Below are 57671 nucleotides of genomic sequence, written 5' to 3' on the forward strand. Positions count from 1 at the left end.
ACCCAGCACTGTCATCGTCTGGTTGAATTCGCCGAGGTTTTGCGTGGTGAGCTGGACATTCAGGGCCGAAGCCCGCGTGATCGGATAGACACCGAGATTCCCATTCACGGTGAACTGCGACGCCGGGGTGTGCCCATCGAGCTCACGAATGCTGACCATACCCGTCACATTCGAATAGCCGGCGTCCAGGTTGCCAGTGAGTGGTACTTCGTTCGCAGGCACTTTTGCAGAAGGCGCGAACGACACCTTTGCGTTGCCGGTGAAGGCCATCGGGCTGCCCGTCCAATCGACACCGGCATCGCCGTTCACCACGGTGTCGAAGCCGAGGTCTTCAAAATGCCGCGGAGCCACCATGCCCATTACTGCGCGAAGCGAAAGGCCGCGGATCTTTGCACGTATCGTTGCCTGCTGCTTGGTGCGGTCGGCGTTCATCTTCTCGGCCTTGCGCAACGCACGTGTCGTCGCGGGAGGAAGATTGGGCACCTGATTCGACGGCGCGGCATTGAGCCAGTTATGGATATGCATCTCCGCGTCGATCAATCCACCCGCAGCCAGCCGGGCATGCACGTTCGTCAGGTCGATCGCTTCATTGTCGAGATGCACCTGCGTTTCGGCGTTTACGTTCGTCAGAAGAATCGTCGCTACGTGATATCCGCCATCCTTTATGCCCGCGTGTCCACTTACGGCAAACGAGCTTCGGTCTCCCTGCCCGCTGACGTCGAGCGTTGCCTGTCCCTGGTCGAGGCCTGGGATATCCGCGATGGCATTCACCTGGCGGATATCGACAGCGCCCTTCACTTGCCCCTTCCACTGGGGATTCGCGAAGTTGTCGAGCGACGCGCTTCCTGTCAGGACGGACTTCCCCGTCTCAAGCTTTAAGGATGTGATCGCGGCAGAATTGCGTTTGAGGCTCGCGTGCACATCGAGCTTTGCGTGGATGGGCGCGGCCTTGCCGCGAACCGCCGTCAGATCCTCGGCCTGGATATCCCCGTCGTATCTCTCTTCCGCCGCGGCATCCTTCGCGCCCAGCGGAGCCGGCACAAACTGCAGCAGCACGCGTACGCGGTTTGCCGAGAGATCGAACGGCAACGCGCGCTGCTCCACAGCCTGCTCATCCAGCAACAGCAGACCGTCATTCACCTCGGCGCGCTTCACCGCCAGGTCAAAGATCGTATCCATCACCGGCTTGTTGCTTTTCGTCGCGACCTTCGGGTGAGGCTGATTCGTCGTGCCATCCGCGTACACAATGATGTGCACGACGGGGTGCGTAACGGTCAACGCATCGAGCGAGATCGCAGGCCTGAGAAAAGACAGGATCTGCACATCGACCCATATCCGGTCTGCGTGCGCATATGGCGTCTCGCCCGGTCCTTCGAGACCGTGGATCGTCAGATTGTCCGCTTCGAACTGAAGCTTCCAGAGGTTCCAGTGGAATGCGCCGAGATCCACCCGTCCGCCGGTCGATTTCTCGAGTACCGAGATCAGCTCCTGCCGCACACGGTTTGAGAAAGCAGGGGTGCTTGCATACCACGCTGCGATGCCGACAAGCAGCAACAGGAGCACACACGCGATGAGCGCGACGCGCCACACATGCCGCAGAGGTGACCTCCGCGGCGGAGATGGCTGCTCCGGCCTACCGTTAGGATTTTCAGCGGCTTTTTCTGCGCTCACCTAGTCATCCTCCTCGGTATCGGCTCCCGACCCTGTGCTCTGTCCATAGGCAGGATCGAGAATCTGCACGCTGCCTTCATCCCGCAGGGTCTTCAACCAGTCTCGCAGCGTCTCGTTCACGTGCTGCTGCAGCAGCACCTCCTGGATGCGCTGCGAAATCTTATCCAGCGGGGGCGGCGGCGTACCTGACTTGGCAAAGCTCGTCACGATCGCCTTGTTGTAGTAGTCCGAAATCTCCTTGCTCGAGATGCGGATGCCGGTGCGAAAGCGAACATCGATGAACTTGAGGATCTGTATCCGCTGCCGCCAGTGCGCAAGCACATCGGCCTCCGTCAGATCGTTCGCGGCGAGGAAGTTTTTCCAGCCATCCTCGGTCGTGCAATCGTGCTCCTTGCAGGCTGGCAGGCTCTTGCGCACTTCATCCAGCTGCGCTTTGATGTCGGCGTTGCTGACCGGATAGCTCTGCTGCTGCTCCTTCATCTGCTGCAGGATCAGGGTGCGGCTCACCAGCCGCCGCATCGCCCGCTGCAGCGTATCGCTGCCCGTAGGCACCCCGATCGGCTCCAGATGCGCGAAGTGGATCTCTTCCTGCACATCGCTTTCGAGGATCACATCCCCGTTCACGATCCCCACTACCTTATCGAGCACGACCGCGCCCGCATCACTATGGGAAGCCTGCGCGAACAGCGGACCTGCGCCGCCTGTGAGCGCCAGCATCAGCACGAACTCCATTCCACGCCTCATCAGAATGCCTGCCCGATGCTGAAGAAGAAGTTGAAGTGCCCGGCGTTGTCAACGTACGGAGGAATCGAAGCGCCACTCGAGGTAGTGCCGTATGTAACGATCACGGGATAGATCGGCGGGTTGAGATTGTAGCTGAAGTCCAGACGAATCGGTCCGATCGGGGTGTGATAGCGCAGGCCCAGGCCGATTGCATGGGAGAAGTAGTTAAAGTCGCAAGTACCTGCCGCACCGGTGTCAGCGTTCGTCACAACTTCCTGATCAGCCGTGTTGAGGTCCTTGCAGGTGCTGCTGTGGGGCTGGCGCGTGCGAAGGAAGCTCGGCCAGATATCCGAAGACTTCGAGAACACGTTCCCCATGTCGTGGAAGAGCACAAACCCCAACGCATTGCCGAAGTAAGGCAGCGTGGGATTCGGGAAACGAATCTCCGTGCTGTTTACAAAGACACCCGCGCCGCCAATCGGAAAGCCTGTCAGCGAATCGCGCGGACCGGCTGCATTGATGGAGAAGCCGCGCATGGATTGCGCGCCGCCCGCATAGAGACGCTCCGGCAATGGAATCGTCTCGTACTGTGGAGCTCCGAAGGCACGCTCGAACCCAAAGCGCGTGCTCCGCGCCAGTACATACTTTTTCTTGCCGACGATATAGTAGCTCGCATTCGTGGCATCGAAGCGGTTGTAGTTGGCCTCGGACGAAAACTTGCTGTCCGTGAAAAATTCCTCGACGCTCGTATATGTGCCCGACTGAGCGTCAAGCGGTGATGGACGCCGTGTATCGCGAATCCAGGTGATTCCAGGACCCGCCACGCGAACCGGCTCAGAGACCAGAGGGATCTCGTCCGGCGCGACCTGCACGCTGTTCGGATTCACCTTCACACGCCGATAAGTGAACTGGTAGATCAGCGTCTCGGCCTTCGACGGACGCTGGGTAACACGCACCGTCCCTTCAAGGCGTGAAGCGGCGTAGGTCGTCACGTCCTGAGCATTCGTATAACCGCCGCTCAGTGAGAAGTCGAATTTCTTCGAATTAAAAATGTGTGGGAACGAATAGACCAGTGTAGCCATCTGCTCGAGCGAGCCGTACTCGGTCCGCAATGTGATGGACTGGTTCCTGCCCCAGAGATTAATACGCGACACATCGAACAGCACCAGCGCGCTCGCGCCCGTGTTCCCGTTTGTCCCGCAGCTTGCCTCGTATGTCGCCGGGTTGATGCCGAGCTGGATCAGGCTCGCAGGATTCGGGCAGTTTGTCGAGGGATTGCCCGTCTGTGCCTGGAAGCCGAAGCCATAGCTTACATCCCAGCGGCGCGCCTCGGTGAATTGCAGCAGAACATTCTTGCGCAGTTCATCGCCATTCGGATTCTGCACCGCCGCATTCACTTCATTGAAGAGCGTGAGGTCATAGAGCTGCCTCTGTGTCTCAAGAAGTGCCGACTGGTCCAATGGGTCACCCGGATGCACCAGCACATGTGGCTCAATGGTCGATGCCCGGGTGGAGCTGAGGCCAGAGATGAGCACGCGGTTCACATACACGCGCTCGCCCTCATTAAGGTTCATCGTTACATCGATCAGCTCAGGATGATCCGCTTCCGGCTTCTGCACGACATTCAACTGTGCCGCGTCGAAGCCATGGCTGAAGTAGTAGGTCAGGATCGAGTCGCGGTCTCCGGAGATTTCCGACGACGAATAGGGCTGCCCGGACTGCACACTTGTCAGCCCCTTCAATGTGTCCAGCGGAATCTGCTGGCTGCCGACGATCTGGTACTTTCCGATCTTCTGCTGCGCGCCCTCATCGACGCTGTAGGTCACGTCGATCGTATCCGGCTTACCCTTGACCTTCGCAGCCACGTCCTTTACATCGGGGATCACTTTGACCGCGCTGAAGCCGTTGCTCTGATAGAGAGCGGTGATCGTGTTGACGTCTGCCTGCACCAGCGCCTGGCTGTAGTTGCCGTGCTTTTGAAGCAGGCTGGCCTTCTGCACGCCCAGCCGCGCATCGATAATGTCGCTGGTGAAGTAGTGGTTACCTTTCAGTCGCACCACAGCTACCGTGTGCCTGTCGCCGAGCTTTACATCGAAGGTGATCTGCGTGTGCGCCGCGTTCGAGGTATCCCGGGTATGCGTCACCTGCGCGTCGAAGTAGCCTTCCCGCTGGTAATAATCGCGGATACGCCGGTTGCCCTCGTTCAGCAGATCCTCATCCACGGAGCCTTCCTCGTAAACCGGCACAAGGGTCTTCACCTTGCCTGGGCTCAGCTTTACGCCATTTACAGTGATGGTGACCAGCGGTCCCTGATTCACCTGGAACTTGTAGTTCAGGTGATCATTCGTTGGCGTAAAGTCCTTCGACTCGAGCCCCAGGCTGGCTTCGAGCCGCTGCTTCTTTTCGTAGTTCTTCCGGAGATTGTTCAGGGCTCGGCTGACCGTGTCGCGCGTGACCTTCGAACCCTCCTTCAGCTTGCCCTTCTTGCGGAAGGTCTCGATCGGCAACCCGGCGTCGCCCTCCACGGCCACATTGCCCACCCGCGCCTGCTTGCCGGCCTCGATGTTGAAAGCCACATCGCTCTGGGCATCCGAAGCGTCCGTGGTTACGGTGCGCGTCACCTTGCCCTGGTAGTAGCCATTCTCTTCCAGCGTTTCCTGGATCAGACCGTCGGCACGCGTGAGCTTATTGTCGGTGAAGACCGTGCCAGGACTAAGCCGGGTCGAGCGCTGCAGCTGGTTCGAGAGCCGGTCGCTCTTGATGCCGTCGATCGTGACCCGTCCGATGAAGAACGTCGGCGTTCCACGGAAGATGATCCTCACGTGGTCTCCCGTGCGGACACCTGCGACTTCGATGGTTTTATAGAGGCCGGTCTGGTAAAGGCGGCGCAGACTCTGCCGCACGTCAGCCGCGGCAAGCGGATGTCCAACCTGCAACGGCAGCATCTCCGGCAGCGGTTCCAGCCTCGGCTGATCGATTCCCTCGAAGGCCACCGCATCCACCTGCAGGCCCACCCACGCCTCGATGCTCTCGGTCGCCGCCGTCGAAGGCTGGGCAATCTTCGCCGGACGCGTATCTCCGTCCGCAACCGCAGCGGCCCCGCCTGCGGCTGCGCCGGCGGTCGAGGTCTGTATCCCAATGGCGCCGTTGGCAGGAGTCGCGGGAACCGACGCCGCCGGTGTCTTCTCGGTTTGTGCTCCGGACGTTACTGTTCCGGCCAGCATCGCTGCCGGCATAACCAGGAGTCCCCAGGTAAGTCTCCAGATCCGCTTCCGGACTGGACCCGCTGTCGGCAGGAAGAACAATCAGACCCTTTCGTGCATGGAGGAAGTTCAACCGGCTGCGACCACAACCCAGCACCCGCCGGCAGGTATGCAAGTGACTAAGATGCAGACTTTTCGACACGCGCACCGGAACCGGAGCAGAGGCCAGTACCGCCGCCCATCTCCGATGCGACTTCTATACTAATGAAAGAACGCAGGTTGCTGAAGAAAGCAGGAGAACAGTTGAACGCAGTGAAAGAACGCTACTCCCGGCAGGTCCTTTTTCGCGGCATCGGCTCCCAGGGCCAGGACCTTCTGGCTGCCGGCCACGTCGCCATTGTAGGCTGCGGCGCTACGGGAGCCGCGGCCGCGAGCCTGCTCTCCCGAGCCGGGGTTGGCACACTGACCCTCATCGACCGCGACTACGTGGAGGAAAGCAATCTCCAGCGCCAGGTTCTCTTCGATGAGCAAGACGTCGCAGAGGCTCTCCCCAAGGCGGAAGCTGCTCGCCGCAAGATCGCTGCTTTCAACAGCGAAGCGGTCGTCCACGCGCATGTTGCCGATCTCACTCCCGCGAACATCCACGAGCTGCTGGCTCCGGCATCGCTGGTTCTGGACGCCACGGACAACTTCGAGACCCGCTACCTGCTAAACGACTACGCCGTCGAGCAGGGGAAGCCCTGGATCTACTCGGCTGCCGTCGGCGCCTACGCCGCGACCATGAACATCCTCCCCGGCGAAACTGCCTGCCTGGCGTGTATCTTCCCCGAACCTCCGGGAGGGGTCGTGGAAACCTGCGATACGGCCGGCATCCTGAATTCTGCGGTCAATTTCGCAGCTTCCATCGCTGTCACCGAGGCCATGAAGATCCTCACCGGAGCCACGGACAAGCTCCGCCGCACGCTGCTCTCGTACGACCTGTGGGCGAACGAGTTCTCCGAGGTGAAAACCGGCCGTCCATGGCCAGGATGCCGAGCCTGCGACGAGCGCGACTTCCCTCACCTTCGCGGCGAAGGCCGCCCGCACATCACCCTCTGTGGCAGGAACTCCGTCCAGATTCACGAGCACCATCGCCCGATCGACCTTGCATCCATGGCCGACCGCCTGCGCGATCACGGCAGCGTCCGCTCCAACAGCATGCTGCTGCGCTTCGAGCGTGGAGAGCACGTCCTGACGGTCTTCGCCGACGGCCGTGCGATCATCCAGGGCACGACCGATGTCGCCCAGGCACGCAGCCTCTACGCCCGGTTTATCGGCTCCTAAGCTCGCAGCCCTCTGCGGCTTCGCCATCCTGCCCGGCCTTCCCAGCCACGGACCGCTCCCGGGGCGGTCGGGCAACCTTTCCGCCTCGGCCGGCTTCGTACTGGCAATAAACCCCACGGCCTACCGAGATTCGGCAGAACCAATGAATCACTCTGTTTCAGCATCGACAGGCAACTCTCAGGGAGCAAGCCTACATGGAATTTTTGCAAGTCAAAAGGAGCCGGACATGAGCGCGGGTCCAGCTACTCCGAAGCCGGCTGTCCAGCACATGCGCCGCAATCCCCCCATCGCAGGTGAGGCCGAAGCCATCCAGGCCGCCCAGAACGGCGATGCTACCGCGTTTGAGACGCTTTATTCCCTCCACAAGCGCCGCGTCTACAGCCTTTGCCTGCGCATGCTGGGCAACGTGGCCGAAGCCGAAGACCTGACCCAGGAAGCCTTCCTGCAGCTTTACCGCAAGATTGGTACCTTCCGCGGCGACTCGGCCTTTTCGACCTGGCTGCACCGTCTTTCCGTAAACGTCGTCCTCATGCACCTACGCAAGAAGGGCCTTCCCCAGGTCTCCCTGGAAGAGACGCTCGAACCCTCGCAGGAAGATGGACCACGTAAGGATCTTGGCGCCCGCGACCTTATGCTCTCCGGCTCGATCGACCGTGTCACACTGGAACGCGCCGTCGAGAACCTGCCTCCCGGCTACCGTCTCGTCTTCGTTCTGCACGATGTGGAAGGCTACGAGCATAATGAGATTGCGACCATGCTCGAATGCTCGATTGGTAACAGCAAGTCCCAACTTCACAAAGCGCGCATGAAACTGCGCGAGCTCCTCAGAACGGGTGAGCGTAAGGAGGCCGCCGTATGACCGATACGCGCCCGAATCACAGCCAGGATTGTGCGGAATTCCAGGAGAAGCTGCCCGATCTCTTCGAATCTCAGACGGACCTGTCATCCCTGCAGCACCTGAAGACCTGCGAGAACTGTGCCGCTCTCGTGCGTGATCTCGAATACATCGCGCAGCAGGCCAAGCTCCTGCTCCCTATTCATGATCCGAGCCCGGAGGTCTGGGACCGGATCGAAAATGCGATGCAGCAGGACACGGCGAGCGACGCAGCCGCTCCCGCAACCCGCAGCTAAGACCTTGTAAAGCCTGTCTCGATCCATGGAAGCCCTTCGGCGTTTCATGGGCGAGACAGGTTTTTCATCTCGGTGATATTCTGAGCGCGTTTCTTTACCTCGCGTCACTGAGAGTCGATTTGCCATCCTGTTTTCTGTCCCGCCTGCAAAATTCTCCGCGGAGCGATCGATAGCGTATGCCGCACGCTGCTCCCATTCCCCGCTCCTCTCATGATGCCGACTCCCCGGATACGCCGCTGCTGCCGCAGGGCGTCATGCGCACCTACCTGCTGGTCAACGTCCTCTTCCTGTTGTGGGGCATTCCCAACAACCTGAACGACGTCCTCATCCGCCAATTCATGAAGTCCTTCGAGCTCAACCGGCTCGAAGCGGGACTCGTGCAGTTTTCCTTCTACCTGGGATACTTCCTGCTCGCGCTGCCCGCCGGCATCCTGATGCGCCGCAAGGGCTACAAGGCGGGTTTCCTCACCGGCCTCGTACTCTTCGCCTGCGGATGCTTCCTCTTTCTGCCCGCTGCGGAGATGGGGCGCTACGGCTTCTTCCTCGGCGCGCTCTTTGTCGTGGCCAGCGGCCTTGCATTTCTTGAGACAGCAGGCAGTCCTTTTGTCGCGCAGCTGGGCCCGAGCGCCACGGCGGAACGGCGGCTCAACATCTCCGCCGCCTTCAACCCCACGGGGTCGATCCTCGGCGTGGTCGTCGGCAACCTCTTCATCTTTTCCGGCGTGGAGCTGTCTGCATCTCAGACCTCGGCCATGCAGGCAGCCGGAACCTATGCCGCGTATCTGCATAAGGAGACGCTGCGCGTCGTTGCGCCCTATCTTGTACTTGGCGTGATCGCGCTGGTATGGGCTGGGCTGATCGCGGCCACGCGCTTCCCTGCCTTCATCACGGCACGCGAACATAAGGCAGAGGTCGCCGGTAACTGGCGCGATCTACTCGGCGAACGCCATTTCCTGCATTCGCTCTTAGCGCAGTTCGCCTATGTCGGCGCGCAGGTGGGCACGTGGAGCTACCTGATCCAGTACGCCCATGACTACGCGCATACGCTTGATCGCACCTCAGGCTGGCTGCTCACAGGGACGCTGGTCGCCTTTGCCCTCGGGCGCATCCTCTCCTCGTGGCTTATGCGCTTCTTCAATCCCACACGCCTGATGGCCGTGTATGCCGCAGCCAATGCGATTCTGCTCGTCCTTGCGCTGCTTCGCCCGGGCTGGATCGGCCTTGGCGCCATCCTGGTCACGAGCTTCTTCATGTCGGTGATGTTCCCCACCATCTTCGGACTCGGCCTCAAGGATCTGGGCCCCAACACCAACATCGCCGGCTCGATGCTGGTGATGACCATCATTGGCGGCGCTGTGTTGACGCTGCTCATGGGGTGGCTTGCCGACCATTTCCACTCGACGGCAGCCGCCTACGCCGTACCGCTTGCCTGTTACCTGGTCGTTCTGCAGTTCTGCTTCGCGATGACGCGCTACAACCGCCGGCGCCTCACGGTCTCCACATTTGAGATCTGATCGTGACAGCCGATACATACTGAACCTGCAGCCATGCCATAGTATGGCAAGCAGGTTCAGCATCGTTCCGACCATAGGAGAACCCACTGGTGGTCACAAAAAGCAAAGCCCAGGCGGCTGCCCGCTACACTACGCCGGCACTTGAAAAAGGTCTCGACATCCTTGAGCTCTTCGCGTCCACCTCGGAAGAACTCACCAAGCGCGAGGTCGCGCGCCGCCTTGGCCGCAGCGTCTCAGAGATCTTCCGCATGCTTGTCTGTCTCGAAGAGCGCGGCTATCTTGCGCAGACCCCGGACGAGGACCGCCTGCGCCTCACGCTTAAGCTCTTTCGCCTCGCGCAGGAGCACCCTCCGGTACGCCGCCTTACGGAGAAGGCGCTGCCGGTGATGCATGAGCTCGCGCACCACACGAACCAGTCCTGCCATCTCGGCGTGCTGGACGGCGCTGAAGTCGTCATCATTGCCCAGGTGGATGCGCCCACCAGCACTGGTTTCTACGTGAAGGCCGGCTCGCACGTCGATCTGATGGAGGCCGCCACCGGCCACGTCATCCTCGCGCACCAGCGGCCGGAGATCCGCCGCCGGGCGGTCGAGGCGTGGCGCCACGCAAGCCAGCAGCCGATCCCCGATGATCTCGATTCTCACCTGCAGCGCATTCGCCGCAAAGGCTACGAGGAGCGCCCCAGCTACCAGGTCGCAGGCGTCACCAACATCAGCTATCCCATCCTCGACGCGCAGGGATACGCCATCGCCGCACTCACGGTTCCTTTCCTGAAGCGCGTGCATGACGCGACCACGGTCCGCGATGTGCGCACGCATCTCGAGCAGGCCGGCAATCAGCTCTCCAAAGAAATCGGCGGCCTTTAAGGCCGCCGTGTCCTTTGCATCGATGTCCGCTCTGATTCCGTTCAGAGGGACAGCTTTCTCGTCTTACTTCAAGTCCTAGTCCGTGTGAAAGACTTCTTCAAGGCCAGCCCACCATGCGCCAGGCTCACGGTTCTCGAAGGGCTCCTGCATGGGATCCATCCACTTCCACCATTCCTGCGTCTTCGGATCGGCCGCCATCTTCGCCATATCCGCCGCATGGTCCTCGCCGATGTACTCGTAATACGCGAACAGCACGCCCTCACGCAGGAAAATCGAATAATTGCGAATATTGCAGTCGTGGATCGTCTTCAGAACCTCGGGCCACACCGCGGCGTGCGCCTTCCGGTACTCTGCTTCAAACTCCGGCCGCAGCCGGATGATCTGCGCATAGCGCTTCATGCCTTCTCCTCTGGCTCGACCGTCGCAACCTCAAGGCCACCGCGAGCACTCGATTCGTATAGTGCTTCGACGAGCCGCATCGTCTCGTAGCCGTCTTCATAATGCGTAGGCAGCGTTTCAACTGAGCCTTCGACGAAGGCCTGCAGGTGCCCCATCGTGCCCATGAACGCATCAGGAAAGTTATTTCCGCTCACCGGAAGATGCTGCCATTCCGCAGCTTCATTTCCGCGCGTTGCATACTCAGCCGTGTCGGGCCGCCCCTTCGGGTAATCGAGATTCAGCCCCATCGAGATGCGCGCCGCGCCTTCGGTCCCTTCCCACTGCACAAAGCTGTGCTGGTGCTCCGGACCGAACTGGTGGCTGTGATTCGTTGCCACGAAGACACGCATCGATTCCCCGTAATCGAGAATCGCCACCGTCTTCGTCGCCGCGAGCTTCGCGGTCTGCGGACTCTTCACCGTCTTGGCCATCACGCGCTGAGGGTTTCCCAGCCACGAGCGGATCAGGTCGAAGTAGTGAATGCTGTGATATAGGATTTCCAGCCGGGGTGCGGTCGCCAGAAAGCTCCAGAGCTGCCACGGCGTGTAGGTGCGCGTCTGCACTTCGAGGTCGTGGATCTCACCCAACAACCCCGCATCGGCCAGCTTGCGCACGGCGAGATTGTTCGGCGAGTAACGCAGCGAGAAATTCACCGACGCGACGAGGCCCTTGTCCCTGCAAATCTGCCGGATCGATGCAGCTTCGGCCAGCGTCTCGCCCATCGGCTTCTGCATCAGCACCGCAGCGCCGTCAGGCAACTGCGGCAGGATCGCCGTCAGCTGTGAGGCAGGCACTGCGACATCGAAGACGGCGTCTGTGGGGGCGAACTTCACAGCATCGCTCACCGAAGCGAACGACGCGCCGATGCCGTGTTCCTTCGCGACGGACGCGGCGCGATCCGCCATGGCATCCGTAATTCCGATGACCGGAAAACCGGCCTTTGCGTAAGCCGGAAGATGCGCGGCCTGCACGATGCCGCCGGCGCCGATCACCACGATGGGCCTAGGCTGCCGGGGACGCGGCATCTCGATGGCCAGCGTATCCGGCAGTGTATTTTGCAGCTTCTGTTCCTGAGTCAACGTCATCCCTGCTTTAAGCCGTCTTCAGCACGAGTACGGTCGCCACCGAATCGAGCGGCTTAGCCGGTAGCGCGACTTCCACGCCATTGCCTGTGTGCTTTACCTCAAGCGGCTTGCCATCTGCCAGCAGATACGCGCCCGTCACCGTGCGCGGCACCGAGTCGAGCTTAAAGCTGCCACCCGGCCATTCGAAGAGGTGAATGTAGATCTCGTTCGCCTTCGTCGTCGAGCGCCACTTCCACGCATCGACGAACTTCGGGCTGCCGTCCTTTTCTTTCTCGGTCTTCGAGAACTCACCCGCCTCCGCGCCAAACAGCGTCGGGGTAGTGCCGTAGATCGCTTCACCGTTCACGCTGAGCCAGCGGCCCATCGCTTCCAGACGTTCCACTTCCGGCTGCGGCACTTCGCCGGTCGCCTTGGGGCCGATATTAAGCAGATAGTTGCCGCCCTTGCTGGCGATATCGATGAGGTTACGCAGCAGGGTCTCCGCGCTCTTGAAGTTGTTGTCGCCGCTCTTGTAGCCCCAGGTATCGTTCATCGTCATGCACGACTCCCAGTCCTTGCCGGGGTAGCCGTTCGGCGGAATGAACTGCTCGGGCGTCTCCGTGTCTCCGGCGTAGCCGCCGCCCAGACGGTTGTTCCAGATCAGCTTCGGATGCTTGTTCAGCACCTTCACCACTTCGCTGCCCAGCTCCGGCGTCATGTCCGAGGTCGGCGTGTCGAACCACAGGATTGCCGGCGCTTCGTCATAGTTCGAAAGCAGCTCTTCGAGCTGCGGGATGCACTTCTTATGCAGGTAGTCGGCGAAGCTGCCATCCTGCGCCGGATCCCAGTGATACGTCGGCGGCTTGTGATCGCCGGTCTTGTACGCCGCGCCACCTGGAGCGGTCCAGTCCTGATCCTGCGAGTAATAAAAACCCAGCTTGATGCCCTGCTTCCTACACTCCGATGCCAGCGCGCGAATCGGGTCTTTCTTGTACGGCGTCGCCTCGACGATATTGAACGGATCGGCCTTCGACTCGAACATCGCAAAGCCCTCGTGATGCTTTGCCGTGATGACGATGTACTTCATGCCCGCGGTCTTCGCCAGGCTCACGACGCGCTCCGCGCTGAACTCGGTGGGATTGAACTGCGGCGCCAGAGCCTTGTAGTCGGCAACAGGAATCGACGCGGTGTTCATGATCCACTCGCCGGTGCTCGGCACTTCCTTGCCATCCCAGCGTCCGGCAGGAATCGCATACAGACCCCAGTGGATGAACATGCCGAAGCGGGCCTCGCGGAACCAGTGCAGGCGCGCATCGCGCTCTGCCTTCGTCTCGGTGTCTTGGATGGATGGCACAGGATGCTTTGCCTTCGCCGTGGTGTCGATGTGCTCACCCTTGAGCTGCGCCAATGCCTGCCGTCCGGCAACCGCAACGCCGGTCGCCGCCAGCACCATCCCCTTGGAAAACTTCCGTCTCGACACCTTCATCCGTCTTCTCCCATTCCTGTCTGCCGTCAGCTCAAATCATGCGGCAACTCGCACTCACTGTACCATGAGCGAGATAGGCGATTCACAGGCGGAACAAATCCACCCGGAACAGCGAACGCTGCCTACCGCACCAACCTATAATGTCTGGAACCACCATGTCTGTGATTCCATCTCTGCCGTCCCATGATCTCGCTCCTCGACGCATCATTCTCATCGGCTTTATGGGAGCCGGCAAGTCCACCACCGGACGCCTGCTTGCCCGCGCTCTCGGCTGGCGCTTTGCGGACTCCGACGAGTTGATCCAGAAGCAGGCGGGACGCACCATCGCCGAGATCTTCAGCACGGATGGCGAACCGGCCTTTCGCGCCCTAGAGTCTTCGGTCATCTGTGAGCATAGCCACGGCGAGAAACTGGTCCTCGCGCTGGGCGGCGGCGCAATCGAGCATCCAGCGACACGCGAGCACCTGCACGCCATGCCCAACACCCGCGTCGTCTACCTCGAAGCCCCACTTGAGCTCATGATCCAGCGCTGCCTGGAGGAGCCCGGAGGCGCGACGCGCCCCATCCTCGCCGACCGGACCCACCTTGCCGACCGCTTTCAGTCGCGCCTGCCACATTACCGCTCGGCACATCTCACAGTGCCAACTGCACATCTCACTCCAGAACAAGTTGTCGACCAAATTCTGGCGGCGCTGGAGGAGAAAGCTCCCGAGCTGGAGGCCCCCACCGCCCGGGAGAACGCACCCACACGATGAACGACCCGCGAGAAACGCTACTCGCCAACCGGCGCAGCAATGAGGCCAGCGCCCAACGGCCCCAGTCACCACGCGCCCACATCCTCTTCGCCTTTGCCGTCGCGCTCGCCCTCTACACCGCCTGGCATGTCCGCGAAGAGCTGGTTCTCCTCTACGTCAGCGCACTTTTCGCCGTTGTGCTGATGCCGGTGGTCCGCATCATCACCAACCTGCGCATTGGACGCTGGTCTCCGGGCCGGGGTATGGCCATCCTCCTGCTGCTGATCGTCGTTGCCGGAGCCGCGACACTTTTCTTCGCATTCGCTTTGCCTCCGGTCATTCGCGATCTCCATGAGTTTGTCGGCGAACTGCCCACGCGCGGGCCGCAACTGCTGGACCGCATCCGCAAGCTGCCCTTCGCGCAGCGCGTCGACGTCAGCTCGCTGAACGCCAAGTTGCAGGACTTCGCCTCCAATTTCGCGACCTACCTCTTCTATTCCATCAAGAACTGGGCAGGCAGCTTGGCGAAGATCGTCACCGGCATCATCCTCACGATCTATTTCATGCTCGAAGGCGAGACGGCTTATCGCTGGATCCTCTCGTTCTTCCCACTCGAGCAGCGGCAGCGCCTCGACACGACTCTGGCCAAAGCCGAAGTCAGGATGGGCAAGTGGCTCTTCGGTCAGGGCCTCCTGATGCTGACCCTCGGCGTGTGCAGCACCATCACATACAGCCTTCTGCATATCCGGTATGCCTATGCTCTCGGCGTGCTTACCGGTCTGCTGAACATCATCCCCATCGCGGGGGCGCTGATCTCGATCTGTCTCGCTATCCTGGTGGCGGCGATTGACTCCTGGGGACATGTCCTCGGCGTGGCCATCTTCTACGCGATCTACTCCCAGGTCGAGACGTCGTTTCTTACCCCGCGCATCATGCGCACCAGCGTCGATCTCGCGGGCCTCGCCGTCATCGTCGCCCTGCTGCTCGGCTCTGCCCTGGCTGGCATCGTCGGCGCCATGGTTGCGGTGCCCACTGCGGTGCTGGTAGCCGTGCTGCTGAATGAGTATGCAGTCAAGCCGGACGCCGTCATCGCGCAGCCCGGCTCTACGAACTGACAACCGCTCTTCCACGCACAGCAAACCGCTCGGCGGCAACTACGCTAAAATAAGGAGTTGCCGCCCAATGCCTCCTGCTTCTACCAGCCCCGCGCTTACTCCGCCTGACGTGAAGTCAGAGGAGACCGAGCCCGCCTCCAGGCATCCCCGCATGCCTGCAAGTGCTGCCGGAGCAGCCGCAACCCGCATCGCCGACTACCGCGAGCTCTTCAAGGATCGCGTCACCTTCATGGTGATGCTGACTGCCTGGGCCGGTTTCTACCTTGCATCGGTGCATTCCGGCATCAGCAGCATCCAGCCCGGCCTGATCGCCACGCTCGTCGGCATCGGACTGGTCTCTGCCGGCTCCGCTGCGCTCAACGAGTGCATGGAGCGCAGCTATGACGCCAAGATGATCCGGACCGCGAACCGGCCGCTGCCCTCCGGGCGCATCAGCCTGGCGCACGGCCTGTTCATGGGCTTCGGCGCAGTGATCGCCGGCGCTCTGTGGCTGATCCACTCGACAAACCTCATCACCACCGTACTGACGCTGAGCACGGCCTTCAGCTACGTCACCATCTACACCCCGCTCAAGCGCAAGACCAGCATCGCGACCTTTATCGGAGCCTTTCCCGGCGCTATGGGTCCTCTGCTTGGCTGGACTGCGGTGCGCGGCGCCATCGAATGGCCGGCGGTCTCGCTTTTCGCGATCCTTTTCGTATGGCAGTTCCCGCACTTCATGGCCATTGCGTGGCTTTACCGGGAAGACTACGGCCGCGCCGGCATCAAGATGCTGCCGGTAGTCCAGCCCGACGGCTGGTCGACCGTCCTCGAAGCACTAACCTACGCCATCCTGATGATCCCGGTCAGTCTCGCCCCGGTTTACCTGCACGTCGCCGGACCGATCTATGGCGTGATCGCTGCGGCTCTCGGAGCCATTTATCTGGCTTACACCATTCGATTTGGACGCATCACCCGCGCCCGTTCGCACACGGAATCCAAGATGTACGCCCGTGACCTGCTGAAGGTCAGCGTCATCTATCTACCCCTGCTGCTCACCGCGCTCATGCTGAATGCGCGGGGGAAATAACACCTTGACGCTGGAGTCTGCCACTCATGTCCACGGCCGTTGAACCCCGCCAGTCCGGAACGCCCGGCAAGACGATCGCCACCATCATCGCGATCAGTGCCGTAGCCAGCGCCTTCATCTGCTGGCTGGTCTACTTCCATGTGCCCGCGGACGCGGCCGGCGCGCGCTTCCGCTTCCTGCCAGCCGTGAATGCCGCGTTGAACGCGCTCAGCACCGTGGCCCTGCTCTTCGGCTTTTACTACGTAAAGCAGCACAAACTGCTGGCGCATCGCCGCGCCATGCTGACCGCATTTTTCTTCTCGTCGATCTTCCTGGTCTCCTATCTGACCAACTTCGCCCTGCACGGCGAGACCAAGTTCAACCGCCTCAATCCTCTCTGGGGCTTCTACTGGAAGCTGCTGCTCTCGCACATCCTGCTTTCCGTCGTGGCTCTGCCCATCATCCTGATCACCTTCTTCTTCTCGCTCACCGGACGGATCCCGTCGCATCGCCGTATCGCGCGCTGGACCTTCCCCATCTGGCTGTACGTTTCCATCACCGGCGTGATCGTGTACGCCATGCAGGCGGCCTGCCACTAGGGCCAAGCTAGATTCTCTGAGGAATTTATGTCTCACGCCGTCATGGAACAGGAACCGGAACACCAGCCTGAAAGCGCCACACACGCTTCGTTCGGCGGAGCCGTACCTGAGCGCATTTCGCTGCGCGACGGCGGGGACCTGAACGACGACGGCACCCGTCAGCTGCTCCGCGCCGGAATCGGCATCCTTGCCACCGGCACGCTGGCCGCCCTGCTGACCGTCAGCATCCTCGGAGGCATCGGCCCCCAGGGGCCTCACAGCAGCGCAGGATGGCTCGCTCTCATGGTCGCCCTCATGTGCTGGCCCTTCGGCTCGCTCTGTTTCCTGCTCGGCTTCGCCAAGTGGCTTCGTAACCGGCACATTGCGAAACACGGCGACACCGGTCGTAACCGCCGCTGACACCCTTCGTTTCACCCTCTACGCTCCCCCGACACCTCAGTTTGTTATCCTGCTCAAGATAGAAAGCGTCCCTCCAGCGGCGCAGTGATTGGAGTTCATCGACCCCATGGCAAAGACCGTCAATAAAGTCATCCTCCTCGGCAACGTCGGCAAGGATCCCGAAATCCGTGCCACCGCCGGCGGCTCATTCGTCGCCAGCTTCTCTCTGGCCACCACCGATCGCAGCAAGGACCAGTCCGGCAACTGGACCGACCGCACCGAGTGGCACAACCTCGTCGCCTTCCAGCGCACTGCCGAGATCATCCGCGACTATGTGAAAAAGGGCTCCAAGCTCTACGTCGAAGGCAAGATCCAGACCCGTTCCTGGGACGACAAGACCACCGGCGAGAAGAAGTACCGCACCGAGATCATCGTCAATGACATCGCTCTGCTCTCCGGACGTGGCGAAGGCGGTGAAGGCGGCGGCTACTCCAGCGGCAGCAGCTACGGCCAGAGTGGTGGCTACGGCCGCGGCGGATCTTCCAGCGGCTACGATCAGCGCGGCCCGTCTGGCTCCGACGATCTGGTCGGTTCGACCGAGATCACCGACGACGATATCCCCTTTTAGTTCAGACAAATCACACGCACAAAGAGGCAGATCCCAGACGGGATCTGCCTTTTTTCTGTTTCAAATCGGATGCATACGCTGCAAGGCTTGCGCTAGCGGGATACGACAACAATCTCGAAGGTTCCGGGAATAGCTGCCGGCCGGGGATGCGGACTCGTTGCAGTAGGTGCGGGCGCAGGCCCAAACTTCGCAACCGAGAGAAATGCGCGTCCCGTTGTTGCGTCATAGGCCATGGTGCGCGCGCCCTTTACGGTTGTGAGGTTCTGCAGCACAGGAAAGCCCGGCTTCGTGGCATCGACGATCGTCAGCGTGCCTTCACCGTTCGACGAAAAGACAAGTCCGCGCACGGGGTCAAACGCGGAGGCGTCCGGGGAATCGCCAATCGGCACGAGCGCGATTACATGTCCCGCAGCATAATCAGAGACGACCATCTTCTTGCCGTCGCACACCGAGAAGAGGTGGTGCTGCTCCGAATCGATAGCCATACCCGAAGGAGAGTCGCATCCGTCAAGCTGCCAACTGCCGCTGACAGCCCGTTGCTTTGCGTCCAGCTTTACGATTGTGTTCTTGTCTTCGATGTTGACGAAGACGTTCCCCTGCCCGTCTGCACGCGGAAACTCCGGCTTCCCCGGCAAAGAAATCGTCGCAACAATCTGGTTGGTAGCAGCGTCCAGGACAGAAATATTTCTGCTGCGGCCATTGAAGGCCCATACCGTACCCGTTGCCGGCTCGTAAGCAATCCCATCCGGATTCGTACCCGCCTGCACAGAAGCTTTCACCTCCAGCGTGGCGCGATCGAAGACGATAATCGCATTCCCCGCGCCATCGCTGACGTAGCCGGTCTTGCCATCTGGATTGAGCGCAACGCCGTGAGTGCTCTTCAAGCCTGTAATTGCGCCGACAGGCTTACCTGTCGTGGTGTCGAGCACCTCGACGCGCGGGCCGTGCGTAACGTAAAGCCGATGCGCGGCATCATCGCTTACAAGATAGTCCCAGCCGCCTTCCCCGCCGATCGTCCAGTGATCGGCGACATGGTAGCTTTGCGCATGTGCGGCCAACGCCGCAGAGAGAAGACACACACCGATGCCTGCCCGGATGGTTCGCATAACAACACTCCTCGTATGAGGCTCGGCATACATATCGCCGGCTTTCCTGAGTGTCGCTTCCGAGCCTTAAACGGACCTTAAAGCTCGGTGGAATCGCCCGAAAGAATCGGCAAGCGGATCTCGACCTCGGCTCCGCCCTCCGGATGATTGTGAATATCGATGCTTCCCTGTGCTCGATCGCAAATGGCCTTGCAGATAGAGAGACCAAGCCCCGTGCCGCCGGTCTCGCGACTGCGGGATGCATCGCCGCGATAAAACGCGTCAAAGAGAAAGGGCAGGTCGTCGGCCGCCACCCCTGCACCGTGATCTCGCACCGTAAGAATGATCTCCGCAGAAGCGCGTGTCATCTCTACTTCCACCTTGCCCGCAGCCGGAGAATACTGCAGTGCGTTCATGAGGACATTCGAGCAAAGCAGAAGCGCATCTTCCCCGCTCACCGGTATCGCCGTCCGTTCATACACGACCTGCTGCGCGATGCACACCTGCTTATAAGCCGCAAAGGGCTCACACTGCGCAATCGCTTCCAGCACCACATCTGCAAAATCGCAACTTTGATCTCGTCTTCCCTGCGCCTGCTCAAGACGCGCGAGAGTCAGCATCTTCTGCACTGTATTCTCAAGGCGCTTGATGTCATCCAGGCCGAGCGAGACTCCCTGCTCATACTCCTCTGCAGTTCTGCGCTTCATCTGGAGCAGTTGCAGTGATGACTTCACAATTGCCAGATCTGTTTTCAGCTCATGCGCAGCATCGCTGGTGAATCTCCGTTGTTGCTCGAACGAGCGCTGAAGGCGCAGGATCGACTTCTCGATTGCAGAGGCAAGCGGCGCCAGTTCAATCAGCTGCTTGCTGCTCTCCGGAGCGGCAAAGGCCCAGTTCTCTGAATTGATCCCGTCCGCGGCCAGAGCGAGCTGCGTGATAGGCATCAGCAGACGGCGGATCAGCCATGTCAGCAGGAGTGCCGTAGCTCCAAGCAAAATGAGCGTAGCGAACGCAAAGAAGCGCACCGCTTCAAGCACCTCATGCCACACTCTGCTGGTAGGCAATCCAAACACGATGCGGACATGATGATCGACAGCAAACGGCTTGCCCGGATCAATCGTCCTCTCGCCCGCCAGCACATAAAAGAGATACGTCTCGCCGTGCACCTTCCCTTCAGCAAATGTGGCGGGGCCGGAGAGAATCAGCGGAGGCCGTCCCTGCATGTCTAATGTGCTGCCATCCTCATCCGTCACACTGAAGGCAGCCCGCGATGGAAGAGAAAGAGCGCTGCGATCCACCGCGATGCTTCCGTCTTTGCTCTCCGCTTCCTGAATCGATCCAAAGAGCGCATTCGCTCCCGCACGCAGGTTTGCTTTGAACTCATCGAACTGCACATGGCGCTCATGATCCCACACCGTTGCAATCAGAACGACAGCAGCAACGAACTCCAGCAGCAACACAGCAGAGGTGAGCCGCCTGGCCAGCGACGCGCGAGATGCCACTAGCTTTCCTCCGCGCGAAGCCTGTAGCCACGATGCCGCAACGTCTCAATGACCGCTTCCCTTTCCGGCACGGCAAGCTTGCGGCGAAGGTTCGAGATATGCGCCTCGATTACGTTCGAGTGATGCTCCCAGTCGTAGTCATAAAGATGCTCAAGCAGCTCTTTTTTTGACACCACGGCGTGAGGCCGGTGCGCAAGATATTCCAGGATGCGGTACTCGGTAGGAGACAGCTCGATGCTCTGCTCACCCCGGCTGACTGTCTGCCGAACGGTGTCGATCGTGAGATCGGCCGCGCGCAGAACAGGCGACGCCGTACCCTTGGAGCGTCGGATAAGCGCCTTCGTCCGCGCGATCAACTCTCCCAGATCGAAAGGCTTCGCCAGATAATCGTCCGCACCTGCATTGAGGAGTTCAATGATCGAAGTCTTGCCTTCCTGAGCTGTGAGTATAAGCACAGGAGTGTGAAGCTTCCTGAGACGAACCGCCTGCAGCACGCTCTTGCCGTCGCGGCCCGGCAGCATCAGGTCCAGGATGATGAGATCGAAGAGGTCTTGTTCGGCGTAAGCCAGCCCATCGTAGCCATCTGCCGCATGATCGACAGCAAAGCCCGCCTCGCGCAGGCCGGCAACGATGTTTGCTGCAAGGCGCGCCTCGTCCTCAACCAGCAGAATTCTCATGCAATCATTTTCGCGCGGGCCCCTTAATTCACGCTTAACCAAAATTCACTCCTGAATGAGGGACACTCAGGCCCTTCCCGGCAGCGATTGCATCATGCGTACCAACTCGGACTGTCTGCCCACGCCTGTCTTTGTGAGGATTCGCTTCACATGCAAGCGGCCCGTCTCCAGCGTAATCCCCAGTCTGTCTGCAATCTCACGCACCTCGAACCCCTCCAGCAGCAGATGGGCCACCTTGCCTTCTGCTGGAGTCAGACCGAAAAGTGACTGCATCACAGACGCGCGAGAGAGCATGGATCTGGATGGATCGCTAACGAATAGCAGCGTGACAATCGCCTTCCGCCCAAAAGCCTGCGGGACTGAGAATGGCGTAGCAATGACTCGCATCGCCTGCCTGCCTTCGCGACGCTGGAGCAAGATAGAGCCACCAGAACCTGTCCCCGCGCCTGCTCCGGCAGCAACGGTATCCGCCAGCAGACGCTGCAGCGCCCGGTTGGAGGTTGGATCGATCGCGAAGAGCCTTCCATACACCTGTCGCAGCACATCTCCGTGGCGCGCGATCGCTTCCGCATGACTGTTCGAGAGCACCACGCGGCCTTCGGCATCCAGGCCAAAGACCGCATGGTCCATTGCCTCGAGCGCTGCCTGCCAACCGGAGGCCTGTGCCTTCAGAGATCCGAACTGAGAGTGCAGAGCGAGTGCACGTTGCAGATGCGGCCGCAGTGTCTGGCATACGATATCGGCCCGTCGATCGAACGGGCCCCAGGATTTCGGACGCTGACAGCTGAGATTCGCAGTCGGCAAACCGGGAAGAGAAATCACCATGCCGGCACAGTAGTGCATATGGTTCGGTCTGTAGAAATCCACATAGCACTCGGTCCGCTCGAGTTCCGCATCACCGATCGCGTGATCGCTGTACCAGGTTTCGTCCGGAGAGAGACGGCGCTGCGCAGCCGCCATGATCGGATTGATCGCTGCGTAATAGTCTGCGAACCGGTCCCAAACATCCTGCGGCATCTCCCGCAAGGCTAGAATGGCCGGCACCGAGGAGTCGGGAAAGGTCGCGTAGATGGCCAACGATTCCCCATCCATTGCTCTGCCGATCTGCTCCATGACGACAGGCCACAGAGAAGGGTTTTGAACCGTGGCATAGATCGTTTCGATCAGGCCCAGGAGATGGCTCGTCCCGCCAAAGACGTGCTCTGGATTCGAAAAACTTTGCTCCACGGAAATCACCCCGGAGCAACAATGGACCAGAATTCCTCGTTATGCAAGGAATTCCGAGACTACGCAGTTGTCCCCCTCGAGACGGCGATAGATACGCTTCCGCTCAAGGCTCGACTTTAAAGGGCGTACGCCAGAAGGAACTCTTGCCGCTTGTTGGATCGAGGATCGTGACCTGGCAGATGTAATCCCCCGGATCGAGACTATGGATATCGAGATCGAAATGCAGAGGCACCTGCTTCAGGCGCGGTGAAGCTTCCGGGCTCACCGCGAAAGCCGGCGACTGGAGCTGCATCACGTTGTTGCGATACACGCTGACATACGCAACAATCGGCTTCGGCTGATCTGTGCCTGCCTCATAAGCCTGCAGGTAAACATAGATCGGGCGGTCGCGATGGAAGACGCGCGTCACGCTCGGAATCAGCTTCGCGCCATCGGCTACCAGCGGATTCACCGCTGCCTCCTTTGTTTGGTCCTTGCTCTTCATCGCGTTGTAAAGCGCGTCGCTGATCGGCTCACGCTGACTGCTCAGAACAACCGAGCTCACAGGAACGTGCTGCTCCTCGCGGTTGAGATTCGGAATGCTGAAGGTTGTTTCGTAAGTTCCGATGCGGCCAGTCTCATCGTCTCGCGCAAGGAACTTGAAGCGATAGGTGCCGGGCAGCAGCGTGAAGCCCGCATCATATTCGATCGGCACCCGCGCAAGCTCCTGCTCCGTCTCGCCCGTGAGCTTGATGTCCACGTTGTCGCGCACATTGCTGATGGTGCTGCCGCCATATACATCCTTCACCTCACCGATGAAGTCGATCAGCGTATGATCCACGCCGCGGTGCTTCGCCAGTGCCAGCTCATGCCCGGGGATCTTGACGACGTAAGGCACAAAATATTCGGCACGGTTGAGCTGGAAGTAGTTCAACTCCATGGCGATGGTGAGGTCCGTCACCGGGTCTTCGAGCATCAGCGCATCCTCAAGCTGGCGCTCCTTATCTGCCGCAGTAAACTTTGCAAACTCCTTGCCCGCGTAATATCCCTGCCGGTACTCAAGCTTTGCATCGGCGGGATGATTTACCGCCACCTTGATGCGGCGGAACTTTCCATCCAGCGCGGAGTTTGTTGGATAGTAGCTCAGCACGTAGTAATCAGAGATAGAGCGCTGCGCCTGCGTAATACCACGCGTAAGGTCATTGGTGTCGAGCAGCGCCTTACCGCCCGTGTCGCCTGCCAACGAATAGAGAGTGTCCTGCGACTTCTGAAAGTCCGCTTGCACTGCCTGCTCGGCAAGCCCCGAATAGACGCCCGCATTGCCCGGAGAACCCTGCGTCGCATTCCCAAGCGGGGCCTCTGCGACCAGCCCGCGTGCATCGATCGGCCAAAACGACACGCCGGCACGAATCGCCGCATCTACCGTTGCATGCAGTTGCGCCTGGTTATCGATACCGTTGAGCTGAAGCCCGCTCGCGAAATAAACGAGCACCTTCTTCTCATTCAGATGCCCCAGCATATTCGAAGCTGTCTGCAGCGCGGAGAGCTGGCGATCCGTATTGAAGATATTGAACTCGCTGTCATCCTGCCCGAAGGCCGCGCCCTGATCTGAGGTACTCGCATCGCTGGCCTCCGTCGCCCACTCCTGATGCTCACCCACCTGAAGCGTTGTAAGGATGCTCAGCAGGCGATCCCGGTCCGCGGTGAAGTCCTGCAAAACATCGACCGATCCACTGCTGAAGCGCATGATCGATACAAGATCGGCCGGAGTCATCTGCGTACGGATGAATTTCTCTGCTGCCTCTAATGCACGCCACTGATCCGCAGGCCCCATAGCAGAAAAATCGAAATAGAGCGCCATCAGGCGGTGATCTTTATAGTGCAAGGTGTCAGTCGTCTCGGGAGTGATCTGCGAGCGGTTCAACTCCTTATAGACAGTGACCTTCTCGTCGCTGCTCTTGCGTACAGGGAGCGGCGCTTCGGCGATCGGCAAGGACTGCCGCTCGCAATATCGAATCTTTTGCGGGATCCCATCCTCAGTGACGGTGAAGTCGGAGGCCGTAAGGCCTTCCACCGGCTTGCCGTCCTTGTCATGAACTGCAACCGCCTCGGTTACGATCTGCGACCGCACACTGATGGTTGTCACGGCTCCACTGTCAGGACTGCTGTTCTGACCGATGACCTGCGCTCCGGCAGCTACCGGAAGCGCTCCAAGAAGAATCAGGAAGAGAGCTCGGCGCATGGCTTCAGAACCTCAACCTTGCCGTGATCTTCAGGCTGCGCATGGCATTCACCGATGCCGGCACTCCGAAAATCGTATTCGTCGTGGTCGGATCGACCGTGAGGTTGTAGCTCGTATAGACCGGGTGATTGAGCACATTCGTCGCGTCGGCGCGGATATCGAGATAATAGCGCTGCGTTGGCCGGAAGGTCCGCTGCAATGAACTGTCAAAAGTAAATGTGCCTGGGCCAGTTACAGAATCTCGTCCTGCAGTTCCCCACTGCCCGGACTGCGGCGCAGTAAAGGCTGCCGGATTCACAAAATGCCCTGCCGGTCCGTCGTAGAGCGATGCGGATGTGCGATCCGGACGAATGCTTCCGGAGAAGCCTGTGCCTGGAACGATTGCATCGTAGACTGGCGTCTCCGGCATTCCGGTGCCCGCGGCGATCGTGTTTACAATCGTCCACTCTTTATACATTCGCCCCAGCCATCCACTCATCAGTGTGCCGCCACCAATGCCCATGCCTGTCGTGTACTGTAAGGTCGCGTTCAGCAGGTGACGCTGATCAAAGCTGGAGAGAGAGCGCTCTGCACCGAGATCGCGCCAGTTCTGCGCAGTCGACATTGTGGTAGCGGCAGCACTCGTAGCTCCGGCTGCCAGTGGTCCCTGCCCTCCCAATGCGGAGTCGTCATCCGTGGACTTTGAGTATGTGTACTGGAGCGATGCGGTGAGTCCGCTGCGTAGCCGGCGCCGCAACTGCACTGTACCTGCTTCACGTGACGAACTTCCGCCGGAAGTCTCATAGTTGAACCCTGACTGGCAGGAAGCACACGGGTTGGTTGCTCCAACAGGGTAGCTGTTCGGCAAGAACTGCTGCACGCCATTCGAGCCCCTGATGCCCTGGTACGTCACGACCATCTGCAATGCCGCAGGAAGGTCCCGCTGCGCGCTGACCTGCCACACCTGCGCAAAGCCAACGCGGAAGTTCGGATCAATACCGAAGAGATCGGCCGTCGACTCACTGCATGCGTTCGGCCCAGTCTTCAACGACTGCGCGCAGATGCTGTTACTGGCGCTGATGCTGGTGGCAAACGGAGCCTGCTGCGCTAGCTGGAGCGCGATGCTCTGGTAGAGCGATGTGTCAGCATAGATGCCGTAGCCGCCGCGAATAATCAATGACGAGGCTGCCAGCGGACGCCACGAGAGTGAGAGCCGTGGTTCGATCATGCTGCGATCCGGCCGCAACAGAGAGTTTGGATAATGCTCCCCGGTGATCGCTCCGACTGGATCGGTCGCAACAACCGTCGCAACGTCTGCGAATCCGGAAGAAACATCGAGGTTCGCGAGACGGTCCTTTAACTCGGTAACCGGAGCACTGTACTCCCAGCGCAGACCAATGTTCATTGTCAAATCTGGCGCGAGATGCCAGTCGTCCGTCGCATAGAGATCGGAGACCGATTCGCGCAGATATTTGTCAGGATTACCCGAGACCAGCGATGCAGTATCCGGGATTCCGCTGAAGAAATCCGAGAGATCAGACCCCGTGGCATCTCCATTGAAGGTGAAGATGCCACGGGGATTCTCCTGCGAATAGTAATTGAACTCCTGCCGGCGGAAGTCTCCACCGGCAGTGATGTCATGCCGGTGAAAGAACCATTCCAGGTGACCACCGATGGAGTTCGTTTCGTTGCGGTTGAGAGAACTCTCCGCGTCCGTGAGCGATACGATGCCACTTGAAAAATTCAGCGTGGGCGGTCCCCAGTTCGTCGGTTCCTGGTTGTTGCCGGTCATACCAGCCTCACCCGACACATTCACACGGTCTGCAAAGAAGGGCGTGATTTGCGAACGCAACCGGCTGAATTGATATTCGACATTCGCAAACATGTTGCCTGCAAACCGATGCGAGTAAGTCACATCGGTGTTCAGGCCTAACGTATCCGTGGTGTCGCGAAATCCAAAGATGCTCGTCGTATCAGCGCGCGAATCCTGAAAAGCGAACTTGCCAGTGATCGAGTCTCGTCCAAAGTTCTTTTCCAGGCGGCTCTGTAGCGCGTCCTTATGCGTCGGATTGACGACAGGAAGCTGGTAGTTATAACTGCTGTCTCCTGTCACATTCGGAAGCGGGTAGTAATCCAGCAGAGCCTGTGCCACCGGGTCGATCGCACTCACGGTCGTCGTGCGCTGCAAAAGTGTCGGTACAAGACCAGTCTGATCGACGGCATCGTTATCGCGGGTTAGCTCATAGTTGACGGCGAAGTTTGGTCCGCGCCTCACCAGAAGATGCGGAATTACCAGCGGGCCGCCGAGTGAGGCCGTTAGCGTGACCTGGCTGAAACCGGGTTTCGCTGCTTCGACGCCGGATAGCGAATACGAGCGTGCGTCGAGCGCCGAATCTCCAAAGATGAGCCCAAGCCCGCCGTTATAGATTCCGTGAGAATGATTGCGCGTGTTACCGAAAGCCTGGTTGAGCGAAAACTGTGACGTCGCCGCATTGTTCACACTTCCGTTCACCACCAGCCCCTCGCGGGCAGCAGTCTTCTGGGGCGATGTCGTAGCACCCGAAGCCGGCGGTGCGGAAGGCTCCGCACTATGCGCCGTGCTGAGCTTTGCGCTTGCGAGCATCTGATCGACAGACAGCATCTTCAGCTCAAAGTTCGCGGCAGCCGTACCGGCATGCACCATGATCTCCTGCTCAACTGGCGAAAAGAGCGACATGGTGACAACAATCTTCCATGTGCCATCCGGAAGATCGGCAAAAGAATAGTTACCATGCTCATCCGAAACTGTGACGAACTTCCTATCGCCCTGAGTCGCGATAATCGTCGCTCCCGGAACCGGGAAGTGATTTGACAGCACGCTACCGTGCTGTTCGCTTGCGTGCAGCAGCAGTGGAAAGAAGAGGCATACGATGGCACCCCACCGTCTCCACCGCTGTGCGGTTGTCTCCTGCTTCATCGTTCTCCAGCTCTCCGAAGACCTGTGGCAATTACCGTGTATGCGTCCCGGAACGGCGGAACCGGAACACGCAACCTGCAGACGACTCTCTGACGCATGAAGACGAGGATGCGTAAGCAAACGCTCACACGAATTTTGTACACCTACTCCGAGATACAGGAAGCAACATCATCCGTCGTACCGTCCTCTCTCTTGCAGCTAGTTATCGCTCGGAGTTTGGACACTGTCGATCACCAATACCTGTAAAGGAACCTTATCCGGCTTGAGCTCCAATCCCATATCTGCCACAGCGGTAAAGACACTGGCTGAGTTCAACGGATCGGCTTCAGCCGCCTGCTCTGCCGGAACCATGCTCTCGCTGCCGCTGCCAACACGATAACCACCTTCTGGACCCTGCCTGGCGCGAGGCAACTGTATTGAAAAGTCATATGTGCCGGTGAGTCCTGTCCGGTCAAGGATAAGCCGTTCGGTGTAGGCGTTCAGTATCCCGGCAATCATGCCGATCGGTACGGCCTGTCCAATCGCCCGGCCATCAATGCCCTGAATGATGCTTCCAGGCCCACCTGTAGCATCGCCAATCTTGGGCGGATGCGCGGCATCGTCAGGAGAGGGCGCCTTCAGCTTCGAACCGCCTTTGGCAATGGTAAGCAGGTAAACCGGAAGCACTCTGCTCTCCCAATGAGCATTGAGATGAAAGCGCTCCAACAGCACAGGCTGCAACATGCGAGCTCGTTTTCTATAACCAAGTTTTGCGAGAGCAGGAATCTCCGGCGCATCCACCTTGACCTCGATAGCGTAGCGGTTCGAACTTGCCCAGGCCGGCAGCCGATCCATCTCATAAGTCTTGTCGATTCCGTAGGCAAGTTGAATCAGCTCCTTGAGAGATTCAGCCTCACAATAGAAGCCCTCCGGAGTGAAGCCGCTGCTTCCCCTGGAACGCTGCGCCGGATGAATCGACACCACTGCGAAGCGAGGCAGGCCGACCATACTTGTGTCGTTCTGCCCAGTAGCGGAGAGCGGATCGCTGAAGAGTCCTGGGGCAAGCGCAAAGCAGAGAGCAAACATTGCCGCGATGGCAACAGACGCTTTCGCGCGACGGCTCATCTGGACGCCAATAGAGCCCGTCATGATCCGCAGGATGCGCTGTTTCAGATCAGCTCCAGCCACGCCCGACATATGTGTCGCTGGTAATTCGAAATACCATCGGCACACCCCAAGAATGCTCGCGGCGTATATCTCAGGATGGCCGCCCGCAAGCAGTACAGCCTGCGGAAATTCAGCAAAGAGGTTGCCGGGAATCAGGATGCAGGGGCGCAAGATACCAACGACTCCCGGCTCAAAACTATCCTCATGCGAAAGGATAGGAACACCCGACAGTTGCGCCACCGGCGACGAATTCCGGCACAGCGTGCGGATGTGCCACCAGTCACGCACGTACCGCAAAATCACGATACTTGCGCCACATAGCCATACATATGCAAAGAGCCACGCCACCATCGCAACCTGCTGATGGAGTACTCCAGCGCCATCGGAAGCAAGATCTGCGTTGGCAATGAAACGCTGCGGCCCAAACGGCATCGACAAGCGCGCCATGCCTGCCCCAAGCGCTTCATGCTGCAGATGCAGAGGACGCAAAGCAGTCCATACAGAGCGCAGCCACTCAACTCCATCGATGAGCATCGCAAAAGGCAGCAGAAACTTGAGTGAAGCCAACACCCAGAGGCGGTAACGCACACTCGCTCGCGAATTGCGCAGTACGACTGCCAGCAACCACACCGCTAGGAAGACCGCTGACGACTGCCAGAGATGATTCAATATCGCGGCAGCCCAAGGAGCTTCTCCGAGTATCAGTCGACGCACTGCCATCCCTGTCATTGCACCCTGCATCGCTTCTCCTGCTGCGCCGCCGCTAGTTCTCCGTCGGCTCCTCGATATGGTCAATCACAAGCGTCTTCACGGGCCCTTTCGCGGAGACCAGCTTCAGGCCCAACTGCTCCTGCAAAGCCGCAAAGATCGATGGGCCGGCATCATCCGCTCCTTGTGGCGCATCCTGGCTGCTGTATTTCAGAGCGAAGCTGTATTTGCCTGTGAGTCCCGTCTGGTCGATAACATCGCGTTGTAACTCTCCGGACAAGTTGAAGGTCAGCGATGAGAGCGGCACCTGCCCGCAAACCAGAAGATGCCTGGTTCCATCGAAGCGGGACATCATCCCGCCTCCACCGACAGACTTCAGATCTTCCGCATTCGCTGCAGCATTCTGAGCAAATTTGGGTCCGTTCTTATCGACTACGAGGTCATAAATCGGAAGCTGCCTTGTTTCCCAATGCGTCTTTACATGGAAGCGATCGGCGAGCAACGAAGCGATCAACTGCTGCTCCTGCTCACGCGTCAGGTTCAACTTCTTCAACTCATCCGGTGGCGGGTCCACGATCTTTGCGTGGATATCCCAGTGTCTACTATCCGCCCAGGACGGCTTGCCGAGGATGAGTTCAGGGCGAATGCCATAAGCATTCATGAGCAGATTGTCCAGATCGACGTTCTCGCCATCGAAGTTTCCATCCCGGCGACTGATACTCATGCCGGAACTGCCCGGCGCATGCGGGTGGATCGATATCACGTCAAAGGCTGTAGGCACTTGTGGGCTGGTTTGACTCTGTGCATTCGCAGGCAGCGCCACTGCAGGCATCAGAGATACAAGACACCACAGCAATGCGCAGCGGCCACATACCCGTTGAGGTAGATGCTCCATAACCGATCTCTTCCCGTAAGCACCCGGCATCACACCTCCTTATCCTTCTGGCTAGTTCTCTGTAGGCGGATCGACATGGTCCACTACCAGCGTCGCAATAGGACCCTTTGCCGGCACAAGCTTCAACCCAAGCTGCTCCTGCAATGCCGGAAACAGCGACGGCAAAGCATCCGTCCCCGGAGGAGCATTCGGTGCCGCATATTTGATGGCAAAGCTGTATTTCTCCGTGAGACCTGTCTGATCGATGACATCGCGGTCCAGAGCATTTGCAAGGCTGAAGACAAGGGAATGAATCGGAGCCTGATTGAAGACCCCCCGATGCTCCGAGTCGGACCAGTTCGATGTCATACCTCCGGGAGAAACCCCCTTCAGCTCCTCCGCATTCTGGGCTGCATTCTGCGCGAATTTTGGTCCACCTTTATCGACGATCAGGTTGTAAACCGGGAGCTGCTTCGTCTCCCAATGCACCTTCGCGTGAAAGCGCTCAGCCAGCATATTCACCACGAATTGCCTGTTCTGATCGTCGGTGAGATTCAGCTTCTTCATCTCTTCCGGAGACAGGTCGACCATCTTCGCGTGGATATCCCATCTCCTGCCGTCCGCCCAGGATGGCACTCCAAAGACAAGGCCCGATCGGATTCCATAGGCATTGCAAAGCAGGTCCATCAGGTTGACGTTGTCTCCATCAAACTTTCCATCGCCAAAGCTGATGCCCATGTTATCGCTGCCCGGCTTACGAGGATGAATCGAAATCACGTCATAGGCAGTTGGCACATTCGCAGCTGGCGCGGTCTGCGCATGGACGCGATCCATCGTCGTCAAGCCAGACAACGCGGGAAACAGAATGACCGCGAGAGTTATGCCTGCCAGGATCAGCCTGCGGCGCACGCCGAGGGTACGTGGAGCCTCCCCGGACATGATGTGCACGATGCGGCGCTTGAGATCTGAGCCAGTGATGCCGGACAGACACGGCAGCGGCGACTCGACGTAAAGACGGCACACGCTGAGGATGCTCTCTGCATAAAGCTCGGCTGCATTTCCTGAATCAAGAACAGCCTCATCGCATGCACGCTCACGCTCTTCAAGCAGACGCGCTCTGATCCACCACACCGCGGGATGAAACCAGAACAGCGCCATGATTATCATGTGCACCGTCGCAGTCAGGTTGTCTCGTCTGCGAATATGAGTCCGTTCATGCTCGACGATCGCACGCAGCTGCACCTCCGGCAGTTCGGCGATGAGCCCTTCCGGCAGCAGCAGCACCGGTTGCAGAATGCCGAAGACCCCTGGCTCCATCGCAGCGTTGGATACACGCACATCCAAACCTTCAGCGAGGTGGAATCGGATAGGTGTTGATGTACTGACTGCGCGGCATATCTCCAGCCATTGCCTGAACCAGGACGCGGCGAGCACAACGACGCCAGCGAACCACACGGCGAGCAGCGCGGAGAAGACAATATGCTGCGCGCTCTGCCACGGATGAACAGGAGCTGCATCTTCGCTCAGAACCGAGACTCTTCCGTGCCCTTGTACAGGATGCGACAGGGTCTGCGCGAGCAGCGCGACGCTGTGTTCACTGCCCTGCGCGGGAATGACGAAGCGCGCCTGCGTGTGCGACGCAATAGAAGTAGCCAGAACGCTGACAAGAGCAAACGGCAACACAAACTTGATCGAAGCGGCCATCCATATCCAGAAGCGTGCCCGCGCAGGAGCACCGCGCAGGACGAACCTTAGCAGCCATGCCAGTCCGGCGATCAGGGTCGATTGCCATAGGTGATTTGTAACGGCAGCAGCCCAGGGCTCACTGAAAAGCATGGAGGAATTCATGCCTTCTTCTCCTTTTCCCGGGCAAGGTCGCGCAGTGTCCGCTCCGCATCCTTCACATCGTCGAGTGAGAGCTTGCCGGATTCGATCAGGTGCGCCATCACCGGTTGCGATCGCCCTCCCAGCAGTGAGAGGAGATCGTCAATGAGTGTGCGCTGAGCGGACTCCCGCGAGATGGCAGCTGCAAAGATGTGAAAATTCCCGACCTTGCGGATACGCTTGAGAACACCCTTCGTCTCCAGGCGATAGACCGTGGTCTGGATCGTGGTGTAGGCCGCGCGCTTCTTCGCTGGAAAGGATTCCTGGATCTCTCGGATAGAGAGATCCCCCTTCGCCCAGAACTGCTCCATGATCTGAAATTCGAGTCTGGATAGCTTTTGGTTTGCCATTGGCATCATTTACTACGTTGGTAGTAAACGCTACTACGAGGATGTGCGAAGCGGCAAGAAATATTTATATAGGAGTGGATATGGCATGAATGCGAGCAGGCATCTGGAGAATCAGGTGCCTGCCCCGCGAAGCGTACATCGCTGGTGCTGCTAATCGTTCGTACTGGGCTTATCGATATGATCGATCACCAGCTTGAAACCCTCATACTTTCCTGTCCTTAACTCCAGCCCTAGCGGCGCTACCGGCCACGAATAAATTGCGAGATTTCGATCATGCGTCGGATTATTGTCCACCAGAGTCATCGAGAAGTCATATCGCCCGGTAAGGCCCGTCTTATCGTGGATCTGTCGACCTGGGGATGCAGCCGCGAGAAACTCAACCAGTTCCCCTATCTGAGCACCGTAGAAGTGCCAGATCGTTGTCCCTCCAGACCCCTCCAGGGTTCTCACACCCCCCGTAGCCAACGACGCACCTCCAGACGGAAGCGGCGCCTTCAGATCTGAAGGCTTTAGCCCCTTCAACCCCTTCTTACCGACGACGAGCGTAAAGTCAGTAAATTCTGCAGGCACCTCGTGGACCTGAAGATTGCAGCGAGTCTTAAGCAGATCTCGCATTGCAGCGCGTAGTAGTTCATGACGAGGCCCCTGGCTACGCCACAACGCTATGTCCGTATCCGAAATGCGTGCGCGAATCGTGTACCAATCCGGGATATACATCCACTTCGGCATGTTTAACATGGGAAAGGTATCCCACGAGTGGTCGTCCGGCGAATAGGCCATCGCCACCATCATCCAAAGCGTCAGATTCGATGAATATCCAGTCGGAGTTGGATCGAACGTGACTCCCTCGCCAATCACTCCCGGTTTCACAGGCCGGATAGAGACGACATCGAATCGGAAGTCTTTTGCAGGAACTGCATCGCTGCCTGTAGAGAGAAAGGCCGGATGGTCTTCCCCCGCAATGGTCTGCACATCCCATAGCGCAACGCTGAGAAACAGGCAAAGAACTACGGACACGCTTCTGCACAATCTGCTCAACAGGTGCATTCAGTCCTCATACCACATATCGACTTGCTTTACAGATGTGCCTTACTCTATCGCAGCATCAATCCGAGTCAAGCGCTATTTCCCCGCCCGAGCCAGTTCGCTGCCATTGCCGGCTGCGGCTTTATCCAGGAGAGCCTTTGCCTCGGTCAATGTGATCCTGTGGTCTACCGGATGGAACTCCGAGCGGGTCTCGCGCTGATCCTTGGTCACGTCCTTGAAGAGCAGAACTTTGCCCTTCACGTGCACCTCAACCAGTGAGGTCTTCCAATGTTCGGAACTCACCTGCACGCGCCCGATCTCGAAAGTTCCTCCCTGCTCCACGTGACCCAGCAGGCCGTAGCCGAAGTCCACGCGATGCTCGAGCGTGCCGCGCATGGCCATCATCCGCTTCAGCTTTGCGTTGACGGTGATCGTTCCCCCCATCGCGTGCATCACCCGCTCTTCATAACCCGAGGGCACAAACGCCGGGTCGGGATGGAATGCAATGCGTACAGTGTCTCCATCCATTGCACTCTCATAGGTGAAGAGAAATGCCTTCGGGAGCATCTCCATCACATGCCGGAGACGCTCTTCGTCTTCCTCGTGCGCCTTGCGCACTTTATCCATCGCTCCTGGGCGGGAGATCAGTGACTGGAGTCGCCGTTCTTCTTCCGCCCGCGCCGCGTTGTCCAGCGGTGTTCCCTGCTGCTCAAGGAGGCGAAAGATCGGTCCTTCCGCGGTTTCCACCTGCTCACGGACGAGCCTGTGGCCTGACTCCTGCCGTTCACTGCGATATTCCCAGAAGCTATCGCGCTCGCGGTCATGCATCTCGTTGTAGATAACCTCGGCAACCAGCTTCTGCGGCGCTTCCGAGGGTAAAGCAGGCTGTTGCTGCGCACGGACAAGCGGTGCAAAGGAGAGCAGCACCGGCAAGGTGATTGCGAAGGACAAGCGGGGAGGCATGGCTCGTATTCACCTCTGTGGCGGAATTCACTTCCGGCTTCAGAGTGGCAAATCTTCGCGCCTGCGCATGATAAAAATCGGAGAATTGCTTCGGAAATGGTGCTGACTGTCTCTCGAGAGAAACGGTCGAGCCAATGTGGCCCGCGCTTCAGCGCAGGCCATGCATCAGCAGAATCGCTCCCGCGGCCGAGCATACAGCCGCCGTGGCCAGCTGAATCCACCGCGAATACGAGCGCTCCACGATATCCTCATACTCGTTCGCCGAGCCTGCATCGCCGCCAAAGAGCTGCGTCATACCTCCAGCGCTCTGCGCCTTCATCACACGGGCCTCGATCCGCGACATCTCCACGTACGGCTTGAGGCCGCGCCGGCACCAGCCGCGTACCTTTACCCGCTCACCCACCAGGCGGTCTGCGCTGTTCATCGCGAAAAACAGCCGCCCGAACGGAACCGAAGAGCGATAGAGCAGGAACATCATGCCCGTTTCGTCCTGCAATACCAGGTCCGGCGACCAGAAGGCGCCCGGAATGCCGTGCCCGATGATCTCACCTTCAAGCTCTACCGCCTGCGGGCGCATCTGCGAGATCTGCATGTTCTCGAGCAGCTCCACCACCGTGCGCCGCTCGACGCGTCCCTGGTAGCGGAAGGCAATCCTCGCCGCCCAGGTCGCGCCTAGCGCCAGCAATAACCACGCTACCGTATCGTGCGGAATCGCTACCCCTGCCCGAGACAGCGGTTTGTCTAACCAGAACAGGCTGAAGAGGAGAAAGCCGCATACCCACGGCGCAGCCCAGAAGAAAAACTCTACCGGGAAGCCCACCCAACTCAGCCGCTCGCCTTCAAGCAAGCCCGAGGCGGGAGCCTGTCCCTTGGCCTGTGCCATCTGCCCCAGCGCCCGAACGCGGAAGGCCGTCAGCGGATGGGTCGAGCTCATCTCATAGACCCGCGCCCATGGATTGATGACATCCCAGCGCATGACCCGTTCCCGCATCGCTGTGTCATTGGCCAGGGCCATCGCGTCGCCGTTCATCATGCTGGCAATCCCCATCAGCCCGAGCGATTGCCCCAGCTGCCGCGTCCGCTTCGCATTCGCCTTCTCGTATTTGTTGCCCTCTTTCGAGAGACGCGCCGCTTCGCTGCGTTCCCGCATCATGCCATAGCCGATCTTCACCAGCGCCGACGAGAGATGATTCGGCTGCCCAGTCGTCTCGGCCGAAAAATGATCCGCGCCATACTCCCGCGTGCGGTTCAGCAGTAGCACCAGGAACTGCCCCACCCAATACGCGAGATACGCCGCGTAGCTTACGACGCGCATATTGTTTACGCGGTTGGTCCACACATAGACCTGCCACAGCAGCAGCGGAGCCACGGCCGCCAGCGCCATCACCGCGAAGTCATAATGCGCGATGTGCCCGATCTCGTGCGCGAGCACCGCCTCGATCTCCTCTTCCGTCAGCCCATCGAGCAGCCCCCGCGTCACCACAATCCGCGCATCGCGCTGCAGACGTCCGAAGGCAAAGGCATTCGGCGTCCCGCTTTCGATCAGCCCCAGCCGGGGTATGGGGAGGCTCTTTGCCGCGCAGATCCGCTCCACACACGCCCGCTGCCGCGCAGGAACGGCATCCTCATCCCAATAAATGGTGAATAACCACTCGGTGATCTTCGGCGAGAGCAGGTATTGCACGCCGACCAGCACCACGACAAACGCGATGCCCCACCCGATCGAAGCCTGCCCGTGCAGCAGGTAAGCATCTCCGATCGCAAACACCAGCCCGTACAGCGCCACAAGAACCAGCAGGGAACGGCTTACGAATCCCATCGCGGAGCACCTCAGCAATCTGTCGCCACCATGGTACCGCAGCAGGCACTAAACTATCTGTATGCTCGACGAAACCACCTTCCGCCGCCACGCCGACCAGGCCATCGAATCCCTCAAGCGCGCCCTCATCGACGCCGAGGAGGGTGGAGACTTCGAGGTCGAAGAACAGGGCGGTGTCCTGAACATCGTCTTTGAAGAACCGCCCGCGAAGTTCGTCATCACCCCGAACGCGCCGGTTCGCCAGATCTGGATCTCGGCTCTCTCCACCAGCTTCAAGCTTGAATGGTCCGAGGAGGCCTCAGCCTTCATCCTGCCGAAGGATTCCACGCAGCTGAAGCCTTTGGTTGCACGGCTCATCAATCAGCAGTTGGGTGATGGAGACGTGACGCTCGACTAGAGCCTGTTAGGGTTGAGCAGTCTCGATTAGAATCCGGTCAAAGCCTTACACCACTCAAAATCAGATCCGGGCGGCGCACTCAGCGCTGCCTGCCCTGTAAGGATGGCCGATGTACCGTTCCTTCAAGCTCGCCGCGGCGCTTCTGCCTGCCGCCGCTTTCTGCTCGCTTCTCACCGCCGCTCCTGCCATCGCTCAATCCCCTGCCTCCGATTCCTCGATCAGCAAGAAAACTACCGGCATGCGCCACTGGGATGGATTTCTTCCCATGGACTGGGACGCGAAGTCCGGCAAGCTCTATCTTGAGGTCAGCGACTTCGATAAGGAATTCCTCCTTCTCGACCAGCTGCCGTACGGCGTCGGCTCGAACGATCTCGGACTGGATCGAGGTCAACTTGGCCACGGCAGGGTCGTGCGCTTCTATCGCAGCGGCAACAAGGTTCTGCTCATCGAACGTAATCTCACTTACCGTTCGAGCGCGGCCGATCCCGACGAGCGCCTCGCCGTCGAACAGTCCTTCGCACGCTCCGTGGTCTGGGGGTTCCCCGTCGAGGCCGAGGAAAACGGCAAGGTCCTCCTCGACGCCACCGGCTTCTTCCTGCGCGATCCGCATGGCGTAGGCGAGCGCCTGCAGCAGGCCAAGCAGGGCGAATACTCGATCGATTCCAGCCGTTCCGTCATCGTCCCCGAGGATACGAAGGACTTCCCCGAGAACACCGAAGTCCAGGCCATGATCACCTTTGCTGCGCATGGCCATACCGGCAAGCTCATCGATTCGGTTACGCCCGACCCGCATGCCGTCACCGTCGAGGAGCACACCTCGCTCATTCAGCTGCCCGATGACCACTACAAGCCGCGCGCCTTCGATATCCGCGCCGGCTATTTCCCCGAGTCCTGGCGTGACTACTCCACGCCCCTCGGCGATCCCATCGATCTGAACTACATCATCCGCCATCGCCTTGAGAAAAAGGATCCGAACGCGGCCACCAGCGATCCAGTCAAGCCCATCGTCTACTACGTCGATCGTGGCGCGCCCGAGCCGATCCGCTCTGCGCTGGTCGAAGGCGCGAGCTGGTGGAATCAGGCCTTCGAAGCCGCAGGCTTCCGCAATGCTTTTCAAGTTAAGGTTCTGCCCGAAGGCGCGGACCCGATGGACATCCGCTACAACATGATCCAGTGGGTGCATCGCTCCACGCGCGGATGGTCCTACGGCGAAGCCGTCACCGACCCGCGCACCGGAGAAATCATCAAGGGGCAGGTCACGCTCGGCTCACTCCGCGCGCGCCAGGACTACCTGATCGCCGAGGCACTGCTCTCGCCGTATGAGCAGGGCAAGCCCGTCACGCCCGAGATGAAGGAGATGGTGCTCGCACGCATCCGTCAGCTGGCCGCGCACGAAGTGGGCCACACCCTCGGCCTCGCACATAACTTCGCCGCCAGCTCCGTCGCGCCGGGCACCTCGGTGATGGACTACCCCCACCCGTGGGTCACGCTCGATGCTAACGGCCGCCCCGATCTTTCGCATGCCTATCCTATCGGCATCGGCACATGGGATAAGGTCGCCATAGCCTACGGCTACTCCGAGTTCAAACCTGGTTCGGACGAAAAAACGCAGCTCGACAAGATTCTGCGCACCGCCACCGATCACGGCCTGCTCTTCATCACCGACGAGGACTCGCGCCCGCTCGGCAGCGCACATCCACACGCGCATCTCTGGGATAACGGCGCCGATCCGGCCGACGAGCTGAACCGCATCCTCGATGTCCGCGCCGCAGCCCTCAGCCATTTCGGCGAAGGGGCCATCCCGCTTGGCCAGCCGATGAGCGAGCTCGAGCAGACGCTGGTGCCGCTCTATCTGCTGCACCGCTACCAGACACAGGCCGCAGCCAAGGAGATCGGGGGCCTCGACTACCGCTATGCCCTGCGTGGCGATGGTCAGCTCGTCACCGCCATCGTTTCGCCCGAGGAGCAGCACAAGGCGCTCGATGCGGTCCTCAAGACCCTCGACCCTGCCACACTGACTCTGCCGGAATCGCTGCTGAAGATCCTGCCGCCCACACCTCCCGGCTACGACCTCAGCCGCTCGGGCAATCCCGAGCCTTTTCCAGGGCACACCGGGCTCACCTTCGATCCCGAAGGCGCGGTCGAGTCCGCCGCTAACCTGACACTCGACCTGCTCTTTGAACCGAGCCGGGCCTCGCGACTTGTTCAGTATCATGACCGCGAGCCCGCCCAGCCGAGCCTCGACGAAGTGATCGAAGCCACGCTCAAAGCCAGCTGGTATGCGCCGCACCAGTCCGGTCTCGCAGGCCTCACTCAGTTCACAGTGGAGGATGCGGTTCTCAATCACCTGCTTGCACTCGCAGCCAGCAGCGACGCCTCCCCGCAAGCCGCAGCGCAGGCAGAGTACGAGGCTTCAAAACTCAACGACTGGCTCAAGTCTCAGACCGTAAACCTCAGCCTCGATCCCGACCTCAAGGCCGCCTACACAGCCGCCGAGCAGAAGATTGCGGCATTCGAGAAGAACCCCGCAGCCTTCAAGTCGCCGGAAACTCTCGATGCACCTCCGGGCCAGCCCATTGGATCGGATGATGACGATACCGTCATCTACTGATCCGCCTGAATCGAATGAACCGGGAGCCATCGCAACCGCGGTGGCTCTTCTTTTTGGAGCGTATTCTTTCCTTCAAAGGCCTTCAGCTACACGAAGCAGTCACGCAATCCGATGCCTGCCTATCGCCACAGGCGTTGTATATTGAACCATATCCGCCAATCTTCTCTGTAGCGCCTTCCTCGGAATGCCCACGCAAGGAAAAATTCCGATGTCTCTCCGCGCTGATCCCTCTCTGCTCGAGAAGATGGCTGTTCTCCAACGCACCTGCGTCATCCTGGCTGGAACCGTCTCGCTGGTCTTTCTTGCCGGTTGGCTGATTCCCTCGTACGGCCGAATCCTGCCGGCAGGCTGGTCGCTGATGAAGTGCAACACCGCCCTCGCCGGCCTCTTCAGCTCCGCGAGCCTCGCTTCTTCCTGGACGCATCGCCGGCAGCTCAGCCGCGCACTGGCCATCCTGGTCGTTCTGCTGACTCTCACTTCGCTCGCCGAATACATCGCCGGCGCGTCCTTCCATATCGGCAGCCTTTACCTCGACACGCTCCTTGCCTCTGACGTAGATTCTCCGCGTCCGGGCAGAATGGCGCCGCAGACCGGCATCACCTTCGCCCTGATCGGCGTGAATGTCCTTCTGCTTGGAGCAAATACGCGCAGGCTGGCAAGATTCGCCGATCTCCTGGCCTTCACCCTGTGCGTCCTTGTGCTCTTCAATATCTCGGGCAACGTCTTCGGCGCGATGCACCTCTTCGGCCTCACGATGAAGACCCGCACTTCGCCGCAGACGCTGGTCGTGCTCTTCCTGCTCACGTGCGTGGTCTTTACCATCCGGGCAGAGCGAGGCGTCTTCTCGGTGCTCTTCGGCGAAGGCATCGGCAGCCGCATCGCGCGGGTGGCTTCTCCCTTCGCGCTCTTTCTGCCGTTGTTGCTTGAGATGGCCCGCGGAGCCTCGATCAAGGCGCAGCTCCTTAGCCCTGAATATGCAACAGCGATCGTAGCGTCCACGGCTGCAACGCTCGCCTTCGCTCTGATCCTGCTTCTGGCCTGGCGCATCAACCAGCTGCAAAGTGAAATCAGCGCTCTCTCCCTGCGCGACGATCTCACGGACCTCTACAATCGCCGAGGATTCTACCTGCTGGCAGGCCAGGCACGCCGTCTTGCGCAACGCGGCGGCTCGTCTTACTCGGTGCTTTTTATCGACCTCGACAATCTGAAGCAGATCAACGATCGCTATGGGCACGACGTCGGTTCGGAGTTTCTCCTCGAACTGGCCACGCGCATGAAGGAAACCTTTCGCGACACAGACATCATCGGCCGTGTGGGCGGCGACGAGTTTCTCGTCGCAGGCGAGTGGGATGCAGCGGAAGCCCAGCAACTCGCCAAGCGCCTGGAGAACGCCGCTCTTCGCCCGCAATTCGGATCCGAGCTGCCAGCCCCTCTGACATTCAGCTGGGGACATGCCACGGCCGAGGGCAGCAGCGTGGAGCCTCTCGACAATCTCATCAGCCGCGCCGATAGTGCCATGTACACGCTCAAGCGAAGCCGGAAGCTGGCTGCAATCTAAACTCGCTTAGCCTCACGGTGAGCGCTTTCTGCGACCGCCTTATAAAGCTCCGGAATTGTGTCAAATTCCTGATGGCATCGAAAAAATCGATTTAATCCGCCATCGCTTGCCCGATTCGCTCGCTCTCACTTCGGCTCTCGTGCTAAAACATCCGCTATGAGTAAGAAGAAGCCGGAGTCCGGCACCGCGCAAGGCCCGATCAATCTGCGCCAGCTCTCTGAACTGCTCCGCCTCTCGCAGACCACCATCTCGCTTGTGCTGAACGACTCACCCGCTGCGAAGTCCATTCCCGAACATACGCGCGCTCGCGTCTTCGAGGCAGCCCGCAAGTTCCAGTACCGCCCCAACTACTTCGCGCGCTCTCTGCGCCGCAGCAAGAGCATGGCGGTCGGCGTGCTTGCTCCGGATCTCAGCGAAGGCTACTTCACCCTCGTCATGCAGGGCGTAGAAGAGACCCTGCTCCGCTCTCACTACTTCTACTTCACCGCCAGCCACTATTGGCAGCCGGAGCTGATGCAGGAGTACCCGCGGCTGCTCGCTGAGCGCGCGGTCGATGGATACCTGCTGCTCAATACGCCTGCTGCCTTCTCGAGCCCACTGCCTACCGTTGCCATCTCCGCGCATCATGACGCTGCCGGCGTTACCAATGTTGTGCTCGATCACCGCCGGGCTGCCGAGCTCGCACTGCGGCATCTCTATGAGCATGGGCATCGCCACATCGCCTTCATGAAAGGCCCGGAAATCATCCCCGACACCGAATTCCGCTGGAAGGCAATCCTGCAGGTTGCAGAGGAACTGGATATTGAGGTCCTGCCTGAGCTATCCATCCAGCTTTCCGCCGATAGCTGGTCGCCTGAGATCGGCTATCAGCCGATGAAGGCTCTGCTCGAGCGCACCCACGCCTTTACCGCCATCTTCTGCTTTAACGACATCTCCGCCATCGGAGCGATCCGCGCCATCCACGACGCAGGGCTTTCCGTACCCGGCGATATCTCTGTCATCGGCTTCGACGACATCATCAGCGCTGCCTACCAGAAGCCCAGCCTCACCACCGTGCGTCAGCCGTTGCGCGAGATGGGTAGCGAGGGCGCGCAGATACTCCTCGATCTCATCGCCGATCCCAAAAGGCAGCAGCCCTCCGAAGTGCTCATGCAGCCCGAGCTCATCGTGCGCGAGTCCACGGGTGCGGCTCCGGCGCATCTGGCCACGAGCTCCACCATGAAGCCGACACGCCGCCGCACACGCTAGCTGTGAAATCACGGAGGTGGTCACGACCCGCCTCCGTCGCCGTAAGACAACACCCTCCACACAAGCAGATAGCGCTTCCGAAAAAGCCTTTACCCATCCCAGGCCACCTGCTATAAAGGCGCCAACCTCCCCACCACGGCCTGTCTCGCGTTCCGTAAGCGCTGGAGAGCTGGCCCCATCCCAAACGAACGTCCATCCACAGCGTTCCCACGCGCTTGGGAGATTCCTATGTCCTCGATTCATTCCGCAAGAATGATCTGCGCCGGCATACTCATGTTCGGATTGCTGACCGCGCACGCGCAGCAAACCGTCACCACTCCCGGAGGCAGTTCCGGCTACATCCCCGCCTTCACCGGCACAACCACCATCGGAAGTTCCATCATCCAGACGAACTCTACCGGGGTCGGCATCGGCAGAGCTCCGAATGGCACGCTCGACGTGAACGGCCAGATTGTCGCACGCGGCTGGCTCACCATGGCGCGCCTCGGGAACGCCACCACCAGCGCCGGTTCTAACTCTGCCCCGATCCTCTTCCAGACCTCCGGCTACAACAGCAGCTCCAAAGCAGACCAGACACCGTACTTTCAATTCCAGGCGAATGCGGTGAACAACAATACGTCCACGCCGGGCGCCACGCTCAATTTTCTATACGGCAACGGCACGTCAGCACTCGCAGATACCGGTCTGTATATCAACTCGAACGGCACAATTCACTTCGCTTCCGCCCAAACATTTCCCTCCACGGCCAACGGCATTACCTCCGTCGCTCATGACAACTCCCTCACCGGTGCAGGCACAAGCGCGAGCCCGCTCGGCATCAACGGAGTCACAACCAACGCCAGCTTCACTGGCAGCGGCACCGCTGCCTCGCCGCTGGCGTTCTCCGCAAATGTCGCGATGCCGGGCACCCTCACCACCTCCGGCGCAATCACCGGCTCCACCTCATCCTCTGACGCAATCTATGGCAACTCCACCAACGCCTACGGCACCGGTGTCACCGGCGTTTCCTATGGCACCTATGGATATGGCATGGTTGCAGAAGGCACGGTCGACGGCATCTACGCCTACGGAGGCACATACGCCGGACAGTTCTATGGCAATGTCGCCATCAATGGCAACCTCTCGAAATCCGGAGGCTCTTTCAAGATCGATGATCCTCTCGATCCCGAGAACAAATATCTCTCCCACTCCTTCGTCGAATCGCCCGACATGATGAACATCTACAACGGCAATGTCACCACCGACAGCAGCGGCTACGCCAAGGTCGACATGCCGGCCTGGTTTGAAGCGCTCAACCAGGACTTCCGCTATCAGCTCACACCCATCGGTCAGTTCTCGCAAGCCATCGTGGCAAGCGAAATCAGTACCAACTCTTTCACCATCCGTACAGACAAGCCGAACGTGAAGGTTTCATGGCAGGTCACCGGCGTCCGTCATGATGCATGGGCGAACGCGCACCGTATCCCCGTCGAAGAGGACAAGGCAGAGCAGGACCGCGGCCGTTTCCTGCATCCGGAACTCTTCGGACACAAGGAACAGCCCAGCATCTCGCTCTATCGTCCTCCGCTGTCATCGCCTGCTTCTCGATAACGCCATCGCCGCGCACCTCCCCCGCGCGGTGATTCGTTCTGGAGCCCGACACGCGCTTGCCGCATCCAACAGCAGGCAACGCGACGCCATCGCGTACAGGATCCTGCATGCAATATGTGAATCTCGGCCGCACCGGCCTCAAAGTCTCCCGCATCTGCCTCGGCACCATGACCTACGGCACAAAGAAGTGGCGCGAATGGGTGCTCGAAGAAGAAGAGAGCCGCCCCTTTATCCAGCGCGCCCTCGAAGCCGGCATCAATTTCTTCGACACCGCCGACATGTACTCGGTCGGCGCAAGCGAGGAGATTCTCGGCCGCGCCCTCCGCGACTTCGGTCCTTCGCGGGATAAGGTTGTCATCGCAACCAAAGTCTTTAATCCCATGGGCGACGATCCCAACCAGCGCGGCCTCTCACGCAAGCACATCCATCACGCCATCGACGACAGCCTCCGCCGCCTGGGCACCGATTACGTCGACCTCTACCAGATTCACCGTTTCGATCCGCTCACCCCGATCGAAGAAACCATGGAGGCGCTCCACGATGTCGTGCGCGCGGGCAAGGCCCTCTACATCGGGGCTTCGTCCATGTACGCCTGGCAGTTCCAGAAGATGCAGCACATCGCCGAGCGTAATGGCTGGACGAAATTCGTCACCATGCAGAACCACTACAACCTCGTCTATCGCGAAGAGGAGCGGGAGATGATTCCGCTGTGCGTCTCCGAAGGCATCGGTCTCATTCCGTGGAGCCCGCTCGCTCGCGGCTTCCTTACCGGCAGCCGTAAACGCGGCGATAAGGGCGATACCCTTCGCGCCAAAACCGACGAATACGCGCACGGCCTTTACTACCGCGACTCCGACTACACCGTCGTCGACCGCATCACGGAGATTGCTGCAAAGCACGGTGTAAACAATGCGCAGGTGGCTCTCGCGTGGATGCTTACGAAACCTGGCATCACGGCCCCTATCATCGGCGCCAGCAAGATGCATCACCTTGAGGATGCCCTCAAATCACTTGAGCTCACGCTCACGCCGGAAGAGATCAAGTCTCTTGAAGAGCCCTACGAACCGCATCCAATCCTCGGACACAGCTACTAGGTTGTATCGACATACTCTGAACGCCTGCCTTTCGCAGGATTTTTCAAAAAAGCTTGTCATTCCTACCGAAGCGAGACAGTCTCCTTGTCTCGCGTAGTGGAGGAACCTGCAGTTTGCTTTACACATTCGAGGATGTTCTAAAGCCAGCAGCCCCACTGCAGGTTTCTCCACTAGCTACCTGCGGTCGCTTCGGTCGGAATGACAGCTTCGAGGTCAAAACATAGCAGCCAAACAATGTGCGAATACGCCCTCTGCAGACACCGCCACGACCTCAAGCCGCCGGCATCTTCCCCTATGCCGGCGGCTTCTTGTATAACGTCCGGCGAGGGCCCACACCTGCATGAATCGCCGTGAATTCTTTGCCGTCGGCACCGCCGGAGCAGCGACGCTCTTCTCCGCGCGCGGATTTGCCGCTCTTTCTGCCGCCCCAGCTGCCTCACCATCCATTCCACCACTGCTCTTCGGCGTCGATTACTATCCCGATCAAACACCCGAACATTTATGGGAGGAAGACGCGGCTGCGATGGCTGCAGCGGGCGTCACCAACGTGCGCATCGCCGAATTTGCCTGGGGCCTGATGGAGCCGAGCGAAGGCGCCTATGACTTCCGCTGGCTCGACCGCGCGGTCGCGATTCTCCATGCGCACAACATTGGCTGCATCCTCGGCACTCCCTCGGCCGCACCGCCGCCATGGCTCTCGCAAAAATATCCCGAGGTGTTGATGGTGAACGAGCACGGCGTGACGCTTGCACCGGGCACCCGCCGTTTCACCTGTCCGACGAACACCACCTACCGCCGTCTATCGGTGAACATCGCAACGGAAATGGCGAAGCACTTCGCCTCCACGCCCGGCATCATCGGCTGGCAGATCGACAACGAACTCACGCTCGGTGACAGTGCCCGCTGCTACTGCCGTTCTTGCCGAGAGGGTTTTCAGCAGTGGCTGAGAAAACGATATCCCTCACTCGACGCAATCAACCAGACTTGGGGCACCGTCTTCTGGAGCAATACTTACACGGACTTCTCCCAGATCCCCGTCCCGCTTCCCTCCGGTGCACCGCCCAATCCCGGTTTTGCCCTCGACTATTACCGCTATCAGAGCGATGCCAATGCCTCGTTCCTCGAAGAGCAGCTGACTGTACTCCGCCGGCTCTGCCCACAGCACTTCATCACCACGAATAACGCAGGACTGGTCGACAACCTCAACCTGCGCGATCTCTATCGCAATCTCGATTTCGCCTCGGCCGACAACTATCCCAGCTTCTTCGCCATCATCCTTGCCGACTCCGGCGCCTCGCTACCGCCCGAAGCTATCGCCGCTCTTACCTCGCTCGGCCACGACACAGCGCGAGGGCTCAAGGACGGCAAACCCTTCTTCATCATGGAAGAGCAAAGCGGCAAATCCGGCCAGCCTTTCTTCTCGCCGCAGCCCGAACCAGGACAGCTTCGTCTCTGGTCGTACCAGGCCGTCGCCCATGGCGCATTCGGTATCAACTATTTCCGCTGGGATACTGCTGTCTTCGGTGCCGAAGAATACTGGCATGGCCTGCTCCGGCACGATCGCTCGCACAGCCCCGGCTTCGACGAAATCGTCCAGACCATGCGCGAGCTGAAGTCCCTCGGACCGGAAGCACTCCACGCCCCTTATGATGCCCAGCTCGGCCTCATCCTCGACCTTAGCTCTGACTGGGCACTCACCTTCCAGCCCGGTCAGCCGAAGCTCAAGTACCTGAGCGAGCTCACCAGCTGGTACGGCTCCCTCGCGGCGACTGGCCGCGGCGTCGACATCCTAGAAGGCACGGAGGATCTCTCGCGCTACAAGGCCATCTTCGCCCCGCTCCTGTATGTCGTCAGCGCCCAGCAGGCCGAGCGCATCCGCGCCTATGTTCAGGGTGGAGGGCTCTTCTTTGCCGGCTTCCGGCTCGGCGTGAAGGACGAGCGCTCCCGCATCGTCGAGACACCACTCCCCGGCCTGCTACGGGACGTGATGGGCGTCGAGCTCTATGACTACCAGCCGATCTATGCCGAGACCCAGAACGTGAAGTTCACCGGCGCGCTCGCCGCCGCCGATGCACCAGTTCACCTCTGGGCCGACATCCTCATACCAAAGGAAGCCGACGTTCTGGCCACCTACACCGGGGGCGCGAACCCCGGCAAAGCGGCCATCACCGCAAACAGCTTCGGAAAAGGAAAAGCCTTCTATCTCGGAGCACATCTCGAAGGTCCGGAGCTGGCACGGGTGCTCCTGACCCTGCTCGCGAGCCATAATGTTCCGCGCGCCTTCGAAGCTCCAGCCGGGGTCGAGATTTCCTCCCGCAACGCGAACGGCAATCGCTGGACCTACTTCCTCAACCACAACTCCGAACCGCAGACCGTCCCACTCAAGGAGTCGTATCAGGACGCCTTCGACAGCTCGGCCGTCTCTGGTACGCTCACCTTGCCCGCCTACGGAGTTCGCGTCCTGAAAAGCAAGGCTCGCGGATAACGCCCTAAAAACAAAGCGCGGAGGCATTAGCCTCCGCGCTTCGCTTCATCCAGTTGAGCGTCAATCTAATCCAGCTTCTCAGCTTCGATACCGATGTTCTTCTCGCCCGCAGCCTTCTTTTCGAGGTACTTCTTCACCCACGCCTCGAAAGTCTTACCCGCAGCCGTGTCGCGGCCGGTAAAAGCCAGTGCTGCGATATCTCCGTAAGGAATGGTCAGCTTCGTGCGCTCCGTCGACGGAATAATCCGCACAGCCGAGTTCTGCAGATTGGTGCCGGTCCGCCGGTCAAAGATATAGCCGTTCACCTGCTGGCCGCTCTTGAGCGTGAGCGTGACGTCGCCGCGATAATCGAAGGCCTTTTCCAGGGCTTCGAAGGTCTCGGCGTCAGAGGCGAGCGACGGAATCCAGCCTTCCAGATTCTCGCGCTCGCGTCCGGCGATGTGTTCGATCTCGTCAGCGCTCTGCTGACGAAGTTGCTCGATGCGCAGATGCTCCTGCTGTTCGGTCGCCATGTTAGTCTCCAGCCACCGTTTCGAGTGAGTGCTTCGTCTTCGCTGCTTCGATCTGCACCAGTGGATGCGACGCGGCCGGCTTCCACTCGTTCAGCAGCTTCTGCGCTTCGGCATCGGGATAGAGCGACGGGAACATGTACTTCTTCGCCGTCTCCCAGAAGCCCTTCAGAGAGCCGAAGTTGTAATCGACCGCTGATGCTTCGTGACCGGAGTGCACCATGCAGTTCGCGCACTGGGGATTGCCGCTCTTCGCACCGTAGTTCTCCCACTTGGTCGAATCCAGCATCTCCTGGAAGGTATCGGCGTAGCCGTCCTGCAGCAGGTAGCAGGGCTTCTGCCAGCCAAAGATGGAGAAGGTCGGCATGCCCCAGGGCGTGCATTCAAAGTTCTGCTTACCCATCAGGAACTCAGAGAAGAGCGGATGGGTGTTGAACTGCCAGCTCTTCTTACGGTTCGAGAGGATCGCGCGGAAGAGCTTGCGCGACCGGGCCTTGCCGAGGAAATGATTCTGGTCCGGCGCCTTTTCGTAGGTGTAGCCAGGCGAGACCATCATGCTCTCGACGCCAGCGGCCATCAACTCATCGAAGTGCGCGCGCACCGAGTTCGGATCCGCGCCGTCGAAAAGAGTGGTGTTGGTGGTTACGCGGAAACCCGCAGCAACGGCGGCGCGAACGCCTTCCATCGCCATATCGTGACCGCCCTCGCGGCAGACCGCGAAGTCGTGATGCTCCTTCTGCCCATCCACGTGGACAGAGAAGGAGAGATACTTGCTCGGCTTGAACAGATGAAGCTTTTCTTTCAGAAGCAGCGCGTTCGTGCACATGTACACGTACTTCTTGCGCGCCACCAGGCCGGCTACAATCTCCGGCATCTTGGGGTGGAGCAAGGGTTCGCCGCCGGGAATCGAAACCATCGGCGCGCCGCACTCTTCCACCGCCTTGAAGCACTCTTCCGGCGTCAGCTCAGCCTTGAGAATGTGCGCCGGGTACTGGATCTTTCCGCAGCCCGCGCAGGCCAGGTTGCAGCGGAACAGCGGCTCGAGCATGAGCACGAGCGGATACCGCTTGCGTCCGCTGAGCTTCTGCTTCAGCACATACGATGCAACCGTCCATGCCTGTGAAATCGGTACGCCCATCGTTCTCCCCTGAATCTGATAACTGATCTGAAGTTCAGATCGAATACTGAAATCGAATCTCTTTTACTGACTGCGAGCGAAAAACTCAATCGCCCTTTTCCAGCGCCCGCTTATAGTTTGTCAACGCGAGCAGCGGGAAGTAGTTCCGGTACAAGTGATACGCAAGATAGAAGACCCGCGGGAACCCTGTGCCGGTGTAAATCGCCTGCCGCTGTGCGCCTTCACCGAGACTCTCATCCCATGAACCGTCTTCCTGCTGATGCGCGAGGATCCACTTGATGCCCTTGGCCACAGAATCGCTGCGCTTGTCTCCGGCCGCGAGCAGACCCAGGATCGCCCAGGCCGTCTGTGAGGGCGTGCTGACACCGACGCCGCGCGCCGAAGGATCGTCGTAGCTGCCGCAGCTTTCGCCCCAGCCGCCGTCGGCGTTCTGCACCGAGCGAATCCACTCCGCCGCCTGCTGTACCTGCGGCTCATGGTTCCACACGCCGATGGCCTCAAGGCCACGCAGCACCAGGAAGGTGCCGTACAGATAGTTCACACCCCAGCGGCCGAACCAGCTTCCATCCGGCTCCTGCTCGTCATAGATGAACTTGATCGCCTTCTCGATGCGCTTATCCTTGCGCGTGTATCCGTAGGCAGCCAGCATCTCGAGCATGCGTCCGGTGATATCCACCGTCGGCGGGTCCAGCATCGCGTTGTGGTCGGCAAATGGGATGTACTGGAAGATCATCTTCGTGTTGTCTTTGTCGAAGCTCGCCCAGCCGCCGTTTTTGCACTGCATGCCGAAGAGCCATTCAATGGCGCGCTGCGCCACGTCGTACTGATAACGTTCCCGGGGGTTATCGACCTTGCTCAGCGCAAGCAGAACCTGCGCAGAATCATCGGTATCCGGGTAAAACTCGTTGTTGAACTCGAAGTACCATCCGCCCGGCTCCACGCCCCGGACCTTGACCGCCCAGTCGCCCTTATGACGAACTTCCTTAGCCAACATCCAGTCGACGGCCTTGAGCAGACGGGAATCGTTGCGCGAAACTCCAGCCTCACCCAGCGCATAGACGGCCTGCGCCGTATCCCAGACCGGGGACACGCATGGCTGCATGCGGAAGGTCGGTTCGGCATAGTCCGGAGTGCCATTTGGCGCATCGATACCCAGCTTTTCGAATTCGTCCATCGCCCGGATCACCTGCGGATCGTCGAGCGAATAGCCGAGGCAGCGCATCGCGATGACCGAGTTCAGAATGCCTGGATAGATAGCTCCCAGACCGTCCGACATCTCCATGCGCTCGAGCATCCACTTTTCGGCCTTCTTCAGTGCGATCTTGCGCAGCGGCCGGATGTGAATCCGCTCCATCCAGTGGGTCACCCGGTCGCAGACCAGGAAGAAATTCCGCCAGCTGACCAGTTTCTTACAGTCGAACTTCAGGCGCAGATCAGCATTCTCGCGGCCGCCGACGAAGAGTTCATCGATCCCCTGCTCCGGAGAGAGCTTCTTGAACGGCTTCTTCGCATACGCGATCGAAAGCGGCACCAGGATGGCCCGCGACCACGATGAGATCTCGTACAGGTTGAAGTAAAACCAGTTCGGAAACAGCACGATCTCCGGCGGAATGGCCGGAACCGCGTCATAGTCATACTGGCCGAGACCGCAGAGATAGATCTTGGTAAAGGTGTTGCACTCGGTCACGCCGCCGTTGGCGAGAATCCACTCCCGCGCCTTCGCCATCGCCGGATGATCGGGGCTCATGCCCATGAGCTTGCCGGCAAAGTAACCCTTCACCGAAAGGCTGATATTCGACGGTCCGCCGGGATAGTTCGACCAGCCGCCGTCCACATTCTGAAAGCGGAAGATCTCCGTGAGCGCGCGCTGCATCTTGCCGGCGTCGCCGGTACCCAGCAGCACATGCGCAAAGATATAGTCCGCCTCGAGCATCGAGTCGGCTTCCAGCTCGCCGCACCAGAACCCTTCCGGATCCTGCTGCGAAAAGATGAAGTCGCGCGATTTCTCCGCGGCTGACTCCACATCCGTCAGGTCGGCATCAATACGCCCAAAACGAACCCTGCCCGCGGCAGGGTTCGTGGCGGATGCTGTACCTTTCGTCTGTGTCTCCACCCCTCGTGACTGATTTCCCCTGGCGGGGTCGGGGTTCTCGGGAGCTCCGGATTGGGAATATTCGAATCGTGTACTCATTCTGTCCGAGTCGCCGGCCTGACGTGCTCCGGCTGCTGCTCTGCTTACGGTTAGACCGCTGCCGAGGTTCCACCGGGAGCTGCCTGGATCGCCTGAACGATCTCCGGCGGCAGACCGAACCGCACGTTCTCCGGCATGACTTCGACTTCTTCGACCGAACCGTAGCCGCGCTCCTGCAGATAAGCGACCACGTCCTCCACCAGGACCTCAGGAGCCGAAGCGCCCGCAGTCACGGCAACCGTCGAGATACCGTCCAGCCATGCAGGATCGATGGCCTTCGAGTTCTCAATCAGATAGCCGTTGGTGCCCAGATTCTTTGAAACTTCGACCAGGCGGTTGGAGTTCGAGCTGTTCTGCGAACCCACCACCAGCACCAGGTCGGCGTTATGAGCAACATTCTTCACCGCCGTCTGGCGGTTTTCGGTCGCGTAGCAGATATCCTGCGAATGCGGACCGGCGATATTCGGGAACTTCTCCTTGAGGGCCTGGATGATGTCCCGCGCCTCGTCAAGCGAGAGCGTCGTCTGGGTCAGGTAAGCCACCCGGTTCGGATCGGGAACCTGGAGCGCCTGCACCTCTTCGACATTCGAGACGATCTGGGTCACGTCGGGCGCCTCGCCCATCGTGCCTTCGATCTCATCATGGTCGCGATGGCCGACGAGCACCAGCGAGTAGCCCTGCTTGGCGAACTTGATGGCCTCGACGTGGACCTTCGTGACCAGCGGGCAGGTCGCGTCGATCACCTTGAGCTTGCGGTCCTTTGAGTGCTGGCGCACGGCCGGCGAAACGCCGTGGGCCGAATAGATCACGCGCTTGCCTTCAGGAACCTGATCGATGTCATCGACGAAGATCGCGCCCTTCTCCGCCAGCTCATTCACAACAAAGCGGTTATGGACAATCTCCTTGCGAACGTAGATCGGAGCGCCGAAGGTTTCCAGCGCAATCTTGACGATATCGATCGCACGCACAACGCCGGCACAGAAACCGCGCGGCTTGAGCAGGAGAACACGCTTGTCGTTCGAAGGACCGTCGGTCGCGAGACCGGAGGGCGTAAGGGTATCAACACTGGTGGCTGTCACATCTCTTAGTATACCGTTCTGCGAAAAAACGGGACAGTGGCAAACCGTTCTAACCTATGGAAATGGTTGCCTACGAAGGAACCGATCCAGGTGCCCGGGCGTTAAATTTCTGTTGCACCCGCACGGGGCTGATGCCATCCTTATCGCCACCATGCTCAGCAAAAAGATCGGCACACTCGGATTTCTTCGGTTTTTCGTCGGAACCTCGGCCCTGCTCGTCCTGACGGCCGTATTTCTTCCCGCGCACGCCAGCTTTCGCAATTTTCTGATCGGCCTTGCCGGCGGCTTTCTCGTCGCCTGCACGGCCCTGCTCTTCAACCTGGACTCCGTGGTCTCGAAGGATGACCTCCGCGAGCAGGAAGCTGGAATCCAGACGCTGCGGCTGCGCTGAGCGGGCAATGATCGCAAAGAAAATCGCTCCTCTCATCTTTCTGCGCTCGGCCGTGGGCGTTTGCATCATCCTGCTTTTGTTCGCAGCCTTCGGGCATTTCAAAGAGAACGGCCGCGGTCTCCTGATCGGCGGAGCCGTAGGCCTGTTGATTGGCGTTTTGGCTCAGCTCTTCGTCGACGACCTAAAGCTGACAATCGGTAAAGAGTCAGGGATCCAGTAAACGAGCATCGCATCCCTGACTCAAGCAGATTCTGAGCCTAAGTTCTGCCCATCAGTTCCCAGCCGCCGGCCCGACCCACTTCTGGCCATTATGTCCAGCCGCCCACATGGCAGCGCCAATTTGATCGAACAGCCCCATCCGGTCGTCTCCCACCCGGTAGAGATCGAAGTGCGTACGTCCTTCGATGAACCGAAATTCTGCGTCGCCTCCCAGCTTCGTCAGAACCGCATCGAGCCGGTGCGCCGCGCCATCCAGATAAAACGTGTCCGCCGTGCCCACGTAAAGGTGAATCTTGCCCTTCACCGCCGGGCCTCGGTTTGACCAGTCTGTCTCGAGGGTGTGCGCCAGATCGTAGTGAGCGCCCCAATACGCAACCACCTCGGGGTTCACCGCACCGGTCTCCCGATCGAACATCGGAATGGGGCGCCCGTCGGCTCCCCGAGGCGAGAAGACCCACTCGAACGATCCGATCTGGCCACCGTAATCGCCCAACACTCGCTCCAGCCTGGCAAAGCCCTCAAACGTACCGACAACCTTCCCGTTCATGCGGACCAGTGGATAGAGAGAGCCATCCGGACGGTGGTAGACGTTCGCGCCCGGCGCATAGAGATCCACGCCGGTAAAGTCATGAAAGTCGCTCGGATCGGGCGAGGTCGACCACGTTCCACCGAAAACATTGGGATAGTTGACCTGTAACTGAAGGGTCGCCCAGCCTCCGGACGAGTGCCCGTTCAGGAAGCGTCCCTTCACGGTCCCCACCATGCGGTACTTCGACTCAAGGTTGGGGATGAATTCCGTGGTCAGCGCCGTACCCCAGGGGCCGTTGTTCGCCGAATCGGCAAACTCGTGCGTGCCCGTCGCCCACGACTCGTCGAGCATCACCCAGATCATCGGCGGCATCTTGCCCTCGGCCATGCGCCGATAGATCATGCCGCCAGTTGACTTTGCATAGGCCAGGCCGCCGGTAAAGCCGTGGGTCCAGTAGGCCGCGAGGTAGCGGTCGTTCGGATGCTCCGCATAGCCCGGTGGCAGAATCACCCACGCGCGCATATGCACCGGCCAGCCGAAGAACCGGGTGAGCGCAGGGCTCACAAAGTCCTCAAGATGCGCAGCCTTCTCGGCAGTTTCATTCGCAGCATCCACGTTACGAGGAGCCGGCTTCTCCGCGGTCGCATTCCCGTTCAGGATCAGCTCCGGTTCGGCTCCGATGCCTGGCGTCCAGCCGCGCAGCGGTGTCACCGCGCTGACCAGGTCGCCGTCGCCGCGCCCCGAGTACGCATACGTGTGCCTGGTGTCGAGAACCGCCTGCACCTGGTAATCCCCTGCTTTGAGCGTCGAAAATCCTGCCGGGTAGACCACGTCATCCGTGTCGACCTCAACCTGTGCTCCGGGTTTCAGATCGGCGACCTCTTTTGCGGCCACATAGACAGGCTTCGGTGCAAACGGATCGTCGTCGACCTCCTTCGCGCCCTCACCTTCTGTCAGAAAGATGAGCAGACGCCCGGATACCGGGGCGGCGGAAGCTTCTTTGCCGAGGGTGACGCTGAAAAAGGTGTGAGGACCGGCCGCGGCATGCGCGGAAAAGGTGGGAAGGAGGAAAAGAAAGGCGGAAAAAGCAGTCGAAAGAAGGCGAGCAGGCGCACGGTGCATAACCTGCAAATTCTACGGCAAAGGGAGTAGTCCCCCACCCGGCATTACAGAAATATGGGATATCCGGGTGGCCCCGATACGACTCCATCGGGACCACCCGGGCGTGTTCTTTTAGACCGGCGGCGTATTGCGCTCGGTGAACTGGCGCTGATGCCAATAGGGGTAGATCGGCGTGACCTCGCTGGCCGCATCGAGACGCGCGACCTGCTCATCCGTGAGCTTGAAATCCGCAGTGACGAGGTTCTGCTTAAGCTGCTCCTCATTGCGCGCGCCGATGATGACGCTCGACACCGTGGGACGATGCAGAACCCAGTTCAGCGCGATCTGCGGCACCGAGCGGCCGGTCTCCTTCGCGATCTCATCGAGCACATCCACGACCTTGTAGAGGTGCTCATCCGGGACCGGAGGTCCGTTCTGCGCTGTCAGCGGCAGGCGGCTGCCCTCCGGGATCGGTTGCCCGCGGCGAATCTTGCCTGTCAAACGGCCCCATCCTAGCGGGCTCCAGACCAGCGTACCGACCTTCTGATCGAGACCGAGCGGCATCAGCTCCCACTCAAACTCGCGGCCCACCAGCGAGTAATAGGACTGCTGCGCGACATACCGCGCCCAGCCATAGCGCTCGGAGATGGCCAGCGACTTCATCAGGTGCCAGCCGGAATAGTTCGAGCAGGCGATATACCGGATCTTGCCCGCCTGAACCAGGCCGTTCAGGGTGTCCAGCGTCTCTTCGATCGGCGTGAACGAGTCGACCTCGTGCATGTGATAGATGTCGATGTGGTCAATCTTCAGCCGCTTCAGGCTCGCGTCCACGGCGTTGAGAATATGCCAGCGCGAAGAGCCGACGTCGTTGATCCCGTTCCCCAGACGATAGGTCGCCTTGGTTGAGACCAGCAGCTGGTTCCGTTTCCCCTTGATTGCCTCGCCAAGAACCTCCTCGGCCAGCCCGTCCGAATACACATCCGCTACATCAAAAAGATTGATCCCCGCTTCGAGACAGATATCGACCAGTCGCGACGCCTCACTTGCGCCCGTCTGTCCCCATGCGCGAAAAAATTCGGTTGAACCACCAAAGGTCGCTGCGCCGAAGCTGAGCGCGGAAACCTTCAGACCGGAATGGCCAAGCAGTCTGTATTCCATGCCTCAATGGATGCGGCATCGCGCATCTGGATTCCTGTATCGCGCACATTCCTTACACTCTGCGGGGTGCGCGCCTTGCAGCCGCGCTGGTCCCTTGCGTATAGTTCGACCAAGATCAGTCCTTCTTCTTACAGGAGTGTCCATGCCCCCGTCCGACGCAACAGGCGCCGCCTCAATTGGCAAGTCCGTTCAGATTCGTGGTGAAGTGAAAGGCAGCGAAGACCTTCTGGTTGACGGCCTGGTCGAAGGCACCATCACGCTCACCGAGAGCCGTCTCACCATCGGCCCCAACGCGCGCGTCAAGGCAAACGTCTCGGCCCGCGACGTAGTCATTCTCGGCACCCTGGTCGGCGATATCGCCGCCACCGGCCGCGTGGAACTTCGCTCCGGAGCGAACATTCTTGGCGACGTGAAGGCTGCACGCCTCTCGATCGAAGAGAATGCGATCTTCTCCGGCAAGGTCGACCTGGTGCAGAATGCCGCTCCCGCCGCGGCGGCCGCAGCCCCCACCAGCACCGTCAGCGCATCCTGATTCGGAGAGCGTTGCTGCACGCACCGCTCACGGTTCCAGATTCCGAACTCCAGAAAGCCTGGAGCCTGTTTTGAATTTCGCACAGCAATAAGCGTCAGCAGATTCACGACAGGCTCCATGGAACGAGGTAAGGTAAGCACGCGTGCTTCGCAGCTTCTTCAAGCGAGACCAGGAGCCTGAGCGCAACAGTCCGACTGTGCTCTCAGGCCCGCGTATCCCCCGCCATTCGAGCGCATGGTCAGCCATGCTCAAGCACCTCAAGGAAGAGGAAAGCCTGCGCGTGCTCGACATCGGGCCCACCTCCCCGCAGAACATCAACTTCGTTACTGGCCTCGGTCACAGCATTTACATGGGTGACGTGGTGCATGAATCGTTGACCGGGGCTCCGGACGGCTCGTGGCTTCTGCCCCCGGAAGAAGAAGGTGGCAAACCGCGTTTCAACGTCGAAGGCTTTTTCGAGCAGAACCTGAACTTCGGCGGGCGCCAGTTCGATGTCGTGCTGCTCTGGACCACGCTCGACTATATCCCCGAAGGCCTGATCGAACCGCTGGTAGCGCATCTGCATTCCGCAGTCTCGAAGGGTGGCCGCATCCTCGCGCTCTTCCACAGCAAGATGGCCGGCGCTACAGCCTACTGCCGCTATCACCTGACCGATAACGACACCATCGAGATGCAGGAGACCGAACCGCATCCGATCCAGCGCGTCTACACCAATCGCAGCATCGAGAAGCTCTTCAGCAAGTTCAGCAACTATCGCTTCTTTCTGGCGAAGGACAACCTGTACGAGGTCATCATTACGCGCTGAAGCGCCCTCGGATCACATTGTTCATCCGCTGCGGCTGTGGTCTTTGTCCCTCCACGGAGCGCTTCTGCGCTTCCTCCTCCGTAGTGAAAAGTTCTCCCTGCACCGGAGCCTGTGTCGTCGAAGATGCGGGCCCGGTGTCTCGCGTCAGCAACGCGTCTGTCAATCTGCGGCCTAACCCATGCTTTTGCGTCACCACCCGCACCAGCTCCCGCATTCTCTGTTGGTAGGCCTCCGAGGTGAAGGCGTCTCTAGCGTAACGGCGCTCATAGCTGGGCAACAGTTGCGGAAAGTGCTCCTTCACAAAATCGAGAAACGTGGCCTTCGAGCAGGGCTTGAGAAAAAGCGGCTGTGCGGCGAAGAAGCTCGCATCCGCCTCCTTGGCGCGTCGTGCGACACCTTCCATTGCAGACAGGTTGTCGGTGATCCCTGGCAGCAGCGGTGAACACAGCACACCCGCGCGCAGCCGCGCCTCACGCAGTCTCCGCACAGTCTGGAAACGCAGATCCGGTCGCGGTGCGCGTGGCTCCAGGATGCGAGCCAGCTTCGCATCTGCCGTAGTGATCGTGAGATGAATCACCAGCTCGTGCCTACACGCAATCTCTGTCAGGAGATCGATGTCACGCTCGATCAGCGTCGACTTCGTGACAATCCCCAGACGAAGGCCGCGCCGCTTTGCGAAGACCTCGAGGATTCCGCGA

At 59.8% G+C, this 57671-nt stretch carries 47 protein-coding genes (2 of these 47 cut by a window edge); 20 read left to right on the forward strand and 27 right to left on the reverse strand.

Features of this window, described 5'->3' with window-relative positions; translation table 11 throughout:
* The 3 genes in view from QM649_RS01920 to QM649_RS01930 are tightly spaced (each overlapping or abutting the next) and all read right to left on the reverse strand, a layout consistent with a single transcriptional unit that may run on beyond the window.
* On the reverse strand, positions 1-1671 hold the beginning of the coding sequence (locus QM649_RS01920; RefSeq protein ID WP_415197312.1) for a translocation/assembly module TamB domain-containing protein. 2565 nt of this gene lie to the left of the window's left edge; the window shows 1671 of its 4236 coding nt (coding positions 1-1671); it begins with the start codon at positions 1669-1671; its stop codon lies beyond the left edge, outside the window.
* Positions 1672-2415, reverse strand: coding sequence for a peptidylprolyl isomerase (locus QM649_RS01925; RefSeq protein ID WP_415197313.1), 744 nt, complete (start codon positions 2413-2415; stop codon positions 1672-1674).
* Positions 2415-5630 carry a POTRA domain-containing protein gene (locus QM649_RS01930; RefSeq protein WP_415197314.1) on the reverse strand — a complete coding sequence of 1072 codons (3216 nt, stop codon included), beginning with the start codon at positions 5628-5630 and terminating at the stop codon, positions 2415-2417. The genes QM649_RS01925 and QM649_RS01930 overlap by 1 nt, the downstream gene beginning before the upstream one ends.
* A gap of 270 nt (positions 5631-5900) precedes the next feature.
* Here QM649_RS01930 and QM649_RS01935 point away from each other — a divergent pair, with 270 nt between their 5' ends.
* The 5 genes from QM649_RS01935 to QM649_RS01955 all read left to right on the forward strand — a co-directional run bounded on the left by QM649_RS01935 (position 5901) and on the right by QM649_RS01955 (position 10431).
* Entirely contained in the window at positions 5901-6920 is a 1020-nt protein-coding gene (locus QM649_RS01935; protein ID WP_415197315.1) for a ThiF family adenylyltransferase, read from the forward strand.
* Positions 6921-7146: 226 nt separating this feature from the next.
* A complete protein-coding gene (locus tag QM649_RS01940) occupies positions 7147-7779 on the forward strand; it encodes an RNA polymerase sigma factor (protein WP_415197316.1) in 633 nt (210 codons plus the stop codon).
* A complete protein-coding gene (locus QM649_RS01945) occupies positions 7776-8051 on the forward strand; it encodes a hypothetical protein (protein ID WP_415197317.1) in 276 nt (91 codons plus the stop codon). Before QM649_RS01940 ends, QM649_RS01945 begins: the two co-directional genes overlap by 4 nt.
* 176 nt (positions 8052-8227) lie before the next feature.
* Positions 8228-9565 (forward strand): L-fucose:H+ symporter permease, encoded by a 1338-nt coding sequence (fucP, locus tag QM649_RS01950; protein WP_415197318.1) that lies wholly within the window; start codon positions 8228-8230, stop codon positions 9563-9565.
* An 89-nt stretch (positions 9566-9654) separates the two neighbouring features.
* Positions 9655-10431 carry an IclR family transcriptional regulator gene (locus tag QM649_RS01955; protein ID WP_415197319.1) on the forward strand — a complete coding sequence of 259 codons (777 nt, stop codon included), beginning with the start codon at positions 9655-9657 and terminating at the stop codon, positions 10429-10431.
* Between the two features lie 75 nt (positions 10432-10506).
* Here the strand turns inward: QM649_RS01955 and QM649_RS01960 are convergent, their stop codons facing one another.
* From QM649_RS01960 to QM649_RS01970, 3 genes are read right to left on the reverse strand one after another with little or no spacing between them, the layout of a single operon-like run.
* Positions 10507-10830: an L-rhamnose mutarotase gene (locus tag QM649_RS01960; RefSeq protein ID WP_415197320.1), complete on the reverse strand. Its 324-nt coding sequence runs from the start codon at positions 10828-10830 to the stop codon at positions 10507-10509.
* On the reverse strand, positions 10827-11954 hold the full coding sequence (locus QM649_RS01965) for a Gfo/Idh/MocA family protein (protein ID WP_415197321.1): 1128 nt from the start codon (positions 11952-11954) through the stop codon (positions 10827-10829). The genes QM649_RS01960 and QM649_RS01965 overlap by 4 nt, the downstream gene beginning before the upstream one ends.
* Positions 11955-11961: 7 nt before the next feature.
* Positions 11962-13419, reverse strand: coding sequence for an alpha-L-fucosidase (locus tag QM649_RS01970; RefSeq protein ID WP_415197322.1), 1458 nt, complete (start codon positions 13417-13419; stop codon positions 11962-11964).
* A gap of 155 nt (positions 13420-13574) precedes the next feature.
* On the opposite strand from QM649_RS01970, the gene QM649_RS01975 reads away from it, so the two are divergent.
* The 6 genes from QM649_RS01975 (at position 13575) to QM649_RS02000 (ending at position 17921) form a co-directional block, all read left to right on the forward strand.
* On the forward strand, positions 13575-14174 hold the full coding sequence (locus QM649_RS01975) for a shikimate kinase (protein WP_415197323.1): 600 nt from the start codon (positions 13575-13577) through the stop codon (positions 14172-14174).
* Positions 14171-15268, forward strand: coding sequence for an AI-2E family transporter (locus QM649_RS01980; RefSeq protein ID WP_415197324.1), 1098 nt, complete (start codon positions 14171-14173; stop codon positions 15266-15268). Before QM649_RS01975 ends, QM649_RS01980 begins: the two co-directional genes overlap by 4 nt.
* A gap of 67 nt (positions 15269-15335) precedes the next feature.
* Entirely contained in the window at positions 15336-16337 is a 1002-nt protein-coding gene (gene cyoE, locus QM649_RS01985; RefSeq protein WP_415197325.1) for a heme o synthase, read from the forward strand.
* A gap of 26 nt (positions 16338-16363) precedes the next feature.
* Positions 16364-16915 carry a DUF420 domain-containing protein gene (locus QM649_RS01990; RefSeq protein WP_415197326.1) on the forward strand — a complete coding sequence of 184 codons (552 nt, stop codon included), beginning with the start codon at positions 16364-16366 and terminating at the stop codon, positions 16913-16915.
* 27 nt (positions 16916-16942) lie between these two features.
* A complete protein-coding gene (locus tag QM649_RS01995; RefSeq protein WP_415197327.1) occupies positions 16943-17314 on the forward strand; it encodes a hypothetical protein in 372 nt (123 codons plus the stop codon).
* Positions 17315-17420: 106 nt separating this feature from the next.
* A complete protein-coding gene (locus QM649_RS02000; RefSeq protein ID WP_415197328.1) occupies positions 17421-17921 on the forward strand; it encodes a single-stranded DNA-binding protein in 501 nt (166 codons plus the stop codon).
* A gap of 92 nt (positions 17922-18013) precedes the next feature.
* On the opposite strand, the gene QM649_RS02005 is transcribed toward QM649_RS02000, so the two are convergent.
* The 13 genes from QM649_RS02005 to QM649_RS02065 all read right to left on the reverse strand — a co-directional run bounded on the left by QM649_RS02005 (position 18014) and on the right by QM649_RS02065 (position 36338).
* Complete coding sequence (locus tag QM649_RS02005; RefSeq protein ID WP_415197329.1) at positions 18014-19027, reverse strand: SMP-30/gluconolactonase/LRE family protein; 1014 nt, start codon at positions 19025-19027, stop codon at positions 18014-18016.
* Positions 19028-19104: 77 nt separating this feature from the next.
* Positions 19105-20508, reverse strand: coding sequence for a sensor histidine kinase (locus tag QM649_RS02010; protein WP_415197330.1), 1404 nt, complete (start codon positions 20506-20508; stop codon positions 19105-19107).
* Positions 20508-21185: a response regulator transcription factor gene (locus QM649_RS02015; protein WP_415197331.1), complete on the reverse strand. Its 678-nt coding sequence runs from the start codon at positions 21183-21185 to the stop codon at positions 20508-20510. The genes QM649_RS02010 and QM649_RS02015 overlap by 1 nt, the downstream gene beginning before the upstream one ends.
* A gap of 66 nt (positions 21186-21251) precedes the next feature.
* The gene (locus tag QM649_RS02020) at positions 21252-22421 is read right to left on the reverse strand and encodes a helix-turn-helix transcriptional regulator (protein ID WP_415197332.1); all 1170 of its coding nucleotides are present in this window, start codon (positions 22419-22421) and stop codon (positions 21252-21254) included.
* A 94-nt stretch (positions 22422-22515) separates the two neighbouring features.
* Complete coding sequence (locus QM649_RS02025) at positions 22516-24633, reverse strand: VWA domain-containing protein (RefSeq protein WP_415197333.1); 2118 nt, start codon at positions 24631-24633, stop codon at positions 22516-22518.
* A 4-nt stretch (positions 24634-24637) separates the two neighbouring features.
* Positions 24638-27568, reverse strand: coding sequence for a carboxypeptidase regulatory-like domain-containing protein (locus tag QM649_RS02030; protein WP_415197334.1), 2931 nt, complete (start codon positions 27566-27568; stop codon positions 24638-24640).
* Between the two features lie 198 nt (positions 27569-27766).
* The gene (locus QM649_RS02035) at positions 27767-29455 is read right to left on the reverse strand and encodes a TIGR03435 family protein (RefSeq protein ID WP_415197335.1); all 1689 of its coding nucleotides are present in this window, start codon (positions 29453-29455) and stop codon (positions 27767-27769) included.
* A 22-nt stretch (positions 29456-29477) separates the two neighbouring features.
* Entirely contained in the window at positions 29478-30347 is an 870-nt protein-coding gene (locus tag QM649_RS02040; RefSeq protein WP_415197336.1) for a TIGR03435 family protein, read from the reverse strand.
* 21 nt (positions 30348-30368) lie between these two features.
* Positions 30369-32144, reverse strand: coding sequence for a TIGR03435 family protein (locus QM649_RS02045; RefSeq protein WP_415197337.1), 1776 nt, complete (start codon positions 32142-32144; stop codon positions 30369-30371).
* Positions 32141-32530 carry a BlaI/MecI/CopY family transcriptional regulator gene (locus QM649_RS02050; protein WP_415197338.1) on the reverse strand — a complete coding sequence of 130 codons (390 nt, stop codon included), beginning with the start codon at positions 32528-32530 and terminating at the stop codon, positions 32141-32143. Before QM649_RS02050 ends, QM649_RS02045 begins: the two co-directional genes overlap by 4 nt.
* Positions 32531-32680: 150 nt before the next feature.
* Positions 32681-33547, reverse strand: coding sequence for a TIGR03435 family protein (locus tag QM649_RS02055; RefSeq protein WP_415197339.1), 867 nt, complete (start codon positions 33545-33547; stop codon positions 32681-32683).
* Between the two features lie 105 nt (positions 33548-33652).
* Positions 33653-34519: a hypothetical protein gene (locus tag QM649_RS02060; protein ID WP_415197340.1), complete on the reverse strand. Its 867-nt coding sequence runs from the start codon at positions 34517-34519 to the stop codon at positions 33653-33655.
* Positions 34520-34667: 148 nt separating this feature from the next.
* Positions 34668-36338, reverse strand: coding sequence for a M48 family metalloprotease (locus QM649_RS02065; protein WP_415197341.1), 1671 nt, complete (start codon positions 36336-36338; stop codon positions 34668-34670).
* A 61-nt stretch (positions 36339-36399) separates the two neighbouring features.
* On the opposite strand from QM649_RS02065, the gene cyaY reads away from it, so the two are divergent.
* The 7 genes from cyaY (at position 36400) to QM649_RS02100 (ending at position 47321) form a co-directional block, all read left to right on the forward strand.
* Positions 36400-36735: an iron donor protein CyaY gene (cyaY, locus tag QM649_RS02070; protein WP_415197342.1), complete on the forward strand. Its 336-nt coding sequence runs from the start codon at positions 36400-36402 to the stop codon at positions 36733-36735.
* Positions 36736-36844: 109 nt separating this feature from the next.
* The gene (locus QM649_RS02075) at positions 36845-39346 is read left to right on the forward strand and encodes a zinc-dependent metalloprotease (protein WP_415197343.1); all 2502 of its coding nucleotides are present in this window, start codon (positions 36845-36847) and stop codon (positions 39344-39346) included.
* A 208-nt stretch (positions 39347-39554) separates the two neighbouring features.
* Positions 39555-40904: a diguanylate cyclase gene (locus QM649_RS02080; RefSeq protein ID WP_415197344.1), complete on the forward strand. Its 1350-nt coding sequence runs from the start codon at positions 39555-39557 to the stop codon at positions 40902-40904.
* Between the two features lie 156 nt (positions 40905-41060).
* The gene (locus tag QM649_RS02085) at positions 41061-42152 is read left to right on the forward strand and encodes a LacI family DNA-binding transcriptional regulator (RefSeq protein WP_415197345.1); all 1092 of its coding nucleotides are present in this window, start codon (positions 41061-41063) and stop codon (positions 42150-42152) included.
* A 228-nt stretch (positions 42153-42380) separates the two neighbouring features.
* The gene (locus QM649_RS02090; RefSeq protein WP_415197346.1) at positions 42381-43742 is read left to right on the forward strand and encodes a hypothetical protein; all 1362 of its coding nucleotides are present in this window, start codon (positions 42381-42383) and stop codon (positions 43740-43742) included.
* 107 nt (positions 43743-43849) lie between these two features.
* Positions 43850-44836: an aldo/keto reductase gene (locus QM649_RS02095; RefSeq protein ID WP_415197347.1), complete on the forward strand. Its 987-nt coding sequence runs from the start codon at positions 43850-43852 to the stop codon at positions 44834-44836.
* 340 nt (positions 44837-45176) lie between these two features.
* Complete coding sequence (locus QM649_RS02100; protein ID WP_415197348.1) at positions 45177-47321, forward strand: beta-galactosidase; 2145 nt, start codon at positions 45177-45179, stop codon at positions 47319-47321.
* Positions 47322-47386: 65 nt separating this feature from the next.
* On the opposite strand, the gene QM649_RS02105 is transcribed toward QM649_RS02100, so the two are convergent.
* The 7 genes from QM649_RS02105 to QM649_RS02135 all read right to left on the reverse strand — a co-directional run bounded on the left by QM649_RS02105 (position 47387) and on the right by QM649_RS02135 (position 55636).
* Positions 47387-47833: a hypothetical protein gene (locus QM649_RS02105; RefSeq protein ID WP_415197349.1), complete on the reverse strand. Its 447-nt coding sequence runs from the start codon at positions 47831-47833 to the stop codon at positions 47387-47389.
* Between the two features lies 1 nt (position 47834).
* On the reverse strand, positions 47835-48968 hold the full coding sequence (hpnH, locus tag QM649_RS02110) for an adenosyl-hopene transferase HpnH (protein WP_415197350.1): 1134 nt from the start codon (positions 48966-48968) through the stop codon (positions 47835-47837).
* Positions 48969-49053: 85 nt separating this feature from the next.
* Entirely contained in the window at positions 49054-51159 is a 2106-nt protein-coding gene (gene shc / locus QM649_RS02115) for a squalene--hopene cyclase (RefSeq protein ID WP_415197351.1), read from the reverse strand.
* Between the two features lie 50 nt (positions 51160-51209).
* Positions 51210-52238, reverse strand: a complete 1029-nt coding sequence (locus tag QM649_RS02120) for a 4-hydroxy-3-methylbut-2-enyl diphosphate reductase (protein ID WP_415197352.1) — start codon at positions 52236-52238, stop codon at positions 51210-51212.
* 70 nt (positions 52239-52308) lie between these two features.
* Positions 52309-52698 carry a hypothetical protein gene (locus QM649_RS02125; protein WP_415197353.1) on the reverse strand — a complete coding sequence of 130 codons (390 nt, stop codon included), beginning with the start codon at positions 52696-52698 and terminating at the stop codon, positions 52309-52311.
* Positions 52699-52900: 202 nt separating this feature from the next.
* Positions 52901-54499, reverse strand: coding sequence for an alpha/beta hydrolase (locus QM649_RS02130; RefSeq protein WP_415197354.1), 1599 nt, complete (start codon positions 54497-54499; stop codon positions 52901-52903).
* Between the two features lie 111 nt (positions 54500-54610).
* Positions 54611-55636: an aldo/keto reductase gene (locus QM649_RS02135; protein WP_415197355.1), complete on the reverse strand. Its 1026-nt coding sequence runs from the start codon at positions 55634-55636 to the stop codon at positions 54611-54613.
* A 142-nt stretch (positions 55637-55778) separates the two neighbouring features.
* Between QM649_RS02135 and QM649_RS02140 the strand changes: the two genes are divergently transcribed.
* Positions 55779-56168, forward strand: coding sequence for a bactofilin family protein (locus QM649_RS02140; protein ID WP_415197356.1), 390 nt, complete (start codon positions 55779-55781; stop codon positions 56166-56168).
* Positions 56169-56310: 142 nt separating this feature from the next.
* A complete protein-coding gene (locus QM649_RS02145) occupies positions 56311-56973 on the forward strand; it encodes a methyltransferase domain-containing protein (protein ID WP_415197357.1) in 663 nt (220 codons plus the stop codon).
* Here the strand turns inward: QM649_RS02145 and QM649_RS02150 are convergent.
* On the reverse strand, positions 56963-57671 hold the 3' portion of the coding sequence (locus QM649_RS02150; RefSeq protein ID WP_415197358.1) for a radical SAM protein. Its footprint extends 470 nt past the window's final position; the window shows 709 of its 1179 coding nt (coding positions 471-1179); its start codon lies beyond the right edge, outside the window; the stop codon is at positions 56963-56965. The genes QM649_RS02145 and QM649_RS02150 overlap by 11 nt on opposite strands.

The sequence above is a fragment of the Silvibacterium sp. genome, assembly GCF_047605705.1.
Lineage (GTDB): Bacteria > Acidobacteriota > Terriglobia > Terriglobales > Acidobacteriaceae > Silvibacterium.

What these genes read in the sequence shown, in the direction of transcription:
- QM649_RS01925 (WP_415197313.1), bottom strand. Translation starts at nt 2,415, where the DNA reads ATGAGGCGTGGAATGGAGTTCGTGCTGATGCTGGCGCTCACAGGCGGC.
- QM649_RS01930 (WP_415197314.1), bottom strand. Translation starts at nt 5,630, where the DNA reads ATGCCGGCAGCGATGCTGGCCGGAACAGTAACGTCCGGAGCACAAACC.
- QM649_RS01940 (WP_415197316.1), top strand. Translation starts at nt 7,147, where the DNA reads ATGAGCGCGGGTCCAGCTACTCCGAAGCCGGCTGTCCAGCACATGCGC.
- QM649_RS01945 (WP_415197317.1), top strand. Translation starts at nt 7,776, where the DNA reads ATGACCGATACGCGCCCGAATCACAGCCAGGATTGTGCGGAATTCCAG.
- fucP (WP_415197318.1), top strand. Translation starts at nt 8,228, where the DNA reads ATGCCGCACGCTGCTCCCATTCCCCGCTCCTCTCATGATGCCGACTCC.
- QM649_RS01960 (WP_415197320.1), bottom strand. Translation starts at nt 10,830, where the DNA reads ATGAAGCGCTATGCGCAGATCATCCGGCTGCGGCCGGAGTTTGAAGCA.
- QM649_RS01965 (WP_415197321.1), bottom strand. Translation starts at nt 11,954, where the DNA reads ATGACGTTGACTCAGGAACAGAAGCTGCAAAATACACTGCCGGATACG.
- QM649_RS01970 (WP_415197322.1), bottom strand. Translation starts at nt 13,419, where the DNA reads ATGAAGGTGTCGAGACGGAAGTTTTCCAAGGGGATGGTGCTGGCGGCG.
- QM649_RS01975 (WP_415197323.1), top strand. Translation starts at nt 13,575, where the DNA reads ATGTCTGTGATTCCATCTCTGCCGTCCCATGATCTCGCTCCTCGACGC.
- QM649_RS01980 (WP_415197324.1), top strand. Translation starts at nt 14,171, where the DNA reads ATGAACGACCCGCGAGAAACGCTACTCGCCAACCGGCGCAGCAATGAG.
- cyoE (WP_415197325.1), top strand. Translation starts at nt 15,336, where the DNA reads ATGCCTCCTGCTTCTACCAGCCCCGCGCTTACTCCGCCTGACGTGAAG.
- QM649_RS01990 (WP_415197326.1), top strand. Translation starts at nt 16,364, where the DNA reads ATGTCCACGGCCGTTGAACCCCGCCAGTCCGGAACGCCCGGCAAGACG.
- QM649_RS01995 (WP_415197327.1), top strand. Translation starts at nt 16,943, where the DNA reads ATGTCTCACGCCGTCATGGAACAGGAACCGGAACACCAGCCTGAAAGC.
- QM649_RS02000 (WP_415197328.1), top strand. Translation starts at nt 17,421, where the DNA reads ATGGCAAAGACCGTCAATAAAGTCATCCTCCTCGGCAACGTCGGCAAG.
- QM649_RS02005 (WP_415197329.1), bottom strand. Translation starts at nt 19,027, where the DNA reads ATGCGAACCATCCGGGCAGGCATCGGTGTGTGTCTTCTCTCTGCGGCG.
- QM649_RS02015 (WP_415197331.1), bottom strand. Translation starts at nt 21,185, where the DNA reads ATGAGAATTCTGCTGGTTGAGGACGAGGCGCGCCTTGCAGCAAACATC.
- QM649_RS02025 (WP_415197333.1), bottom strand. Translation starts at nt 24,633, where the DNA reads ATGCGCCGAGCTCTCTTCCTGATTCTTCTTGGAGCGCTTCCGGTAGCT.
- QM649_RS02030 (WP_415197334.1), bottom strand. Translation starts at nt 27,568, where the DNA reads ATGAAGCAGGAGACAACCGCACAGCGGTGGAGACGGTGGGGTGCCATC.
- QM649_RS02035 (WP_415197335.1), bottom strand. Translation starts at nt 29,455, where the DNA reads ATGCAGGGTGCAATGACAGGGATGGCAGTGCGTCGACTGATACTCGGA.
- QM649_RS02040 (WP_415197336.1), bottom strand. Translation starts at nt 30,347, where the DNA reads ATGCCGGGTGCTTACGGGAAGAGATCGGTTATGGAGCATCTACCTCAA.
- QM649_RS02045 (WP_415197337.1), bottom strand. Translation starts at nt 32,144, where the DNA reads ATGAATTCCTCCATGCTTTTCAGTGAGCCCTGGGCTGCTGCCGTTACA.
- QM649_RS02050 (WP_415197338.1), bottom strand. Translation starts at nt 32,530, where the DNA reads ATGGCAAACCAAAAGCTATCCAGACTCGAATTTCAGATCATGGAGCAG.
- QM649_RS02060 (WP_415197340.1), bottom strand. Translation starts at nt 34,519, where the DNA reads ATGCCTCCCCGCTTGTCCTTCGCAATCACCTTGCCGGTGCTGCTCTCC.
- QM649_RS02065 (WP_415197341.1), bottom strand. Translation starts at nt 36,338, where the DNA reads ATGGGATTCGTAAGCCGTTCCCTGCTGGTTCTTGTGGCGCTGTACGGG.
- cyaY (WP_415197342.1), top strand. Translation starts at nt 36,400, where the DNA reads ATGCTCGACGAAACCACCTTCCGCCGCCACGCCGACCAGGCCATCGAA.
- QM649_RS02075 (WP_415197343.1), top strand. Translation starts at nt 36,845, where the DNA reads ATGTACCGTTCCTTCAAGCTCGCCGCGGCGCTTCTGCCTGCCGCCGCT.
- QM649_RS02080 (WP_415197344.1), top strand. Translation starts at nt 39,555, where the DNA reads ATGTCTCTCCGCGCTGATCCCTCTCTGCTCGAGAAGATGGCTGTTCTC.
- QM649_RS02085 (WP_415197345.1), top strand. Translation starts at nt 41,061, where the DNA reads ATGAGTAAGAAGAAGCCGGAGTCCGGCACCGCGCAAGGCCCGATCAAT.
- QM649_RS02090 (WP_415197346.1), top strand. Translation starts at nt 42,381, where the DNA reads ATGTCCTCGATTCATTCCGCAAGAATGATCTGCGCCGGCATACTCATG.
- QM649_RS02095 (WP_415197347.1), top strand. Translation starts at nt 43,850, where the DNA reads ATGCAATATGTGAATCTCGGCCGCACCGGCCTCAAAGTCTCCCGCATC.
- QM649_RS02100 (WP_415197348.1), top strand. Translation starts at nt 45,177, where the DNA reads ATGAATCGCCGTGAATTCTTTGCCGTCGGCACCGCCGGAGCAGCGACG.
- QM649_RS02105 (WP_415197349.1), bottom strand. Translation starts at nt 47,833, where the DNA reads ATGGCGACCGAACAGCAGGAGCATCTGCGCATCGAGCAACTTCGTCAG.
- hpnH (WP_415197350.1), bottom strand. Translation starts at nt 48,968, where the DNA reads ATGGGCGTACCGATTTCACAGGCATGGACGGTTGCATCGTATGTGCTG.
- shc (WP_415197351.1), bottom strand. Translation starts at nt 51,159, where the DNA reads ATGAGTACACGATTCGAATATTCCCAATCCGGAGCTCCCGAGAACCCC.
- QM649_RS02125 (WP_415197353.1), bottom strand. Translation starts at nt 52,698, where the DNA reads ATGATGCAAACGCCCACGGCCGAGCGCAGAAAGATGAGAGGAGCGATT.
- QM649_RS02130 (WP_415197354.1), bottom strand. Translation starts at nt 54,499, where the DNA reads ATGCACCGTGCGCCTGCTCGCCTTCTTTCGACTGCTTTTTCCGCCTTT.
- QM649_RS02135 (WP_415197355.1), bottom strand. Translation starts at nt 55,636, where the DNA reads ATGGAATACAGACTGCTTGGCCATTCCGGTCTGAAGGTTTCCGCGCTC.
- QM649_RS02140 (WP_415197356.1), top strand. Translation starts at nt 55,779, where the DNA reads ATGCCCCCGTCCGACGCAACAGGCGCCGCCTCAATTGGCAAGTCCGTT.